This window comes from Ruegeria sp. YKSF57 (assembly GCF_059612585.1).
On the sequence record NZ_JBXWQW010000011.1, the window covers coordinates 55,529 to 102,858 of the forward strand.

Here is a 47,330-nt window from a genome sequence, read left to right on the forward strand (position 1 = left end):
GGTCGAAGACCTTCTGGCGGTGGCCGATGAATCCGCTCAACTTCTTGAGTATTCCAGTCAGCTCGAGGCGAAATCGGCCGAGTTGACCATTACCGCGCGCAAGCTGCGAGAGGCAAACGAAAAGCTGACCCAGATTTCCTTGCAGAAAGATGCCTTCCTGAGCCAGGTCAGCCATGAGTTGCGCACCCCTATGACCTCGATTCGCGCGTTTTCTGAAATTATGCGCGATACGGAGGGCCTCACCGTCCAAGAGCGCGCGAAGTATGCGACGATCATCCATGACGAAGCACTGCGGCTAACCCGGTTGTTGGATGACCTGCTGGACCTGAGCGTTCTTGAGAACGGCCAGGTCATCCTGAACATGGGCGATGGAAGCCTTCATGACGTCATGGACCGTGCTGTTTCTACGGCGCTTACTGGAACGGAGCGGGCTGTTCGCGTACGCCGCAACCGAAGTGCTGAACATATCTACCTTCATACGGACTTGGACCGGCTGAAACAGGTTTTTATCAACCTGATCGCCAATGCCCAGAAGTATTGCGATGCAGCGGAACCGGTTCTGACGATTTCGGTTCATGATGTTGGCGGGCAGGTGGTGGTTGATTTCGTGGACAACGGAAGTGGTATTCCGGCTCAGGCGCAAGCCATGGTGTTCGAGAAGTTTGCTCGGGTCGGGTCGGACAAGGCCGGTGGCGCCGGGCTGGGGTTGGCGATCTGCCGAGAGATCATGCAGCGCCTGAACGGCGAAGTGAGTTATCTTGCCGGGCAGGGGGGCGGCGCGTTTCGGGTCAGTTTGCCGCTGACCCACAAACAGGCTGCGCAGTAACAGCGTCGGTAAAGACATTCGTAACCGTCGCTGGGATACACCAGAAAACTGAAGTGTCCCTTGCAACAGAATCCGGAAAATGGTGACCGGTAAGAACCCCAAGACAGCGCTGGCGCGCAAACTCGACAGTCGTTTTCAGGTCGATGACAAACCTCGTTCGCTTTTGCGGGCAATTCGGCTTGCGTTGGCCAGATCTGCGGACGATCTATTAAAGCTGCCGCTGGCGGTCATTGGTGCCACACAGCGCCTGTGCTCACACGATGCGCTGCCACAGGCGATTGAAGAAGGACGCCTGTTTCTTCTGTTTGCATCGCAGACTGAAGTTCTTGCCGCGGCTTGTCTTGACCGGCACTGCGTCGCATCGATCATTCAGCAGCAAACGTTGGGGCAGCTTTCCAAGGGTGACGCCGAAGCGCGGCCCTACACTGGCACCGACGCCGCCATGTCTGCGCCGCTGATCGAAGGGACGCTGTCGCGGGTGGTCGGGTTGGTTGATGCCCCGGTTGAACGTGCGCGCGTCGCGGGGTTTGAATTCCTGTCATCTTTGCCTGACCGGCGCAGCTTACTTCTGGCGCTGGAAATGGAAAACTATTGCGTCATCGACCTAACCGTCGACATCGCCGGTGGAAAGCGGCAGGGCAAGGTGCAGCTTGTTCTGCCGGAAGTGGATAAAGAAGAGGTTGTGGTCGATGGCGTTGGGGCGGAAACTGAGGGCCGACTGGAACGTGCAGCCGAGGTCATTGTTGCCGATCTGAATGCGGTGATTGGTCAGTTGCGATTGCCGCTTGTGGTGTTTTCGTCTCTGACAGCAGGGGATTTTCTGCCGCTGCACGGATTGCGCCTTGACCGGACTGAGCTGCAGACGATCGACCAAAAGAAAGTCGCAGTAGGCCGGTTGGGTCAGCGCGACGGAATGCGCGCGGTGCGCCTGAATGAAACCGGCACCGAAAACCGGGCTGTTCTTCCTGCGGCCCGCACTTTCGAGAAGCACAACGTTTCTCCTGCTGCGGAAAACGCATCGCGCACCGACTTGGACGCGCCAGCAATCGAGCATGATGGGATTGCAAAGGAGGTCAACACGCCTGCGAAAACAGAACCGAATTCGGGAAACGGGATTTCAGGGGCAATCTGAGAAAGCTATTACGTCAGCGACGTCGTCCGGCTTCTTCACACAATTGTTGCAGTGTCGGCCGCAGGCCATCCAGCTGATATCCTGCTTCCTGCGTTTTTGCCAGAATCTCATCGGGGTCCATCACACCGCATTGCCCCAATGCCCAGACCACCGAACATCTTGTGCCAGAGGTACAATAGGCCAGAACCGGCCCCGTCTCACTTTCCGCCAGTTCCATCTGGCGCGCCACGTTTTCCGGCGTCATCGTCTGATGCGTCAGTTCGAGAACCTCGAACTCCATTCCAGCCTGACGCACCGCTGCGCCAATTGCATCGGCCTGCTGTTGGGGCGGAACCTCGATATTTGGGCGGTTGCAGATGACCTTGGAAAAACCGGCCGCTGCTATCGCCGGAACATCTTCGACCGAGATTTGAGGCGAAACGGAATAGCGGGGGGTGATCTGTCGAATCTGCATGCAGCTTCCTTATGCGGCGGTCGCGAATCTGTCCAGTTGTGCGCCAACTTTAGGAGCCACCATCATTCCTGCAATCATTGATGCAAGGAAAATCGCACCGCCAATCCCGCCATAGGTAATTGAGGCCAGCGCTGGCCCGGGGCACAGGCCAGCCAAACCCCACCCCATTCCGAACATAATCGATCCAGTCACCAGCCGGTGATCGACTTCCACCTGCGGCGGGGCAGGAAAGTCACCGCCAAGGATTGGCTTGCGGTGGGCTGCAATCCGCCACGCGATGGCCATGGGGATAAGCGCGCCACCCATCACAAAAGCCAGGGTCGGGTCCCAGTCGCCGAAAACGTCAAGCCACCCCTGAACCTTGGTGGTGTCCGTCATGCCGGACACGAACAGTCCCGCGCCGAACAGTGCGCCCGCAATCAATGCGAATACAAAACGCATCAGATCACTCCTATCAGGTGACGAAAGAAAACGAGGGTTAGCCCACCTGCAATGATGTAGAAAACGGTGGCCACGATGCCCCGCAGGGAAAGTCGCGATATACCGCAAACGCCATGACCCGAAGTGCAACCGTTGGCAATGCGCGTGCCGACGCCCACTAGCAATCCTGCGGCAATTACGATTGTAACGCTATTGGTTAGATGGGTGTCGATCTTGACAGTGTACATTGGCCACAACGCCAAGGGAGCAACTATCACTCCCAGAATGAATGCCAGGCGTTCGAGGGTTGTTCGGCGTTCGCTGCCATCCACCAGCCCGCCAAGGATGCCGCTCGCCCCCATGATCCGGCCGTTTGCCAGCAAATAGACCGCACCGCCCGTGCCGATCAACACGCCGCCGACCAGTCCCCAGATCCAGTCCGTTTCCATAGGTTGATGTTCCCCTGTTTGCGCAAGCTCGTCAGATCTTGTTGATCGGAAGCTTCAGAAAGACGTCGCCCTGCTCATCAGCGGGCGGCATTTGCCCGGCTCGCATATTGACTTGCAGCGACGGCAGGATCAGTCGCGGCATTGCAAGGGTTGCGTCGCGCGCATCTCTCATCTTGACGAAATCCTCGATACATTTGCCCTGACCGATGTGAATGTTCAGCGCTTTTTGCTCGCCTACCGTTGTTTCCCAAGCATATTCATCCCTGCCAGGTGCCTTGTAATCATGTCCGACAAATATCCGCGTATCATCCGGAAGTGTCAGTATTTTTTGGATTGAATTGTACAAAGTCGCCGACGAGCCGCCGGGGAAATCGCAGCGCGCGGTTCCGAAATCCGGCATGAAAAGCGTGTCACCCACAAACGCGGCATCACCGATAACGTAGGTCAGGCAGGCGGGCGTATGGCCCGGAGTGTGCAGAACATCGCCGCGCATCTGCCCGATGTGAAAACTGTCGCCCTCTGTGAACAGGGAGTCGAACTGACTACCGTCCCGCTGAAACTCAGTGCCCTCATTGAAAACTTTGCCGAATGTATCCTGAACAACGGTGATGTTTGACCCGATCCCGATTTTGCCGCCAAGTTTTTCTTGCAGATAGGGAGCTGCCGAAAGGTGGTCGGCGTGAACATGGCTTTCCAATATCCACTCGACCTTGAGATCCTCGGATTTGACATAGTCGACGATTGCGTCCGCCGATGCGGTATTGGTACGACCTGATGCGTGATCAAAATCCAGCACGCTATCAATGATCGCGCACGCACGCCCTTTGGGTTCGCGCACCAGATAAGACACCGTGAAAGTGGCTTCGTCAAAGAAAGCTTTTACGAATGGCGTCATTGGATCCTCCGCATTTCATATGTTAATCATATAAATAAGTTTGAATGTGATTCAACCACCCCGTCTCCTCACACCGATTCCCCGGCTGCTTTGATGTCGGTCAAGGCAATTTCCTCAAACCATGATAGACTCTGGCAGAGTAGCGTTTCCCCGCCGAAAAAACAGGCACGACGGGCGGAAATTCGCAGGTACTCCATGTTCGGTGCATGAATTTCTTACGGTTGTTACTGAACTCTGTCAGGTTCAACGTATAGGGGAGGAGTCAGATGACTGCACAAGAACTTTATCGTGAAGTTGAACGATTGGAGAGGACGCTCAAGGGCGCGTGTATCGAAAAACGCTTGGAAATGCAGCCAACGGTCAGCCAGATGGTTCGGCAGATGCGGACGCAAGGTATTCGTGTTCCCTCGCGATTGCGCAGGCTGGACGTTGCGTTGTGTGAGGATGCGATCGAAGCGCGATTCGACAATATGCCGGTCTGAGTCTGGGTTTACCCCAGCGATATTCCCAGAATCACCATCATCAGCCCAAGAACCGACAGAAAAAGCGAGGCTAGGTTCCAGGGCAATACGCCTTGGACGGCTGCGCGCAGTTCTTCATCCGAAAGTCCCGCCTTGCGCGCTTTCATGACACGCAGAATGCACCAGACCAACCCAACCAGACCGGCAAGGGATATGGCGGCGCCAGACCAAATGATAATGTCGAACATGTCTTGCCCGTTTTCGTGTTCCGAACCGGTTCGCGGTTAGCGGATCGTTGCGGCAGGTGCAAGGTTTTGTCGGTTCCAGACATTGGCCGCTTGCGGCCTGCCCATCGCCGATGTATCCCGCATTTTGCCCGATTTCAGCCCGACGGAGTGATGCAGATGGACGAAATGATCGAAACACAGGCCGATTCTAACTATCGCGTGACAGCAGGGGAGTTGCGTCAGTTCATCGAGCGCTTCGAGCGCCTGGAGGCAGAGAAGAAGGACATTGCGGACCAGCAAAAGGAAGTGATGGCCGAAGCCAAAGCACGCGGTTATGACACCAAGGTCATGCGTAAGGTGATTGCGCTGCGCAAACGGGACAAGGACGACATCGCCGAGGAAGAGGCAGTTCTGGAAATGTACAAAGAAGCGTTGGGGATGTGATTCGCAACGCTTATGGGGTGATGAACGATACCCCAGGCATCGATTGTATGGTTCCTACATCGTCGTCATAGAGTTGTGTAAAAGCGTCGACCACCTCGGTGGTCCAGCCCGGCAGATCGAGCTCTTCCTCGATCTGTTCGAGAGCAGCAAACTCGTCCAGATGCCTTCGGATCAAGTTGCTGACTTGACGGTCGTTTATGTCGGGCGATAGCGACCGTTGAACGTGGAACCTTGCGAGGCCTTCGTCGGACAGTACTTCTGGCAAAACTGCAAACTCACCAATCACCGGTTCACTATCCGCCAGACGCGCCACGGCACGTAAAACCTTTCCCCAGATCAGCGGCGTATCTTCGTTGCACCAGACAGTGACATTGACCTCTGGCGCCTGTTCGCGGACCTGCGCGATGACCTGTGACCAGGACAACCGACTTAGGTCGAAAGTCGAACGAATTTCGTTCTGCCTGCGCTCGGGAAGGGAAGACAGGACTTCGGGAATGAAGCCGGCAGGGTTTCTCAGCCCGATGCACAGATCAATTTGCGATCCGGGGAACAGAGCGCAAATTTGCGTCATCCGCGGCCCGGCCAGTGGGTAAAACTGGCCGTCGCGAATGGCAGACCATTCCGTGCCAAAGAAGTTTGGGTCGGAGAAAAGTACGCGCCGGGGCATTTCACCCTGAAGGACGGTTTCGAGAATTGCTTCGCCTGCCTCTGGTTGAACGGGCGCATTCTTGAGTGCCTGAAAGGTTGTCTGAAACAGCTTGCGGTACTTTCGAGGTCGTGGAATGGCGATACCGTGCCGACCGAATTCCTCGGTATTCTGTAGCAGGCATTTGATCAGGCGTCCGCCATCCGTTGCGTGAGCCCCCGTATGAAAAACCAGCTGCGTCATGCGTCTTCGACCGATCGTCAGTTTCCTCGCCTCGGGTGGCATGTTTGGCCAGGACAGTCAAATCAAGCATTTGTCCGCGTCATGAAAACAACGAATCTCTCGGTTATTGGAGAACCGGCAAAATTTTTGCTTCGGAAAGTTGTGGGCATCAGGTGGCTAAAAGCCCATCCTTTTCGGCAACAGAAAAAAGTGTCTTGAAGTCGACGATCGAACTCAGTAATTCAACCGCGTGCCCCTATAGCTCAGCTGGTAGAGCAACTGATTTGTAATCAGTAGGTCCGCGGTTCGAGTCCGTGTGGGGGCACCACGTGAAGCAAAAAATAGTCTTAATATCAATTGCTTAAATTCGCATGTCGCGGTATGGCCCCATTTAGCGCCCCATTGACGTTCGTTGATAGTAAAGCCCTCTAAGGAATCATTGCCTGAACTGTCGAAGAAGCTTGACGCCAATCAACATGGTCAGTGCATCCACCAGTCTCCCAAGCCTATCCGCAGGCAAAATCACTAGGCGGAAACCCAGCGCCCATGCGTCCCAATCATTTCCGTTTTGAGCAATTTGCATCGGGGGCAGGGCAAGCTTTGTCGATTTTTTGAATTGCGGGCTTGTAAAGAAGCCGGGGGCGTCGGTTTCGCTGCGGATAGTCCAAAACTTCATGGCGCCCCCCCCCAATCTATTCCGGCGAGGCATCCAGGTCCGTGAGTTGGCGTGCTAGTTCCGAAATCATCTTGCGACCCTTTACATGCGCCCGTGACCGCATCCCATGTTTCCAGCGGGGGTTTGCCTGTCCGGCTGGCTGGCCACCACCCGCGCCGTGAAACCTGCAAACGGCCCACCCTCGAACTGCTGGCCCCTTGCAGCGTTCGCCGGTTCTTCTGGATGTAGCTGTGCATCTGGGGGCTGCGTGTGCCTTGCTCATGGGGTTGACGTCATTTTGCATCAGTGACCCTCCCCGGTCTTCGTGTTGCCACCGATAGTCGGAGTGACAAAACTAGTCGCAAATCACCCTACTAGAATCAACCTGGGCAAATTGCGGAAAATTGAATGAGGAATCAATTGTGAGCAGTGTGGTTTGGTCGGCGTCCAAACTGATCAAGTTGTGGACTACCATTTCTGGTTGTTCTACTGCCGCCCCTTCCTTGTAAAACCGAACGCAGGTTATTCTTCCATCGTTTTGCTCGTTACAATCCTTGTAAACCCAAGAAACTTGAGGGTCTTTCAATTCGGAAAGATGAAGCTCCAGTATCGCTGATTTTCCGGCAAAAACTACGCGAACCATATAAGGCTGGTACGGGAAGGTGCATTCCAGCGCCGTAGCAGGAGCAGCGACTGTGATGGCAAGCGCAACTGCAATTATTGTCTTCATCATCGTGTCCTTTCACGGCGTCAGTAATCCTCTAGTAGGCCAGCGTCATTGGACAACCAACCCCTCACCTAAACTTGCTCGTGAAACTGGAGGAAACGTTTGAAGTCGAGGCTGGTTTACGCAGTGATAGCGCCGTCAACACTGATCCAAAATGGGTGGTGGAGTTATCTAGCTATGCCAATATGTTGAAACTTTCCTCCAACTGGCGCGTATTCATCAGCAGCGCTCTGCCGGAGATCGAGTTTCGGAACAACGCTGGGAATGCTGGAATCATTTTGCACCAGTCACCCACCCCCATGTTCGACATTTCCTACGATCGCCTGCCCGCCGTCTGATACGCTAACATGCTGCACCGTGACAGTTTGTTTGCCGCCATTGCGGTGTTTACGCAGGGCTTCCACCTGGGCAGCGTAGGTTCGGGCCAGCTTGTTGTATCCGTTGTAATGGGCCTGCACTTGCTCAATGCGCTCTGCGTTCGCCAGCCATCGTGCGGATCTGACTAGTGCGACATGGGTTGCCGCCATCTGCACGGTCAACATTCGTTCAACGGTATCGCGAGGCTTCAACTCTGCCACCGCAGCCAGCATAAACCCACGTTCGTCGTTTCCGACGTATTCGTCGCTGGCCTCGTTGCCTTTTAGCACCTTGATGCAATGAGCCATCAGCGCCTCGGCCAATGGCGTCAGATCCGTTCCAAAAATCTGCCGAATAGAATCTTCCTTCGCTATTGTGGCCTCCTGCCTACCATCCTTGCCAGACAGCCGGACGCCTATCTCGTTTTGCGATTTCGATGGAGTCTTGCTCATGCCGGTTCCAATCAAGTTTAGTCTGCTGATCTATCGCCATGCTTTATGGCTAGATGTACATGTGTCCTGTTTCTTGTGACGCCGTTCGGGCCGATTTTCCTTCCGGCGTCACAAATTTCAGGACGGTTTCGCCTCATATCGGTTCGATCACCCTCCCACCGGCACAACCATTGTGACGGGGTGTCCTGCTTTTTGTGCGGGGCTTCTGTTTTTGCTGCCAAGACATGAACCGCTTTGCGGCGGGCTTTCCATCGCGGGTCGGAACTTCGCCCAGCGCCCAGACCGACGCTTTGCCGATACCGGACGGGCCAAGGTGCGGGGCTTGGGTCATGGTAATGAATCCGCGTTCCTGAAGCTCTCCGAACCAAGGGCCAACCGTATTGCGGTGGACGTTTAGCGCCGTTGCTGCGTCACGGTGGCTAAGGATGATATCGCCGTTGTTGCTGCCGTTGTAGCGGCGTTTCAGTTCGACATAGAGCGCCCTTGGCCCCGGTGACAGGGTTGCCCAGGCTTCGGACGCTTGCAGCCATTCAGGAAGCTGGACATGACGCCCAGCCCCCTTTTTCTGCCGTTTGTAGGGCTTCGCCATCACTTGCGCCCTTTTTGGGTTAGCAGGGCCAGCCAGACGCGTACCGCGACAACCTGATCGGGGCAACCGCCCAAAGATATCCAAGCGGCCTCAGTGGCTGCTCCTGCGCCCTTGCGGGCCATGATTTGCCAAGTCTTGCCGTTGCGGGTCAGCTTGAATTGATTTGTCATCAGCGCGCCTTTCCATAGGCCAGACTGGCGACAAGACGCGCCTGGGATTCTGACAAGCCGAACCGGCGACGAAGGTGGACGATACGCAAGCGCTCCATCATGCGGCCTCTCCATCGTTGAGGCTGCGCGCGGATCTGGGAAAGCGTAGCGACGTTCGATCAAAGCCGGGTTTCATTGAATAGTATGCGACGTTTTCCGGCCCCCGGTATTCGGTGTGAATCGGCCAGCCGTATTCGGATTTCAGACGATGGACGATTGCGCCCAGCCGCCAACCGCGCACCTCGCGGATTTCTGTCTTGTGAGAAATTGTGCGCCCGTCCAATAGCGCCTTGCAGGTCCAGAAAACCTGACTTTGGTTTGAATACCACTGATTACTGCTCATAGCCTTGGCTCCTTTGATGGTTGAGCAAACAAGGCGCTGGGCGTATGGTGCAGGTGTTCCAGCCAAAGAACATTCCCGCCCCACGCCCAGACGCCAAGTCTGGGTGGGGTGGGTCTTATGCAGTCTCACGGCTTTTCAGCCATTCAGTGATTGCGCTTTCCGGCCATGCAACGGCTTTGCGAGTCAAGCGCACGGGACGAGGAAACTCCCCCCGGCTCATCATCGCGTAAATCGTGGTGCGGCTAAGGCCGGTGAGTTCTTCAACTTCGGGGCGGCGGTAGTGCTTCTCTGCCATCTGGGCTTGCTCCTGCATCTAGTAGGCGATGAAGGAATGATGTGAGAACAGGCCGCGAACTAATAGCAGTACAGGTTGCGAAAACCTACTTGGGAATTGGGCGCAATCTTCCGGTTCAGCGCCTTTCGTGTGGAGCCTGAATTTTGGCAAAACTTGAGAAATTGATTATTTGTCAATTAGATAAGTGGGTGGTGAGGTTCTTTGTAATTGGCGGGTAGGTTAGCCCCCAGATGAAGGAGCGCCGCCGAGCTTTCGCCAATTCACCAAGGTAGCAATTCTTTCTTTTGCAGCTACCGACAGGCTGCCTTCGCCAAGCCAAGCATCGGGGTTGGCGTCGATCCAAGCTTCTATCGCCGCTTTCGGGCTGCTCCTGAACTTTTGCTTAGATGCAAGCGCGTTCCATGCTTTCACCGCCAAGTCTAACTCGGGAGAGAAATGGTCATGGGAGCGGTTCGCAAATGGTGATGCTTCTTCATCGTCTGGTGGAAAGAAGAAGCTGGGTTTTCGACCCTTATTTGTCATCCACTCCCGAAAATCTGTTACCCTGAGAAGAGACTTTGCCCAATCTGGCCTCTTCATCAATACCTCTCTTTGTGAAGCGCTAAGGCCTTCAAAGCTGTACCGCTCATGCTCATCCGGGTCGGTGTATGTGATTTGACAGGGTAGCTCGTCACTCATTATCGCCCGAGTGATTGCGCGAAATACCGGAACGAACTCTCTGGAAAGCAGGTAGTTTGACGAGTTGTTGGATTCACCTACTTTATGAAAATCACCGTCATTCAGGCGCTCAGGAGTAGACGGCTCCCAAGTGCTTGGATTTAGGCCGACAACGAGCATTGCCGCTTCAACTGCGGATAGGTGCTCACACCATCTCCAATGCTCCATTTCATACTGATAGTCGGCAATTTCGTTGTAGGAATCCTTGTATTCGTTCATCAGCCAATCCTCGCAACTTCTGCCTGTTTCTTGGTCACGAAATCCGCCCAGCGCGCCATGAGAACGCGGCGCTGTTCCAGATGGTCTGTGCGGCGGTAGGCGCGTTCAACGCTGCCGCCGACAACGTGACCCAACGCGGTTTCCGAAACTTCAAAGGGCGCGTTCGTGGTCTCTGCCACCCAATCCCGGAAGCTGGACCGGAACCCGTGCGGGCGGGCTTCCATCTCTCTGCGTTCCATCAGCCGGGCCATGGTGGCATCGCTGATGACGCCTTTGCGCACGCTGGGGAACAGGAAGCCGTCGCGCTGGTGCTCTTTCGCCGCCTCAATGACCGCCAGTGTCTCTGGGCTGAGCGGGACGCGGAAATCCGATGTGGCATCCTTGCGGCCCTTTACGGTTTCCGCCGGGATGGTCCAAACGTCGCCTTCGATCTGGTCAAGGTGCAGATGTCGCAGCGGGCCGGACCTCACCGCAGTCAGGATAAGCAAGCGCAGGGCAAGGTGCGTTACGGTGTCTTCGTTCAGGCTGGCATAGAAGGCCGGTACATCGAACCACGGCAGCGCCGGGATGTGCTGCGCCTTGTGACGTTGCTTGCCCAGCAGGGCGCGGGCTTTCTCTGCCGCCTGCAAATCCACGTCCAAGCCCAGCGCGGCGGCGTGTTTCAGGCAGATGCCCAGCCGATTCATCGCCTTGCGGGCGGTTTCGGCCTTGTCGTGCCAAATCGGGGCTAGCGTGTCGCGAATATCGATCTGGTCAATATCTGACACAGGGACAGCACCCAAGCGCGGCAGAACGTGGATTTCCAAGGGGGAGAACCAACGGCCCGCTTTTCCGTCGCCTTTCAGTTCGGCCTTGCGGGCTTCAAAAGCGTCAGTGGCAATGTCCCTCAACAAGTGCATGTTGCGCTCTGCCTGCCTGCGCTCTCGTTGGCGTTCCTTGATCGGGTCCAGCCCTTGCCGGGCGACTGTGCGCCATTTGGCGGCTTCATCACGGGCTTCCTTCAGCGATACCTCTGGATAGGGGCCAAGCCCCATTTCCCGGCGGCGACCGTGCACGGTCACGTAAAGTAGCCATTTCCCGCGCTCTGGGCTGCGCTTGTGAAGCCACAAATTGCCACCGTCGCCGTGCTTCCCGGCTGCGGCAGCCTTAACCCTTGCTGCGCTGAGCTTGTTCGTTTCCCTCATTGGTTTGAACTGCCTCCGATTTCTGGCCCCACTTTCAGCCCCATCTCAATATCTTGTAGGTCAGGGACTTTGGTGGAACAAGGGGGAAAGACGGAAGTTCATTAACTAATTGAAAAAGCAGGCATGGGGTGTGGTGTGGGAATGTTGAGGAACTACACAGAATGTCCGTTAGGTGCCGTGTGGGGGCACCATTTCCTATACGTATTCAATTAATTACATCTTCTGGTGTTTCTCGGGTGACGATTGCTCTTGCCACTGGCGGACAGCGGTGTGCTGGTCAAAAACAGCCTGACGATTCTGCAGCGTTTCAGGACTGATCAATGAGCAGGAATGACCTGACTTCGTACAGATGTGAAGAATACGGGTGCTCTCCTTTCAAGCGGGAATCCGCCGGGGCAAAAATGAGGCAGATATTGGGCGCGCTTTTGCCATAGTTTCGCAGTAATGATTTTCCGAAATGTTTCTGATTGCAATCCACAACAGTTCCTTGTGGCTTAGAAACACATGTTGAGACCGGTAGCCGGAGGAGAGAGAGATGAAGCTCAAGTCAGCCGTTCGCATTGCGGCCACGACATTCATGTTGGCGGGTGCGGTTGGTTTCACCGCCGGTGTGATAGCCCCTGACGCTGCCTTTGCCAAGGGCGGCAATGGTGGCGGTAACGGTGGTGGCAACGGCGGCGGAAATGGCGGTGGCAAAGGTGGCGACCATGGCGGTGGAAACGCTGGAAAAGGCGGTTCCGGAACCAGCAAAGGTGGCTTTGGCGGAACCAAGGGTCATGGCAAAAGTGGTTTTGCCGGGCTGGGCGACGGCAAAAGCAAGGGGAACGGGATAGGCAAGGGGTTGGCGGATTCGATCTCGGGCCTGTTTGGCGGCAAATCCAAGACCAAATCCTCAACCCAGGCCAAAAGCCCTGCGTCGAAGAGCGTAGCGAAGGCGACCAAATCGGAAGTGGCCCCAAACTCGCAAGGTAAGATTGCTTCGGAACTCAAAGGACTGAACGCTGCACATGCCAGTGCTCAGGCTTTTGCAAATGCATCGCCGAACAGCATGGTTGGGCGTTTGGCAGAATATCGTGAGGCTTTGGCCGATGTTGCTGATGCTGAGGACGCCTTGGCCGAAGCCAACACGGCGCTGAGCGATGCTGTAAGCGATCTGGCTGATGCCGAAAAATCCCTGATGGATGCACAACAGGATCTGGCCGATCTTGAAAGCCTGTCGCAGGAAGAAAGAGAGGCGCAATTTGAATCGGAAGACGCCTATAATGATGCGGTGGCCGGCGCAAAAAGCGCGGTAAGTGATGCGGAGACTGATGTTTCCGATGCGGAAACCGCCATAGGAGACGCGGAAACCAATGTTGCCGATGCCGAAGACGCTGTGGATGAGGCGCAGGAAATCTCGGAGGAGGCGCTTGCTGGCCTTCCAGGTGGCGAAGACCTGTCGGACGAGGCTGTTGCCGAACTCAACGGAATGCTAACCGACTGACTTAATTAATCATCGCGGTTTTGGGTGGTGAGATAAAATAGAAACGGGCGGCTTTGGCCGCCCTGTTTTTTTTCTTTTGTGTGAATTCCCCCACGGTCGTCAGACCCGGTCTTTTGGCGGGCAATTGCCAAGAGGTTGCCGGTTGGTTTTGTCTCAACGTGAAACTGACGTATAGTCGTGGCGGTGGGTATTGAGTTCTTGACGCCTATGATCCTTCGATTTTGGCCGACAAGTTCGCGATCGGTGCAAATGTGGGGGAAGATTTATGAAACTTAGGTTCGCATTACGCGTTACAGCCACATCCCTGATGCTGGCCGGTGCTTTGGGATTTGCCGCCAACATCGCAATTCCGGACATGGCAATCGCCAAGAACGGAAATGGCGGTGGCAAAGGCGGCGGTAAAGGTGGTGGCCACGGCGGAGACAAAGGTGGAGGTGGTCACGGCAAGGGTGGGCCTGACAAGGGCGGCAAAGGAAAGAGCGCCCATGGTAATAGCGGCACAGACAAAAGTTCATTTGGCAAAGGTGGCCGCACCAAATCCACAAGCAAGGGCGGTTCAAAGCACGGGTTTGGCAAAGGTGGATCGAAGGGAAAAAAGGGTCTCTTTGCCGGCTTCAATGGCTCCAGGTCAAAGGACAGGGGAAAGAATGGCGGCCAGAAAGGCGCGTTCGCGCAAGCGATGTCCGATCTGTTTGGCGGTACAAAGTCCCGCGGAAGGTCAAAAACAAAATCTTATGACGGGTCACGCAAGAGTTCCAAGAGTTACGCCGCGCGCAGCGTCGCAACCGCCTCGTTGGCGACAACTGCTTATGCCACGGAGTATCCGGCGCGCTATGAAACCTACGATCACCTGAACAAGTACGAGTATCCCGATACATACGATTATACGGACAAGCGCGACTATTATTCTCGCAAGCACCACGAATACGAGCACTATCACTCATACAGCTATCACGACCGGTACGATGATGATGACGACTATGATCATCACGACAAGTACGACAAGGATATTCGGCACGGCTATCATAGCTACTATGACCGGTTCGACTACGACCACATGGACAAGTACGATTATCCGGACAGCTATGGTTACCACGACAAATACGGTTACCACGACAAGTACAGCTACGATGACGAATACGACCATCCGAACAAGCACGGTAAAATCGCGTCGGAACTCAAGGGCCTGAATGCGGCTCATGCCAGCCCTCAGGCATTTGCAAACGCCAGCCCCAACAGCATGGTTGGGCGGATTTCGGTTTATCGGGATTCGCTGTTTGATCTGCGTGACGCCAAACACGATTTCGTCGAAAGCAAAGAGGACTTCCGCGATGCGCTGATGGATCTTGACACCGCGCGGAGTGGTTTGAACGACGCCGAAGATCACCTGAACGATCTGGAATCCTTGTCGCAGGAGGAAATCGACGAACAATTTGACTCGCAAGAGGCCTATGACGCGGCCGTTCAGGATGCTCAGGATGCGGTTTCCAAGGCCGAAGATGAAGTCGACTATGCCAAGGATGCCGTCTATGACGCCAAAGAGGACGTCATCGAGGCCCGTCACGACGTGAAAGAGGCTAAGGAGTATTCTCAGGAAACACTGTCCGGCCTGCCCGGAGGTGAGGACCTGTCCAGAGAGGCCAAAAGAGAACTGAACGGTCTGCTTCTGGACTGAAAAAAACGCCGCCGTGGTGTCGTGGCGGCGTTTGGATTGCGGCGGGCGGCTCTTGTGGCCGCCCGAACTGTTATTGCAGTTCCACCAACAGGTCTTTGGCGTCGATCTGGCCGCCGGGTTGGACGTGTATGGCCTTGATCGTGGCGTCACGCTCGGCGTGGATGCCGGTCTCCATCTTCATTGCCTCGATGGTCAATAGCATGTCGCCCTCCTTGACTTCCTGACCAGCCGAGACCGCGACGGTTGCCACGACACCCGGCATCGGTGCCCCGACATGATTGGGGTTTCCGACTTCGGCCTTGGGCCGCTGGATGGTGGAGGATTTCACCAGACGGTTGGGCACGCGGATCACGCGGGGCTGGCCGTTGAGTTCAAAGAACACCTTGACCTCGCCATTTTCATCCGTCTCGCCAATGGCCTGGCATCGGATTTCCAGCGTCTTGCCTGGATCGATCTCGGCGGTGATTTCTTCGCCCGGCTCCATGCCGTAAAAGAACGTCCGTGTCGGCAGGGTGCGCACTGGTCCGTACTGGCGATGGCGCCCCATGTAGTCAAGGAACACCTTGGGATACATAAGATATCCGTTCAGGTCCTCGTCATCGACTTCTTTACCTTCCAGTTGTTTGGACAGGTCGGCACGGGTTGCGTCCAGATCGATAGGTTCGACGTGTTTGCCCGGACGTTCGGTATTGGGTTTTTCGCCTTTCAGCACCTTGCTGATGATCGCATCGGGGAACCCTCCCGGCGGTTGGCCCAGATTGCCGCGCATCATGTCGATGACCGAGTCGGGGAAGGCCACATCGGAATTCGGGTCTTCGACCTGCGCGCGGGTCAGGCCTTGACTGACCATCATCAACGCCATGTCCCCAACGACTTTCGAGGACGGCGTCACCTTGACGATATCGCCGAACATTTGGTTAACGTCGGCATACATCTGGGCCACTTCGTGCCAGCGTTCTTCCAGACCCAGGCTGCGCGCCTGCGCTTTTAGGTTGGTGAACTGACCGCCCGGCATCTCGTGCAGATAGACTTCGGAGGCAGGGGCCTGCAGGCCCGATTCAAATGCCGCGTACTGGCCGCGCACCGCTTCGAAATAGTCGCTGATCTCGCGGATCGCCTTGATATCCAGCCCGGTGTCGCGATCCGTATGCCGCAGCGCCTCGACCACGGTACCCAGTGTCGCCTGTGACGTGTTGCCCGAAAAGCTGTCCATCGCGCAATCGACCGCATCGACCCCAGCCTCCGAGGCCGCAAGGATGGTGGCGCTGGCGATCCCGGCGGTGTCATGCGTGTGGAAGTGGATCGGTAAGCCAACCTCTTCCTTCAGCGCTTTGATCAATACCCGCGCAGCAGCCGGTTTCAGCAGGCCCGCCATATCCTTGAGCCCCAGAACATGGGCGCCCGCGTCACGCAGCTGCTTGCCCATAGAGACATAGTATTTGAGGTCGTACTTGGCGCGCTCGGGATTCAGGATGTCGCCGGTATAGCAGATCGTGCCCTCGCAGATCTTGTTCTGCTCGACCACTGCATCCATCGCGACGCGCATGTTCTCGACCCAGTTCAGGCTGTCAAAGACGCGGAACACGTCGATGCCGGTGGCCGCCTGGCGCACGAATTCGCGTACCACGTTGTCGGGATAGTTCGTGTAACCCACCCCGTTCGCGCCGCGCAGCAGCATCTGGGTCATCAGGTTGGGCATCGCCTCGCGCAGGTCGCGCAGGCGCTGCCACGGGCATTCCTGGAGGAAGCGGTAAGCCACGTCAAACGTGGCGCCCCCCCAACACTCGACGCTGAACAATTGCGGCAGGTTGGCGGCATAGGTCGGCGCCACGCGGATCATGTCGATCGAACGCATCCGGGTCGCCAGCAGCGATTGGTGCCCGTCGCGCATGGTCGTGTCGGTGATCAACAGCTGGCGCTGCGCCTTCATCCAGTCGGCCACCGCCTGCGGGCCTTTCTGTTCCAGCAGGTTGCGAGTGCCCATCTGGGGTTCCGCCTTTTTTGCGGGTGGTCTGGGCACTTTCAGGTCGGGATGCGGCAGGGGGCGGTCCTTGGTTTCTGGATGCCCGTTCACGGTGATATCCGCGATATAGGTCAGAACCTTGGTGCCCCTGTCGCGACGCTTCTTGAAGTGAAACAGCTCTGGCGTTTCGTCAATGAACTTGGTGGTGTACTCGTTCGACAAGAACGTCGGGTGCTTCAGCAGGTTTTCGACAAATGCGATATTGGTGCTGACGCCACGCACCCGAAACTCGCGCAAGGCGCGGTCCATCCGGGCGATCGCTTTTTCCGGGGTCTGCGCCCAAGCGGTAACCTTGGTCAAGAGCGAGTCGTAATACCGCGTGATCACCCCGCCCGCATAGGCCGTGCCGCCATCCAGACGGATGCCCATGCCCGTAGCCGAACGATAGGCGGTAATGCGGCCATAATCCGGGATGAAGTTGTTTAGCGGGTCCTCGGTCGTCACCCGTGTTTGCAGCGCATGGCCGTTCAGCTGAACCTCGTCCTGATTGGCTTTGCCCGTCGCCTCGGCCAGCGTCTTGCCTTCGGCAATCAGGATCTGCGCTTGCACGATGTCGATGCCGGTCACTTCTTCGGTGACGGTATGCTCGACCTGCACCCGGGGGTTCACTTCAATGAAATAGAACTTGCCGGTTTCCATATCCATCAGGAACTCGACGGTTCCGGCGCATTCATAGTTCACATGGGCGCAAATCCGGCGGCCCAGCTCACAAATCTCGGCGCGCTGTTCTTCGCTCAAGTAAGGGGCGGGCGCGCGTTCTACGACTTTCTGGTTGCGTCGTTGGACCGAGCAGTCACGCTCATAAAGGTGATAGATCTCGCCGTGCTTGTCGCCCAGAATCTGAACCTCGACATGGCGGGCGCGAGTGATCATCTTTTCCAGATAGCCTTCGCCATTGCCAAACGCGGCTTCCGCCTCACGGCGGCCTTCCATCACTTTTTCGGCCAGTTCTTTTTCGGAGTAGATCGGGCGCATGCCGCGTCCGCCACCACCCCAGGAGGCTTTTAGCATCAGCGGGTAGCCGATCTCGGCGGCCTCCTTGCGGATGGCGTCCATGTCATCGCCCAGAACCTCGGTGGCCGGGATCACCGGAACGCCCGCCGCAATGGCGACCTTTCGGGCGCTGGCCTTGTCTCCCAGAGCGCGCATGGTCTCGGCTTTTGGACCGATGAAGGTGATACCGTTGCTGGCGCAGGCATCCACGAAATCTGGGTTCTCCGACAACAAGCCATAGCCGGGATGGATGGCATCTGCGCTGCTTTCCTTGGCGACGCGAATGATTTCGTCAATGCTGAGATAGGCCGCAACCGGTCCCAACCCCTCACCGATACGATAGGCTTCGTCCGCCTTGAAGCGATGCAGGCCCAGCTTGTCCTCTTCGGCAAAAACGGCGACGGTGCGTTTGCCCATCTCGTTGGCCGCGCGCATCACGCGAATTGCAATCTCACCGCGGTTGGCGATCAGAATCTTTTTGAAATCGGTCATTGGCAGGTTCCGGTAGTTGGCGGGTGGCCGTGTTTTAAGCGGACAATACGCGCACGTATATCTGTAATTCGGGGTAGAACCGGCATGTTATCGCTCGCAAGCGCCGCAAATGCGATATATTTACCCTATCATTGCCGCGGCGCGGCATCGGCGAAGTAAACGGGCGCTGGCAAATCCGCCAGGCGAGCTGCGCCAAGCTGACCCATATTCGCTTCCATGTCCTTGCGCAGGATTTCGATGACATGGGCCGGGCCGGCCTGCCCCAGCGCGGCAATCCCATAAAGAAATGCCCGGCCTGCCATGACAAAATCGGCCCCAAGTGCAAGCGCGCGCAGAATATCGAGCCCCCCGCTGATGCCACTGTCGAAGATCAGAGGCAGAGAAGTCACGGCGCGGATCGATGGCAGGGCTTCGATACTTGCGGGCGCGCCGTCAAACTGACGTCCGCCGTGATTCGAAACCCATAGCGCATCGACACCGATTTCTGCCAATAGGGCAGCGTCTGCAGCCCTCATCACACCCTTCACCACGAATGGACCTTCCCAATTGTCCCGCAGCCATTTCACGTATTCCATGTCGGGCGAAGTCCGCAGCAGATAGCCGACATGCGCAGTCGGCGGCAGGTTCTTTTGAGCACCCGATATGTACTTGTCGAGTGTTCTCATCCGAGGCATTCCCACCCGCGCCATCCCCAGAGCCCAGGCAGGCCGGATTGCAATTTGCGACAGGAGGCGGGGTGTCAGCTTGGGTGGCTGGGTCAGCCCGGATCGGGTCTGACGCTCGCGGCGTGACGCCACGGGGACGTCGGCAGTCAGGATCAGTGTCGAAAAGCCGGCAGCGCGTGCGCGGTCCAGCATGTCCTTTCGGATATTGGAATCCTTTGGCGGGTACATCTGGAACCAGGCATGTTCTCCCAGATGTGGGGCCAAGTCTTCGGGGCTTTGGCTGGCGACCGTGGAAAGGGCATAGGGAATTCCGGCTCTTGCGGCTGCGCGTGCAAGGATTCCTTCGGCATCCGGCCAGATCAGCCCGCACATGCCTATCGGAGCAATCCCGAAGGGCAGGGGCAACTCGTGCCCCAGTAGCAAAGTGCGCAGATCGAAATCCATCGGACCATTCAGAATCGACGGCTCAAATCCAATGCAGTCCAGCGCCGCGCGGTTTCGAGATTTTGTGGCCTCGGCCCCGGTGCCGCTGTCCAGGTATTCCCAGACAAAATGTGGCAACCGGCGTCGGGCGCGCCATTTCAGGTCGTCAATGCCGGGATGGGTGCTTTGCAAATCCATGCCGATTGATCCAATTTGCACAGCGATTCGGCAAGCGTTCAGGCTGCTTTCCCGGATTTCTTCAACGCTTCCGAAGAAGTAGAGTTCTTCTTTGGTTGCGCTTCTGCATATTCTGATGCGTTCAGCGATGCTCGCGCGGCCACGCAGACCTGATTGCGGCCCTTATCCTTGGCGCGATACAAGGCCTCATCCGCAGTCTGCATCAGTTCCTGGGGCATGGTGCCATGTGACGGGTAATGGGCGATGCCTGCAGAAATGGTGATCCGGGGCAAGGTCTTTTCCCCATAACGGACGTTGATGGATTCGACCGCTTGTCGCAAGTGTTCGGCCCGGGTAAGCACGTCATCAGGCGCGATGTTTGGCAGGATCAGCATGAACTCCTCGCCGCCAATTCGGCAGGCCACCTCGTCGCCATCGCAGCTATGAGCAAGGGTCGAGCCCACAGCGCGGAGCACCATGTCACCAGCATCATGCCCGTGCGTATCGTTGAATTTCTTGAAATGATCCACATCCACCGCCACAAGCGATAGCGGCGCACCGGTTTTCTGGCTGCGCCCGATGCTCTTGCGCAGGCATTCGGTCATGTGGCGGCGATTGAACAGCCCCGTCAGCGGGTCGCGCACGGACTGGTCGTGCAACTGGTCGCGCATCCGGACATTGGCAATCGCCATGCTGATCTGTTCGGCGCACATTTGCGCCAGCTGTTTGTTTGAATGAAAATTCTGACTGTGTCCCCCCCGTGCGCGCAGATGCAAAAGACCGACGGTTTCGCCGTGGGCAAGTATGGGAAAGCAGAAATAGGGCCGCCCGTCATGCGGTTCGGCATGTTCGCAGACGAAATCGATTTCCGAGGCACCGAACTCATATGTTCGCCCCCGGCGAAGGCCCCAACAACCTTCGGGATGGATATGAGATTTGTGCGTGCCACCATTCCAGCTGGCGCAGCCGTCCAGCACATCGCGCGAGTTGGAATAGACATACACATTGCCTTCGGCATCGGGCAGGATGTGGGTCATGAACCGTGCCACCATGTCGAACAGCTCCTCCAGCGAGCGGCTCGACTGCAGCCATTCGTTCAGTTCGCCCAACAGCCGGACTTCGCGCACCAGACGCAGCTGGTCGGCCATCAGCTCACGCTCCTTGTTGGTTCGTGCTTTCAAGGTCTGCATTTTTATCCGGTTGGTGTGAAAAATCATGGCGGACACCCCCGCCAACGCAAGCAATGCGATTCCGCAGACAATCACCAACGACAGGCGGATGCGAGACATCAGGATATTCCGGATATTGGTAATGTCCGTAAAGAACTCGACCGCCCCCAGAAACTGCCCTTCTTTCATGACAGGCGTGTAAATCTCTGCCACATGGCGAAACGGGTCGGTTGCCTGTCCTCCCTGAGGCATAAAATTGTCGATTTCCGCCACCGGTTTTTCTGCTCGATCGTAATAACTGGCTCCGGTTGCGACGACGTCCTGGAAGTAAGGTTTGGATGTCACAGTGCCGATGTCCGAGGAACGCGTCGACCAGAACACGCGCCCGTCCGCGTCGAACAATTTGAACCGGTACACATCCGAGGCCTGGGGCATCAGACTCAGAAATTCACGGTCGTGCGAATCAAGAGTGCCGTTTCGAAACGTCTTTTCGGCATCCTCCAGATGCAGTACAACCCGCCGGTTCCACAGGTTTGCCTGGTGCATCACATCCGCTTCAAGCATCTTGTCGACGATCACATTGGGAAGCTGCATCGTCCCCCATACAGCCAACCCTGTGGCCGCAACCAGTCCTGCGACGACCATGGCCCACCTGAGTTGCCATGATCCTGCACGTATTTTCAAAAATCTCATGTCCCGCGCTCCCAATTCGGAACAAGGATCGTTACCGTGGTTTGACAAAAGGTTAACGCGCTCCCGCCGGACCCCTACCGTATTGCTCAAATTTTCTCGATCTCAGGAAGGCGCAGAAAGAATGGAACAAGGAGTGAACAAACCCTTTCCCTTAGCCCTTGAAACGCGTAGTTTGCGACCATGAGCAGTTTTGACGAAATGGACGCTTTCGAGGGCGCATCGCTGTCGGCGCGGGCTATGGCCGTGCGTCCTTCGCCCTATCTGGATGATCTGAACTCGGCGCAACGTGATGCGGTCGAACGTCTGGACGGCCCGGTTCTGATGCTGGCCGGGGCGGGGACGGGCAAGACCAAGGCGCTGACGGCCCGAATCGCACACCTTCTCAACACGGCACGTGCGCGCCCGAACGAGATTCTGTCGGTGACTTTCACCAACAAGGCTGCGCGCGAGATGAAAGAGCGTGTGGGCCGCTTGCTGGGTCAGCCCGCTGAGGGGATGCCATGGCTGGGCACCTTCCACTCGATCTGTGTAAAACTGCTGCGCCGCCACGCGGAACTGGTCGATCTGAAATCGAACTTCACCATTCTGGATACCGACGATCAGCTTCGCCTGCTCAAGCAACTGGTTCAAGCCGCCAATATCGACGACAAACGCTGGCCGGCACGAATGCTGGCGGGGATCATCGATGACTGGAAAAACCGTGCGCTGACGCCCGACAAAGTGCCTGCGGCGGATGCCGGGGCCTATAACAACAAGGGCATTGAACTTTACGCCCAATACCAGACCCGCCTGCGCGAGCTGAATGCGGTGGATTTTGGCGATTTGCTTTTGCACATGGTCACGATTTTCCAGACCCATGCGGATGTTCTGGAACAATACCAGCGCTGGTTCCGCTACATCCTTGTGGATGAGTATCAGGATACCAACGTTGCCCAGTACCTGTGGCTGCGCCTGCTGGCCGGGGGGCACAAGAACATCTGCTGCGTGGGCGATGACGACCAGTCGATCTATGGCTGGCGCGGGGCCGAGGTCGGCAACATCCTGCGGTTCGAAAAGGACTTTTCTGGTGCTTATGTGGTGCGGCTGGAGCAGAACTACCGCTCGACCCCGCATATTCTGGCGGCTGCGTCGAACGTCATTCGCGGCAACGAAAGTCGTTTGGGTAAAGAACTTTGGACCGATGCCAAAGACGGCCACAAGGTCAACCTGATCGGTCATTGGGATGGCGAGGAAGAGGCCCGCTGGATCGGCGAGGAAATCGACGCCATGCAGGGCGGGACGCGCGGGATGCGTTCTTTTGGCCTCGGTGAAATTGGCATTCTTGTTCGGACTACCAATCAAATTGAAGCTTTTGCCGATCGCTTTATGTCGTTTGGTCTACCTTATCAAATTATCGGCCCAAGGGATGACGACAAATTGGAGCGGCGCGATGCACACGCTTATTTGAAAGTTGTGGCGAGTCGGTACAATGATCTCGCTTTGGAGCGAATCTTGAATACCCCGAAACGAGGCCTTGGGGACAAAGCTAGGCAAACAATCCAACAATGCGCCCGCTCCAACGGGCTTAGTCTATTCGACGGAGCGCGGCTTGCCGTAGAGACAAAGCTGGTCAAAGGAAAAGGCGCGGCAGAGCTTTCAAAGCTAATATCTGACTTGGATCGTTGGGCGAGCGTTGCCAGTCGCGGAGAGGTTCCACTTCGGGAACTTGCGGAGATGGTTCTTGATGAGTCTGGCTACACGGAAATGTGGCAAAATACCAAGACACCGGATGCAGCCGGTCGGCTGGAAAACTTGAAATCGCTTATGGAACGATTGGAAAAGTATGAAACACTGGTTGAGTATCTGGAGTACCTAGAACTCCGGGACGCCAACGACGCGGCAGACTCTTCCCAAAAAGTAACGATCATGACCCTGCACGCGGCCAAGGGGCTGGAGTTTCCCGTCGTTTTCCTGCCGGGCTGGGAAGACGGGCTGTTCCCCTCGCAACGGTCGATGGACGAAACCGGCCTCAAGGGGCTCGAGGAAGAGCGGCGTCTGGCCTATGTCGGCATCACCCGTGCCGAAGAGGTTTGTACGATTTCCTTCGCCGCCAACCGGCGGGTGTTCGGGCAATGGCAGAACTCGATGCCCTCACGCTTCATCGACGAGTTGCCCGAGGACCATGTCGAGGTGCTGACACCTCCGGGTCTTTATGGTGGCGTACAGCGGGCGGCGGGTATCGAAAGCCGCGCGGCCGAAGCCAACGTCTATAACTCGCCGGGCTGGAGACGGTTGCAGGCGCGGCAGGGCCAATATGGCATGTCGCAACCCCGCGAAAGCCGCAACACGGTGATCGACGCCACCGCATTGGCCAGTTTCACGCTGGGCGAGCGGGTGTTTCACCAGAAATTCGGCTATGGCGCGGTGATCGGGATCGAAGGTGACAAGGTCGAGGTCGATTTCGACAAGGCGGGCATCAAGAAAGTGGTCGCGCGGTTCCTGTCGGCCAAGGACGATGTGCCGTTCTAGACGCCTTCGACCAGCACCATGTTCGTGGAGGCCGTGGCTTTCCTGATTTTCGCGAGTTCAATGTAGTCTGGATCGTTCTTCCAGGCCGTTGCCGTCTCAAGGTCCGGAAACTCCATCAGGACGATTCCGCCTTCGGGCCAATTGCCCTCGATACAATCCACGGGCTTGGATGACACCGTCAGCAAACGGCCTTTGTAGCGATCGAAAATCGGCATGAAGCCTTTCAGGTAGTCCTGATACCCGTTGTGGTCGTGAATCTTCAGTTGGGCAATGAAATAGGCAGCCATGGCGTCCTCGCTCTTGAAGCCGGGGCGTGAATGTTACTCCGGCACAACCAAAAAAGAAACGGCGGTTCCCAGGGAGGAGGAGGGGAACCGCCGTTCTTTGCAACATCGAGGCAGGGAGGAGGAGAGCCCCGATGCAGTCGGACCCGGGTATTGACCCGGTATGAGGTCGCGGCAATGCCAGGGAGGAGGAGAGGCATCGCCGCGCGCTTTCAACACCGGAATCAGGGAGGAGGACCCGGTGTATCAGCTCCCGGCGTTCAGGGCCGGTATTCTTTGCGGCGGCACCAGGGAGGAGGAGGATACCGCCGCTGAAGTTCAGACCCGCAGGGAGGAGGACGCGGGGCTGAATTCCAATTTCTATTGCGTCCGTTACGCGAAGTGTTCGTTGACCGCCTGAAGCGCAACCTGACGGATCATCGATCGGTTCAGCCCGAGATCATCCAGTTCACGTGCCGACAGGGCCGACAGTTCGTTCACGGTCTTGCGGTACATCAGATGTCGGCCCACACGGGATTTTGCAGCCTCTAGAAGCGCTGAGAATCCAAATCCTTGCGCACCTTTGTGGGTGATATGTTCGCTCGTTGATGCCATCGTATTTAACCTGATCTTGTTCGTTCTGCCGTATCTCTGCGGCGTTGCTTGAGACTGAAAATAAGCAAATGCTGCAGGTGCACAATGGCTTCCGTGGTCAAAGCGGGTATGCGACAATTGCATAGATTGCCCCCTTGCGCGGCTGGCGGGCCGGCGGGATCAAAATTCACTGGCACTTTTTCAACTCTCGCCGCCATAAAAGTACCTGATTTGCTGCGACTACCCAGGGCGCGCCTCCAAGTTGACGCCAGATACTCCGAGAAGGTTACTTTAAACCGCCTGTGTTGCTTCCGTTGTTCAATGCGGACAGCGAAACCGAAGCGCCGTGTCTGATCCAGGTACGGGATTTCATGGGAAGCGCTCAAATTCGGGCCAGTCGGCATGGAATGCTCACTAATCGCTCATGGGAATACCGGGTGATTCGCGCTCTTTGAGTGGGGTAAAAGGTGAACACTATGACGTAATCAAAAAAGTTCCTCGCTGTTCTGAATTTTCTTGGGAATTCATGGGATAAAATTATCGGTACGCTGTCCGTACTATATTTAGTGTACACTTGTTTCTATGCTACATCATGGGGCAATAATGACTCAAAATTCTTCACTCTGCCTTGCATAATATACTGCGAAGCTGGCAAGCCGAATGGAAGTTACTCCCAAATTCCTATTGATTTCCATGAATTCCCATGGCATCCCTAGTTCATCCGATGAGGACGAGGCAGCAGGGGCGCTAAACGACCCCGACATAAATCCAAAGGTTTCATACAGGCATCTCGCTTTCATCGAACCAAGAGATCCGGCGCGCGAGCGAGCAGACATCCCCCCAGGTGGCGCGCGCAGCTGGACTTCCCGCAAGGCGGGCAAATGCGGCGGGTTGATCAGTGGCAGCAGATCAACTCGCCGTTTTTAACTTCTGGGGGTCGGAATTTTGTTGGGGGCGCAAGCGAAAGGGACAGTCGGCTTGGCGCGCAGGTTCAGAGGCGAAAGCCACCACAAGGTGGACAACAAGGGCAGGGTCTCGATCCCGGCCTCGTTTCGCCGTGTGCTTGAAGCGGGCGATCCCAACTGGCAATCCGGCGGCAATCCTGAACTGGTGATCGTCTATGGTGATCACCGCCGTAAGTTTCTTGAATGCTACACCATGGAAGCGATTGACGAGGTTGATGCCAAGATAGATGCACTTCCGCGCGGTTCGATGGAGCGCAGGATGCTTCAGCGCCTGTTCCACGGTCTGTCGTTCCCGACCAATGTGGACGAAACGGGGCGTCTGGTGCTTCCGGCCAAACTGCGTGACAAGATCAAGCTCGAAGGCGACGCTTTTTTTATCGCCGCCGGTGACACGTTCCAGATATGGAAGCCCGAAACTTACACCCAAGAAGAACTCGCTTTGACCGAGGAGTGGCTGGACGAGTTGCCAGACGATTTCGATCCGATGCAGTTCCTTGATGGCCCAAGGGATGGGTGACGGCATGGCCGCCGCTGCCCTATCCTCCTCGAATGATCCGCACATCCCCGTTCTGCTGCGCCCCTTGCTGGCTGCGGTTGCACCGGTGTCGGGCGTTTGGTTGGATGGCACCTTCGGCGCGGGTGGCTATACCCGCGGTCTGCTGGAGGCCGGGGCAGACAAGGTCATCGCAGTCGATCGTGATCCGCTGGCCTTTGAGATGGCGGCAAGCTGGGCTGGCACCTATGGCGATCGGCTGGTCATGCAGCCAGGTGTGTTTTCGCGCATGGATGACTATGCCGGGGGCCTCGACGGCATCGTCCTGGATCTTGGCGTCTCCTCGATGCAGCTCGACCAGGCCGAGCGCGGGTTCTCCTTTATGAAGGATGGCCCCCTGGACATGCGGATGAGTCAGGATGGGGAAAGCGCAGCCGATCTGGTGAACACCGCGCCTGAAGCGGCTCTGGCCGATATTCTGTTCCACTATGGTGAGGAACGCGCCAGTCGACGCATCGCCAAGGCCATCGTCCGGGCTCGCACCGAAGCGCCAATCACAACGACCTTGCGTCTTGCCGAAATCGTCGAATCCTGTTTGCCGCGCGCCAAGCCGGGGCAGTCCCATCCGGCGACACGCTCGTTCCAGGCTCTTCGGATTGCGGTCAACGCGGAATACGAAGAGCTGTTTCAGGGGCTCATGGCTGCGGAACGAGCGCTGAAACCGGGCGGACAACTGGCGGTCGTCACGTTTCATTCGATTGAAGACCGGATGGTTAAACGCTTTTTACAGTCGCGGGCGGGTAAGACCGGACGCGCCAATCGGTACGCCCCCGAGCAACAGGAAGATCAGCCGCAATTCATTCTGAAAACGCGCAAGGCCGTCGGCCCCGACGATCAGGAGTTGGCCGAGAATCCGCGCTCGCGGTCAGCCAAGTTGCGCGTCGCGGTACGTACCGACGCCCCGGCGGGGGAAATTGATGCCCGCGCCATCGGAATGCCTCAGCTTAGTGGGGGAGCGAGATGAAAAGTTTGATGTATGTGTTGACCGCTCTGGCCGTGTTCGGGCTGGCATTGTGGGCGTATCAGGAAAACTATCGCACCCAGCAGGTGCTCAAGGAAACTCAAGGACTGCAGCGTCAGATCGGCGCGGCACAGGCCCGGCTTGCGATTTTACGTGCTGAATGGGCTTATCTCAATCGGCCCGATCGGCTGCGTGAACTGGCGGACCTGAATTTCGAACGTCTGGGCTTGCTGCCTCTTCGGGCCGAGCAATTCGGAAGCGCCGATCAGATCGCCTATGGCGAAGACCCTGACCTGCCCATCGTCGATCCGATCGAGTTGCAGGCGGTTACCGAGTTCGAATCGCTGGGTGAGGTGGAAATCCCATGACCCGCACACCGCTCCGCCCTCTGGCCCGCATCCTCGACGCCCGCTCCCGTGGTGAAAATCCGGACCTTATCGAGCGCGAAAACATCCGCAAGCGCCACGAAGAGATGAAGGACCGCGCTCGTACTCGCGCGGAGGGGCGCTTGCTGGTATTGGGCGTGTTCTTTTTTTGCGCATTTGCCGTGGTTGGCGCCCGGATGGGGATGCTCGCGACGTCCGAGGCGCAAGAGCCGCTGGCTACCGCGCCCGGAGCAAATATCGCCATGCAACGGGCGGAAATCGTGGATCGTGAAGGGCGCATACTCGCCACCAATCTGGAAACCTATTCCGTCTATGCCCAGCCGCCGAACATGATCGATCCCGTCGCGTCGGCCGAAGGGCTTGTGCGGATTTTCCCGGATCTGGACAAGGATCGTCTCGTCAAGGATTTCACCGGCAAGCGCAAGTTCCTGTGGATAAAAAAGCGCATCTCGCCTGAACAGAAGCAGGCGGTGCACGATATCGGCGATCCCGGCATCCTGTTCGGTCCCCGCGAAATGCGCCTTTATCCCAATGGCCAGCTTGCTGCGCATATCCTTGGCGGTTCCGGTTTTGGCCGTGAAGGGGTGAGTGCTGCCGAAGTTATCGGCGTTGCGGGCGTCGAAAAGCAGTTTGACGGCTATCTGCGCGACCCCGCCAACGGCAACAAGCCACTGCAACTTTCGCTGGACCTGACAATCCAGTCGGCGGTCGAACGGGTACTGCTCGGCGGCATGAAGATCATGAACGCCAAGGGGGCCTCGGCCGTCTTGATGAATGTACACACTGGCGAAGTGATCTCGGCGGCATCATTGCCCGCATTCGATCCCAATGATCGCCCGCGACCGCCGACCAGTGGATTTGATCCCTCGGACAGCCCGCTGTTCAACCGCTATGTGCAGGGCGTTTATGAGTTGGGATCTGTCTTCAAGATCTTCACGGCAGCGCAGGCCATAGACCTTGGGCTGGTGAACTCGGAGACCATTATCGACACGTCCGGCCCGATGCGCATCGGGCGGTTCCCGATCGGCGAGTTCAACAACAAGAACTATGGCAAGATCAGTGTGGCGGATGTAATCGTCCACAGCTCGAACCGGGGGACCGGGCGGCTGGCGCTGCAGATCGGGGCCGAGCGGCAGCAGTCGTTTCTGGAATCCCTCGGCATGTTCGATCCGACCCCCTTCGAGATTGTCGAAGCTTCGGGCGGCGCGCCGCTCAAGCCCAAGAAATGGGGCGAGTTGAGCACTGTCACCGTGTCTTACGGGCATGGCTTGTCGACCAGCCCGATGCATCTGGCGGCCGGCTATGCCGCGCTTGCCAATGGTGGCCACTATGTCAGCCCCACAATCCTGAAGCAGCGCGGGCCACAACACGGACCCCGCGTGATGTCCGAAAGCGCGGCAAAACAGGCGCGGGCGATGCTGCGCAAGGTGGTCACCAGCGGCACAGCCAGCTTTGGCGAAGTGCCGGGCTATGACGTGGCTGGCAAGACCGGTACCGCCGACAAGCCGAAACCGCGAGGCGGCTATTACGAAGACAAGGTGATTGCCACCTTTGCCACCCTGTTCCCTGCTTATGATCCGAAATATGTCCTGATTGTCACTTTGGATGAACCTTCAATCGTGGCATACGGCGAAAAGCGCCGGACGGCGGGCTGGACGGCGGTTCCGGTGACGGCGGAACTGATCGGGCGGGTGGCCCCGTTGCTGGGGTTGCGACCGCGGCTTGAGCCTGAAGCGGGCGCTGCTATAACGCTGACCTCAAACTAGACAGCACGAGGCAGATTGGTCATGGGCGCAAGGTCAAAAACTCTCGGTGAATTGGCCCTGACCGCACGAGGTGGACGCAATCCAGCGGTCACAGGCCTGGCCGTGGACAGCCGAGAGGTCAGGGATGGATTCCTCTTTGCCGCGTTGCCGGGCACCCGCGTGCATGGTGGCGAGTTCATCCAATATGCCCTGCGCATGGGGGCCGTCGCTGTTTTGACGGATGCAAAGGGGGCCGAAATCGCCAGGGACGAATTGGCAGCTTCTGATGCGGCACTGGTCGTGGCCGAGGACCCGCGTCAGGCGCTGGCCTATACCGCGGCGCTCTGGTTCGGTGCCCAGCCAGAGACCATGGTGGCGGTGACCGGCACCAACGGAAAGACATCCGTCGCCACTTTCATACGCCAAATCTGGATCGAACTGGGCCACAGCGCTGTCAATCTGGGTACAACCGGCGTCGAGGGCGCATGGACCGCGCCGCTGGCCCACACCACGCCCGAGCCAATCACTTTGCACCGGACGCTGGCCGAGGCTGCGGCCAACGGCATAACCCACGCGGCGATGGAGGCTTCCTCGCATGGTCTGGAACAGCGTCGCCTGGACGGCGTCCGGCTCAAGGCGGCGGGGTTTACCAATTTTACCCAGGACCATCTGGATTATCACGACACGTTCGAAGCCTATTTCGCCGCCAAGGCGGGTTTGTTCCGCCGCGTGTTGCCGCCCGACGGAACGGCAGTGATCAATCTGGACGACCCCAAGGGCGCGGAAATGCGCGCCGTGGCCGCCGCGCGCGGACAGGAGATTCTGACCGTCGGACGCACGGGCGGTGATCTGAGTCTGCTGAACCAACGCTTTGACGCCACCGGGCAGGATTTGCGGTTTTCCTGGCGCGGCAAGACGTTCCAGTCCCGGCTGAACCTGATCGGTGGGTTTCAGGCGGAAAACGTGCTACTGGCCTGCGGGCTGGTCATTGCGGGCGGTGATGACCCTGAGCGAGTATTCGAAACCCTGCCGCATCTGACGACCGTGCGCGGGCGGATGCAGTTGGCCGCCACCCGTGACAGCGGGGCGGCGGTCTTTGTCGATTATGCTCACACACCCGACGCGGTGGCGACCGCGCTCAAGGCCATGCGCCCGCACGTGATGGGCCGGCTGATCGCTATCGTAGGTGCCGGTGGCGACCGCGACGCTACCAAGCGCCCGTTGATGGGCCGGGCAGCGGCGGAAAATGCCGACATCGTATTCGTCACTGACGACAACCCGCGAAGCGAAGATCCCGCAACCATCCGGGCCGCCGTGATGGGCGGAGCGCCGGAGGCCACCGAGGTGGGCGACAGGGCCGAGGCGATCCTGCGCGGTGTCGACGCCCTGCAACCGGGTGATGCGCTGCTGATTGCGGGAAAAGGCCATGAAAGCGGGCAGATCGTGGGGGATCAGGTTTTACCGTTTGACGACGCCGAACAGGCCAGTATCGCCGTGGCCGCGCTGGATGGGAGGGTGGCATGACGCTCTGGACCGCAGACGAAGCCGCTCGCGCTACCGGAGGGCGCGTAACTGCTGACTGGCAGGCAAATGGCGTTTCAATTGATACCCGCACTCTGCAGAAGGGCGATCTTTTCGTGGCTCTCAAGGCCGCGCGCGACGGGCATGACTTTGTAGCGCAGGCGTTGGAAAAAGGCGCAGGCGCCGCGCTGGTTTCGCGCGTTCCCGAAGGCGTGTCTGCCGATGCGCCGCTCTTGATTGTAGAGGATGTGCAAGCCGGTCTTGAAGCACTCGGTCGGGTCGCGCGTGCCCGGACAGTCGCCAAGGTCGTGGCGGTTACTGGTAGTGTCGGCAAGACCTCGACCAAGGAAATGCTGGCAGCGATGCTGGCGGGTCAGGGTAAAACCCATGCCAGTGTCGCCAGCTACAACAACCACTGGGGCGTGCCACTGACGTTGGCGCGGATGCCGCGCGACACCGAATTCGCGGTCATCGAGATCGGCATGAACCACCCCGGAGAGATTGCCCCGCTTGCCCGTCAGGCCCGCCCGCACGTCGCGTTGGTCACCACCGTGGCGGCCGTGCATCTTGAGGCGTTCGACTCGGTCGCAGACATTGCTCGCGAAAAGGCCGCCATCTTCGACGGGCTGGAGTCGGACGGCACAGCCATCGTCAATGCCGACATAGATCACGCGGGCATCCTGCGCAGTTTTGCCGAACGGCAGGGTGCCCGGATCGTCGAATTCGGGAAAAAAGCGTCTGATTACAGACTTTTGAATGTAATCAGTCGGGGTGACGAAACCCGCGCTCGCGCAGAGTTTGATGGATCGGGGTTCGAATTCGAAGTCCTTTCCGCCGGAACCCATTTCGCGATGAACGGCCTTGGTGCTCTGGCCGCCTGCGTTGCGCTGGGCGTAGATCTGGACCGGGCCGTTGACGGTCTGCGCCGTTGGACCCCCTATGAAGGGCGCGGTGTACGCGAAAGGATCTCGCTGCCTGGCGGCGGTGAGATCGAGTTGCTTGATGACAGCTACAACGCCAATCCGACATCGATGGCCGCGGCGCTGGACGTTCTGGCCGCGGCCTCGACCATGCGCCGCGTGGCGTTTCTGGGCGACATGAAGGAGCTTGGGTCGCAAGAGGCGGAGATGCACGCGGCAATGGCCGGGATCGACGCCATGGCTCGTGTCGATATGGTTCACTGTATCGGCCCGCTGATGCGGGCGCTGCATGCGGCATTACCTGACAGCAAGCGCGGTTTGTGGACCGAGACAAGTGCAGAAATGGCCGACCGCCTTGCACAGCTTGTTCAGGCTGGCGACGCCGTGCTGGCCAAGGGGTCGCTCAGTATGGGGCTCGCGAGGATCGTTGACGGCGTACGAAAAATGGGGCAAGGCCCCGCGGTCGAGGGATGACGCGCGCGTAAGGAAGGTTTCGAGATGCTCTATTGGTTGACGGCCCTGTCGGACGGAGGCGATTTCTGGAACCTCTTCCGTTATATCACCTTCCGCGCGGGTGGGGCTTTCATGACGGCGCTCATCTTTGGCTTCCTGTTCGGCAAACCGCTGATCAACGTGCTGCGCCGCAAGCAAGGCAAGGGCCAGCCTATCCGCAACGACGGCCCCGAGGCGCATTTCTCCAAGGCCGGAACGCCTACGATGGGTGGGTTGCTGATCGTGGGCGCGCTGGTGACCTCGACGCTTTTGTGGGCGCGGTTGAGCAATCCTTTCGTGTGGCTGGTCCTGTTCGTGACGCTGGCCTATGCGGCAATCGGTTTTGCCGACGACTACGCCAAGGTGTCCAAGCAGAACACCAAGGGCGTGCCGAGCAAGCTGCGGCTGGCGCTGGGCATCATCATCGCGGTGATCGCGGCGCTCTGGGCCACGTTCAACCACCCGGCGGAGCTTCAGAACCAGCTGGCGCTGCCGGTGTTCAAGGACACGCTGATCAATCTGGGCCTTTTTTATATACCGTTTTCCATCTGCGTCATCGTCGGTGCCGCCAACGCGGTGAACCTGACCGATGGTCTGGACGGGCTGGCGATCATGCCTGCGATGATCGCCGCCTCGACGCTGGGAATCATCGCCTATGCGGTGGGGCGGGTCGACTTTACCGAGTATCTGGACGTGCATTACGTGCCGGGAACCGGCGAGATCCTGATCTTTACCGCTGCCCTTTTCGGGGCGGGTCTGGGCTTTCTGTGGTACAACGCGCCGCCTGCTGCGGTGTTCATGGGGGATACCGGCTCGCTTGCGCTGGGCGGGGCGCTGGGGGCGATTGCGGTGGCCACCAAGCACGAGCTGGTGCTGGCGATTGTTGGCGGGCTTTTCGTGGTCGAGGCGCTGAGCGTGATCATCCAGGTGCTCTATTTCAAACGCACCGGCAGGCGGGTGTTCCTGATGGCGCCGATCCATCACCATTACGAGAAAAAGGGCTGGGCCGAGCCGCAGATCGTCATCCGGTTCTGGATCATCTCGCTGATCCTGGCGATGATCGGACTGGCGACGCTGAAGGTTCGGTAGCGTCGAACTGTCCGAATTGTACAGGGTTTGAAGGACGTGTTGACCGAATTGTACCAGTCGGCCCTGTCAACCTTTTGGCAGGATTTCCACTTTCCGCCCCATCCCGGCGCGCGGCGTTTACCCGCGATCAATGAAGGTTGACGCTTTTTCAATCGCCGGGAGTTTGTATGCTGAGGCGAGTTGGTTGGTAACGTCCGGCCCATTCCTCCCGGATCAAAATGCTCCTCTCGCAAAAGCCCTGAGCTCGGACCTCCCACCCGCTTTTCAAATCGGTGACGATCCGTTAGCGAGGAAGCCGGAACATGTGAGGGCAGGTGGATGATCCCCGTCAGAGGATTTGACAATCAGAAAGTTGCGGTGCTGGGGCTGGGCCGGTCGGGGCTGGCGGCGGCGCGGGCGCTCAGGGCGGGCGGGGCGGAGCCTGTGTGCTGGGACGACAACCCGGCCGCGCGCGAGGCGGTGGAGGCCGAGGGCTTTGTCTGCGCCGATCTGCGCCGTCAGGGCGCGTTTGACGATGTGGCGGCGCTGATCGTCAGTCCGGGCATTCCGCATCTTTACCCAGAGCCCAATCCGGTGGTGCGCGCGGCGCTGGACGCGGGCGTGCCGGTGGACAATGACATCGGTCTGTTCTTCCGCTCGTTCGCGGGGCCGGACTGGAACAATTTCGACCGGCCGCCGCAGGTTGTGGCGGTGACCGGATCGAACGGGAAATCGACCACGGCGGCGCTGATCCATCACATCCTGACCGAGGCCGGGCGGCCCTCGCAACTGGCGGGCAATATCGGGCGCGGAGTGCTGGATATCGAGCCGGGTCAGGATGGCGGCGTGGTGGTGCTGGAACTTTCGAGCTATCAGACCGAGCTGGCCCGCGCGCTGACGCCGGATGTGGCGGTGTTCACCAACCTCAGCCCCGATCATCTGGATCGCCACGGCGGCATGGGCGGATATTTCGCCGCCAAGCGGAGGCTGTTTGCCGAAGGCGGGCCGGACCGGGCGGTGATCGGCGTGGACGAGACCGAAGGCGCGTTCCTGGCGGGGCAGATGTCTGAAGGGCCGGGCGATGACCGGGTGATCCGCATTTCGGTCGCGCGCAAGCTGACCGGGCCGGGCTGGCAGGTTTTTGCCCGCAAGGGGTTTCTGGCGGAATATCGCAAGGGACGGCAGGCGGCCTCGATCGATCTGCGCGGTATCCGGGGGCTGCCGGGCGCGCATAACCACCAGAATGCCTGTGCCGCTTACGCGGCCTGCCGCACGCTGGGACTGGCGCCGAGGGTGATCGAGGCGGCGCTGCACAGCTTTCCCGGTCTGCCGCATCGCAGCCAGATCATCGCCGAGGCGCGTGGCGTGACCTATGTGAACGATTCCAAGGCCACCAATTTGGACAGCGCGGTCAAGGCGCTGGGCGCGTTCCGCAAGATCCGCTGGATCTGCGGCGGGCTGGAGAAAGACGGGGGGCTGTCGCCGTTGAACGCGGCGTCGGGCGAGGTGATCAAGGCCTATGTCATCGGGCGCGAAGCGGCGGGGTTCGCCATGCAGCTGGAGGTCGAGGCCGAGGTCTGCACCACCATGGCGGCGGCGGTCGAGCGGGCGATGGCCGAGGCGCAGGAGGGCGAGACGGTTCTGCTGGCCCCGGCGGCGGCGAGTTTCGACCAATATGACAACTTCGAGCGGCGCGGCGAGGATTTCACAGCCGAGGTGCGAGGCCGGTTGGCCGGGTAGGGGGCGCTGCCCCCGGCGCGCGGGGGCGCGCGGCTCTACCGGAGTATTTGGGAAATGATGAAGGCCTCAGCGGGTGGTCGCGGCGATGGCGGTGCCGGCGGCGTGGCCCGAGGACCAGGCCCATTGGAAATTGTAGCCGCCCAGCCAGCCGGTCACATCCACTGCTTCGCCGATGGCGTAGAGGCCGGGCAGGGATTTGGCCTGCATCGTTTTCGAGGACAGCGCACCGGTGTCGATGCCGCCCAGGGTGACCTCGGCGGTGCGGTAACCTTCGGTGCCCGAGGGCGTCAGTTGCCAGTCGCTGAGGGCCGCACAGAGGGCGGCGAGCCTGGCGTCGGACTGGTCGGCGAGATTGCCATCGAGCGGCAGGATCGGTTTGAGGTGTTCGACCAGCCGCGCCGGCAGGTGGCGCGACAGTTCGGTCGTCAGCGCCTTGCGGCCTGAGTGCTGGCGCTGGCTGCGCAACTTTTCGCAGAGGTCGGTATCGGGGATCAGGTTGACCGAGACCGCCTCGCCCTCGCGCCAATAGCTGGACAGCTGGAGGACGGCGGGGCCGCTGAGGCCGCGATGGGTGAAGAGGAGGGCTTCGTCGAAACTGGCGCGCGCATTGGAGAGCCGGACGGGCAGCGAGACCCCCGCGAGGTCGCTGAACCGGCCTTCGGGAAAGGTGAAGGGGACCAGCGCGGCGCGGGTATCGGTGACCGGCAGGCCGAATTGCCGGGCGATGTCGTAGGCAAGGCCCGTGGCGCCCATTTTGGGGATCGACTTGCCGCCGGTGGCGAGCACCAGGTTGGCGCAGGTTGCCTCGACCCGGTTGCCGGCGCGGTCCAGCCCCAGCGCAAAGGCACCGTCGCGGTGATGCAGGTCCGCCAGGGTGGTGGACAGCCACAGCTCGGCCCCGGCCTTTTCCGCCTCGGTCACAAGCATCGAGACGATCTGTTTCGAGGAGCCGTCGCAGAAAAGCTGCCCCAGCGTCTTTTCGTGCCAGGCTATGCCGTGGCGGTTCACCAGATCGATGAAATCCCATTGCGTATAGCGGGCCAGTGCGGATTTGCAGAAATGCGGGTTCTGCGACAGGAAATTTTCGGGGCCCGCGTACAGGTTGGTGAAATTGCAGCGACCGCCGCCCGAGATGCGGATTTTCTCGCCCGGAGCGCGCGCGTGATCGATCACCAGCGTGCGCCCGCCGCACCGGGCGGCGCACATCAGGCCGGCGGCCCCGGCGCCCAGGATGATCGTGTCGAACCTCATGCCCCGGCCTTGGCGCGGATTGACGCCAATGACAAGAGGAAGAGGCTGGCCTGAAAAGGATTTTGCCTGTAGAATCGCGTTCAGATCCCGAAAACGGGACGTGTACGAGGCAGATAGTGGCGGTAATCTCATGACTGAGATGGTGTATGGTGCCGTGCCCGAGAGGCGCGGCGAACCGATCCTTCCCAAATGGTGGCGGACGATCGACAAGTGGACGATGTCCTGTGTGCTGATCCTGTTCGTGATCGGCCTGTTGCTGGGGCTGGCCTCGTCCCCGCCGCTGGCATCGCGAAATGGCTTCGATCCGTTCCACTATGTCGAGCGGCAGGCGTTTTTCGGCGGGCTGGCCGCCGTGGCGATGCTTTTGACCTCGATGATGTCGCCGGTGCTGGTGCGGCGGCTGGCAGTGATCGGCTTTGTCCTGTCTTTCGTGGCGCTGGCGCTGCTGCCGTTTCTGGGCACCGATTTCGGCAAGGGCGCGGTGCGCTGGTACAGTCTGGGATTTGCCTCGGTGCAGCCTTCGGAGTTTCTCAAGCCCGGCTTCATCGTCGTGGCCGCCTGGCTGTTTGCCGCTGCGCAGGAGATCAATGGCCCGCCGGGGCGTCTGTGGTCGTTTGCGCTGTGCATGGCGATTGTCATGATGCTGGTGTTGCAGCCCGATTTCGGGCAGGCCTGTCTGGTGTTGTTCGGCTGGGGCGTGATCTATTTCGTGGCCGGAGCGCCGATGCTGCTGATGCTGGGCATGGCCGGGGTCGTGGTTCTGGGCGGCATGCTGGCCTATTCCAATTCCGAGCATTTCGCCCGTCGCATCGACGGGTTTCTGAACCCTGACGTCGATCCGACCACGCAGCTGGGCTATGCCACCAACGCCATCCGCGAGGGAGGGCTGTTCGGCGTTGGCGTCGGCGAGGGACAGGTGAAATGGTCGCTGCCCGATGCCCATACCGATTTCATCATCGCGGTGGCGGCCGAGGAATACGGGCTGATCCTGGTGCTGATCGTCATCGCGCTTTACAGCCTGATCGTGGTGCGCTCGCTGTTGCGGCTGATGCGCGAGCGGGACATGTTCATCCGTCTGGCGGGAACCGGTCTGGCGTGTATGTTCGGCGTTCAGGCGATGATCAACATGGGTGTCGCGGTGCGGCTGTTGCCGGCCAAGGGCATGACGCTGCCCTTCGTCAGCTATGGCGGTTCGTCCCTGATCGCTGGGGGCATTGCGCTGGGCATGTTGCTGGCCTTTACCCGCACGCGGCCGCAGGGCGAACTGGGTGACATTCTTCGCGGACGGGGATGATGGGCAAGCCGTATCTTCTGATCGCCGCCGGGGGAACCGGCGGTCATATGTTTCCGGCTCAGGCGCTGGCCGAGGCGATGCTGAAACGCGGTTGGCGGGTGCGCCTGTCGACGGATGCGCGCGGCGCGCGCTATACCAAGGGCTTTCCGCATTCGACCGAGATTGCCGAGGTCGCCTCGGCCACGTTTGCGCGCGGCGGGCTGGCGGCCAAGGCGCTGGTCGGGCCGACGATCGCGGGGGGCGTCACCAGCATGGCGTTCCAGATGCTGCGCGACCGGCCCGACGTGGTGGTGGGCTTTGGCGGCTATCCGTCGATTCCGGCGCTGGGCGCGGCCACGATGCTGCGCGTGCCGCGCATGATCCATGAACAGAACGGGGTGCTGGGTCGGGTCAACCAGATATTTGCCACCCGCGTCGCTCATGTCGCCTGCGGCGTCTGGCCGACGCAGCTGCCCGAGGGGGCGCATGGCATCCACACCGGCAACCCGGTGCGTGCGGCGGTGCTGGAGCGCGAGGCCGCGGGGTACATCCCGCCCGGCGACTATCCGATGTCGATCCTTGTCATGGGCGGGTCGCAGGGCGCGCGCATCCTCAGCGATACGGTGCCCGGCGCGATTGCGGCGCTGCCCGAGGGCATGCGCCAGTATATCCGCGTGTCGCATCAGGCCCGCGAGGAAGATGGCGAGCGCGTCACCGCCTTTTACGACGCGCATGGCATCAAGGCCGATGTGAAGCCTTTCTTTCAGGATATCCCCCGGCGGATGTCCGAGGCGCAGCTGGTCATCAGCCGGTCGGGCGCGTCCAGCGTGGCGGATATTTCCGTGATCGGGCGGCCCTCGATCCTGATCCCTTTTGCTGCCGCCGCAGGCGATCACCAGACCGCCAATGCCCGCGGGCTGGTTCAGGCCGGGGCCGCGATCATGATCCCCGAAAGTGCCCTTGACGTTTCCGCCCTGTCGGAGCAAATCACGACGATTCTGACCAACCCGCAAGCCGCCCAGAAAATGGCCCGCGCCGCCCGGTCGGTCGGGGCGCCCGACGCGACCGAGCGTCTGGTCGCCCTTGTCGAAGAACTGGCGCGAGAGGAGACCGCATGACCCCCGCAACCAAACTGCCGCAAGACGTAGGCCCCATTCATTTTGTCGGCATTGGCGGCATCGGCATGTCGGGCATCGCCGAGGTGTTGCTGAACCTTGGCTATCAGGTGCAGGGGTCGGACCTGAAGGGGTCAAAGATCACCGACCGGCTGGAGCGCCTTGGGGCACGGATCTTTGTCGGCCAGAGCGCCGAGAACCTGGAAGGGGCCGAAGTTGTCGTGGTCTCGACCGCGATCAAGCGCGGCAATCCCGAACTGGACGGCGCGCGGGCGCAGGGCCTGCCGGTGGTGCGGCGCGCGGACATGCTGGCGGAACTGATGCGGCTGAAATCCAACATCGCGGTTGCCGGGACGCATGGCAAAACCACCACGACCACGATGATGGCCGAGCTGATGGTGGCGGGTGATTTCGACCCGACCGTGATCAATGGCGGCATCATCCACGCCTATGGCAGCAATGCCCGCATGGGGCAGGGCGAGTGGATGGTGGTCGAGGCGGATGAGAGCGACGGCTCGTTCAACCGTCTTCCGGCGACCATCGCCATCGTCACCAATATCGACCCCGAGCATATGGAGCATTGGGGCGATTTCGACACCCTGCGCGACGGATTCTACGAATTCGTCTCGAACATTCCTTTCTATGGTCTTGCCGTTTGCTGCACCGATCATACCGAGGTGCAGGCGCTGGTGGGGCGCATCACCGACCGGCGCGTGCGCACCTATGGGTTCAACGCGCAGGCGGATGTGCGGGCGGTGAACCTGACCTACAAGGGCGGTGTGGCGCATTTCGACATTCATCTGCAGCACGAGGACAAGGTGATCGAGGGTTGCACCCTGCCGATGCCGGGCGATCACAACGTATCGAACGCGCTGTCGGCAGTGGCGGTGGCGCGGCATCTGGGCATGAAGGCGGCGGAAATTCGCGAGGCATTGGCCAGGTTCGGCGGCGTCAACCGTCGCTTTACCAAGGTTGGCGAAGTGAACGGCGTCACCATCATCGACGATTACGGCCATCACCCGGTCGAGATTGCCGCTGTGCTCAAGGCCGCGCGTCAGGCCACGGAAGGCCGGGTGATCGCGGTGCATCAGCCGCACCGCTATACCCGCCTGTCCAACCTGTTCGACGATTTCTGCACCTGTTTCAACGATGCCGATGTCGTCGCCATCGCCGAGGTCTATGCCGCCGGCGAGGACCCGATCGAAGGTGCCAGCCGCGACGATCTGGTGGCGGGCCTGATCCGCCACGGCCACCGCCACGCCCGCGCCATCCTGAACGAGGACGATCTGGAACGCCTGGTGCGCGAACAGGCCCGCCCCGGCGACATGGTTGTCTGTCTGGGGGCCGGGACGATCAGCACCTGGGCCAATGGCCTGCCCGAGAGATTGGAGAGCCAGTAGCCCGGGTTGGCAGCCGCGCGTCGCTTCAAGTGCCTGTGACAGCGAGACTATTTGCCGCCTCGGAAACAATAAAGTTGGATTATTCGCGTTCTGCGCGTATTCTGTAGCCGCCGGACAACGATCCGGCCTAGTCGTAAAGACGTAAGGGGTACAATATGGCGCAGGAGCTCAAGCGCCGTATAGGGTTGGGTCTGTTGACCGCCTATGGCGTTGGCGTGATGGTCGGCGCGGGTATCTATGTGCTTGTCGGTGCCATTGCAGCGGATGCCGGGATCTGGGCTCCGCTTGCCTTCGTTCTGGCCGGTCTCATCGCTGCGCCCACTGCATTGAGCTATTCCGAGTTTTCCACCCGCCTGCCGGAGGCGGCGGGCGAGGCGGCCTATGTGGGCACTGGCCTGAGCAGTCAGGCGCTGGCGCTTTTGGTGGGTCTGGCGGTGGTGGCCGCCGGGACGGTGTCTGCCGGGGCGGTGCTGCGCGGCGGGGTGGGATACCTGACCCATGCCATCGATGTGAACGCGACGGTGGCGATACTGGTGCTGGGCCTCGCCCTGACTGCCGTTTCCGTGTTCGGCGTGCTGGAAAGCCTTGCGCTCGCCGCGATCTTTACCGTGATCGAGCTGACCGGTCTGGGGCTGGTCAGCTGGGCGGGGCTGAGCGGCGAGGCGTCTGCGGACTGGACAATGGCCGCGCCTCCGGTCTGGACCGGGATCGGGCTGGGCGGTGTGCTGGCCTTTTTCGCCTTCATCGGGTTCGAGGACATCGTCAACATGGCCGAAGAGGTGGACCGACCGGAACGGACCATGCCGCGCGCGATCCTGATTTCGCTGGCGATTACCTCGGTGATCTATTCGCTGGTCAGCTGGGCCGCGGTGCGGGCGGTGCCGCTGGCCGAGCTGTCCGCCTCGACCAGCCCGCTGGCGCTGGTCTGGCAGACCGCGCGTGGCGGGTCGGGCGAGTTTCTGTCGGCCATCGCGGTGTTCGCGGCGCTGAATGGGGTGCTGGCGCAGATCGTCATGGCCAGCCGGGTTCTGTTCGGACTTGGCAAGCGCAACCCGGCTTTGGGCGTCTTTCATCAGGCGCATCCCCGGCTGGGGACACCGGTGCTGGCCACCGTGCTGATCGGAGCCGTGGTGATCGGTGCCGCGCTGTACGTTCCCTTTGCGACGCTGGCAGAGACCACATCCGCGATTCTGCTGGGCGTTTTTGCTCTGGTCAACCTCGCGTTGATCGTCCAGAAGCGGCGCGAACCCGATGCCCGATTCCGCGTGCCGATGGCGGTTCCGGTGCTGGGCCTTGTCTTGTCTTTAAGCGCGCTTGCCGTCGCCATAGGAGGGATCGCATGAACCTGCTGGTCGTTCTTGCCATCGCCTGGGTCTTTGCCGCGACCGCCGTGGCGTTTCTGCCGATGCGCCGCCAGTATGCGCCGGGCGTCATCCTGCTGGCCGCTGCGCCGGTGCTGATCGCAGCCCTTTGGATTCATTACGGCTGGGTTCTGGGGCTTGCGGCGCTGGCGGGATTCCTGTCGATGTTCCGCAATCCGCTGATCTATTTCTGGCGCAGGTGGCGCGGTCTGGAACCGGAGGGGCGGAAATGACGATTTCCCTTACTCTCGCCTGCATCTGGGCCGTTGCGGCAAATGTACTCGCCTTGACTCCGAGCAAGGACAACCACTGGCGCAAGGCCTATGCCCTGATTGCCGTCGGCATCCCGCTTGTGGGGTATGTCACCTTTGAAAACGGCCCCTGGATCGGGTTGATCGTACTGGCCGCTGGCATGTCCATGCTGCGGTGGCCGGTGATCTACCTGACCCGCTGGGTGCGGATGAAGCTGCTGGGGCCGAAGGCGGCGAAGAAATAATTCGGAGACCTCGTCATGGGGAATATCGCTACTCTTGCCTATCTGCCGCTGATCGCGCTGGTAACCGGCCTTCTTGCCGGGTTCGTCGCGGGCCGCTGGATGGGATTTCGCAACCTGCTATGGCTGATCGGCCTGACCTCGGCGGTGGCGCTGGGGCTGATCATCATGCTGACCACGGTCGGCACCGGCGAGGAGGAGCGCGCCTTTGCCCCCTTTGTCTGGCTGACCGGCGGCGTGCTGCCGTTCCTGTTCGCGGTGATCATGGGCGGCGTCGGCGGGCGCAGCCTGGCCAATCGCGCTGGTGCCTGACCGCTCGCGTTAGGGCCTTGGCCCCGACAGGCGCCACACCGGAACCTCGCCCAGCCCCTTGATGTCAGCTGGTCCCAAGGAGGTAAGGTCGAACCGATCTCTCAGCGCCTGCTCCATGGCGGCGCTGATCAGGGCGGTTCCGGGTTCGGCCAGTGTCTGCAGCCGGCTGGCAAGGTTGACGGTGTCGCCCCACAGGTCATAGCCGAACCGCGACTCGCCGATCACCCCGGCCAGCACCGGCCCGCAATGCAGGCCGACCCTGATTTGCAGCCGCTCATCCTGTGCCGCGTCGAGTTCCGCTGCGTGGGCCAGCATGTCCAGTGCCAGCCCCGCCGCCGCGCCTGCGGCGTCCGGGTGCGTCTGGGGCACGCCGCCAGCCACCATATAGGCGTCACCGATGGTCTTGATCTTTTCCAGCCCGTGCCGGTCCACCAGCCCGTCAAACGTGTTGAACAGATCGTCCAGCGCCGAAACCACCGCTTCGGGCGTCTTCCGCGCCGCCAGCTCGGTAAAGCCCACGACATCGGCAAACAGAACCACCGCATTTGGCACGGTATCGGCGATGCGTTCCTCGCCGCGCTCCATCCGGGCCACGATGCTGCCCGGCAGGATACGGGTCAGCAGGTCGAAATAGCGCGACTTCTGGCGCTCGATCTCGCGCTCGCCGAGAAATTCGTGCCGCCGCAGCATGTTCAGCTGGTGCACGGCAAAGCCGCCGACCAGAAGCACCACCAGATACTGGAAATAAATCGTCACCAGACTGCCGAAGGCCAGATCCCGAGCCAGCGTGAAGCTGAGTGCAAAGACAAGGGTGCAGACCGATCCGATCGCGACGGCGGTGGTGAAGCTCAGCGGCAGGATGAAGAACAGAAACATCTGGATGATCACAAAGCCCGAGAGGTATTCGTCGGGGGTATCGGCGATCAGGTTGAGGAAAGCATAGCACAGCGTCGCGGTGCCGATGGCGATCCATGCCAGTATCCCGGGCCGTTGCCGGAACGCGCTGACATAGGTCATCGCATAGATGGAACCTGCGCCGGGGAGTGCCACGATCAGGCGGATCAGTACCGCCATGCCGGCCTTTTCCGGGATGACGGCCCAGTCGAGCAGGGCAAAGATCAGGCTGGCGGCCCCGGCCAGAACCGCCGACAGCCGGTATCGTTTCAGATCGCGCTCGCGTCGGGCCTCCTGAAACCGGCGCTCCAGATCCGGGTCGGCAAGCCGGGCGGTCAGCTTGTCGATGTCTGGCAGGTCGGGTCCGGTTCTTCGTGACATGGTGCCGGCAATCGTGCCGGGCAAAGGCTTGCCGATCAAGGGCCGGTTTTCCCGCGTCGGGGCGGTCTTGGGCGTTGTTCCGGAGGGCAAACCCGGATAAATGCACCGAACCGGCCAATATGAAAGAGACCCATGATCCCGACCGACACGATCCGCGGCAGACTGACACCCAACCGGGCGCTGTCCGACCTGACCTGGTTGCGTGTGGGCGGGCCTGCCGACTGGCTGTTTCAGCCCGCCGACATTGAGGATCTGCAGGAGTTTCTGCGCCTTTTGCCCGCGGATGTGGCCGTGTTCCCGATGGGTGTGGGATCGAACCTGATCGTTCGTGACGGCGGTCTGCGCGCGGTGGTGATCCGGCTGGGGCGGGGCTTTAACGGCATATCGGTCGAGGGCAATACAGTTGCCGCCGGGGCGGCCGCGCTGGACGCGCATGTGGCGCGCAGGGCGGCGGATGCGGGTGTCGATCTGACGTTTCTGCGCACCATTCCCGGCTCGATCGGCGGCGCGGTGCGGATGAACGCGGGCTGCTATGGCAGCTATGTGGCCGATGTGTTTCGGAGCGCGACCGTGGTGACGCGCGGCGGCGAGATTGCTGAACTGACCGCAGCCGAGCTGAACTTTCGCTATCGCCAGTCCGACCTGCCGGAAGGCGCGGTGCTGGTGTCCGCGACATTGCAAGGCCCCTCGGGCGATCCGGATGAATTGCACGCCCGTATGGACGCGCAACTGCAAAAGCGCGACGAAACCCAGCCCACCGGGGATCGCAGCGCCGGGTCCACGTTTCGCAACCCGGCCGGGTTTTCCTCGACCGGGCGGGAGGATGACGTGCACGACCTCAAGGCGTGGAAAGTGATCGACGAGGCCGGTTTGCGCGGCGCCCGAAAGGGCGGGGCGCAGATGAGCGAGAAGCACCCCAATTTTCTGATCAACACCGGTGACGCAACCGCCGCAGACCTCGAAGGTCTGGGCGAAGAGGTGCGAAAAAAGGTTTACGAAACAAGCGGCATCACGCTAGAGTGGGAAATCATGCGGATCGGTGATCCGCTTAAAGAATAAGAGCCGAACCCGCCGACCAGAACAGGCAAAACAAGGCGGCGGATCAAAGGCATAACACAGCAGCACGGGCCATCGAATAAGGTCCGGGGACATTGAGGCGCACGAACGTGGGTAGGTCGAGCAGGACAAGCCCCAAAGTGGCGGTATTGATGGGTGGACCTTCGAAGGAACGCGAGGTCTCGCTCAGCAGCGGGCGCGAATGCGCTGCCGCCCTCAGGGGAGAAGGCTTTGAGGTGGTCGAACTGGACGCTGGTCCCGACCTTTATGCGCGCCTTCAGGAGATCAGGCCGGACGTGGCGTTCAACGCCCTGCATGGACGCTGGGGCGAGGATGGTTGTGTGCAGGGGCTGCTGGAATGGCTGCGCATCCCCTATACCCATTCCGGGGTTCTGGCCTCGGCGCTGGCGATGGACAAGCAGCGCAGCAAGGAGGCGTTCCGCGTCGCGGGCCTGCCGATTGCCGACAGCGTGATCGTGCCGAAATCGGCGGTGATGGCCGATCATGTCATGGACGCGCCTTACGTGGTCAAGCCGAACAACGAGGGTTCCAGCGTCGGAATATATCTGGTGTTCGACGGTGCAAACTCGCCGCCGAAACTGTCGGAGGACATGCCCGATCAGCTGATGGTCGAACAATATGTGGCGGGCCGCGAACTGACCGTATCGGTGATGGATGGCCGCGCGCTGACCGTGACCGAGATACTGACCGACGGCTGGTACGATTACGACGCCAAATACAAGCCCGGCGGCTCGCGCCATGTGCTGCCGGCTGACATCCCGTCCGAGATTTTCGATCTGTGCATGGACCATGCCCTGCGCGCCCATGAGGTTCTGGGCTGCAAGGGTGTCAGCCGCACCGACTTTCGTTGGGATGACAGCAAAGGCCGGGACGGACTGTTTCTGCTGGAAACCAACACCCAGCCGGGCATGACGCCGACCTCGCTGGTGCCCGAGCAGGGCCAGCATTGCGGCATGAGTTTCGGCGAGCTGTGCGGCTGGATGGTGGAGGACGCCTCATGCGACCGGTAATTCCTCATCGCGAGCTTGTGGCCTATCGGGAAAAGCCACTGACCGCCGGGGATGCCGAATTCGAGGCGGCGGGCACGCCCGAGGGCCGCGCCAAGCCCCGGTTCCGGCTGCGGTTGCCTGGCCGGTCGGGCCGCAAGGCCGATCCGGCCCCGTCGCGGCTGAGCTTTCGCTTTCAGCGCTGGATGCTGACCCCCGGCATACGGTTGGGGTTACGCATGGGCATCCCTTTCACCGTCGTGTTCGTGGCCGGAACCGCGTTTTTCGCCGATGACCAGCGCCGCGCCGCAGTACATGGTTTTGTTGCCGATCTGCGTACCTCGTTCGAGGAGCGCCCCGAGTTCATGGTCAACCTGATGGCCATCGATGGGGCGGGCACGAACCTGGCCGAGGATATCCGCGAGGTGGTGCCGCTGGATTTCCCGATCAGTTCCTTTGACCTGGATGCGGACCAGATCCGCGAGACTATCGCCGGGCTTGACCCGGTCAAGTCGGTGAGCGTTCTGATCCGGCCTGGCGGTATCCTGCAGGTGGACGTGGTCGAGCGCGAACCGATGGTGGTCTGGCGCACCCGCGAAGGGATCGAGCTGCTGGACGAAACCGGCGCGCATGTGGACAACATCGCCGCGCGGACCGACCGCTCTGACCTGCCGGTGATTGCCGGCGATGGCGCGGATGCCCATGTCGGCGAGGCGCTGGCGCTGATGCGTACGGCGCAGGCGCTGGGCGACCGGGTGCGCGGGCTGGTGCGCGTGGGCGAGCGGCGTTGGGATCTGATCCTCGACCGCAACCAGCGCATCATGCTGCCGACCGAGCGCCCGGTGCAGGCGCTGGAACGGGTGCTTGCGGTCAGCGAGGTGCAGGATCTGCTGGAGCGCGACGTGGCGGCGGTGGACATGCGTCTGGGATCGCGGCCAACCATAAGAATGAACGAAACCGCCAGCGCAGAATGGTGGAATACGGAAGTAACGGTAAAGAGCGGGCAATAGCATGATGATGACGGATCTGTATCAGTCACAACGGGCCATGCGGCAGATGCGGCGGCAGGCGATGCAACGGGGCGTGGTGGCCATTCTGGACGTGGGCAGTTCCAAGATAGCCTGCCTGGTGTTGCGTTTCGACGGGGCTGGAAAGCTGAGCGAGGACAATTCCATTGGTTCGATGGCGGGCCAGACCGGGTTCCGGGTGATCGGCGCCGCGACGACCCGTTCGCGTGGGGTGCAGTTCGGCGAGGTCACCGCTATGCAGGAGACCGAACGCGCCATCCGTACCGCCGTGCAGGCGGCACAGAAGATGGCCGAGATCCGCGTCGACCATGTCATCGCCTGTTTTTC

At 59.9% G+C, this 47,330-nt stretch carries 46 protein-coding genes, 1 tRNA gene and 1 pseudogene (1 of these 48 cut by a window edge); 27 read left to right on the top strand and 21 right to left on the bottom strand.

Features of this window, described 5'->3' with window-relative positions; all coding sequences use genetic code 11:
- On the top strand, window positions 1-826 hold the 3' end of the coding sequence (locus AC2FLX_RS06695; RefSeq protein WP_496809953.1) for an ATP-binding protein. 1,853 nt of this gene lie to the left of the window's left edge; only the last 826 of its 2,679 coding nucleotides appear in the window; its start codon lies beyond the left edge, outside the window; the stop codon is at window positions 824-826.
- Between the two features lie 79 nt (window positions 827-905).
- Entirely contained in the window at window positions 906-1,958 is a 1,053-nt protein-coding gene (locus AC2FLX_RS06700; RefSeq protein ID WP_496744608.1) for a FliM/FliN family flagellar motor C-terminal domain-containing protein, read from the top strand.
- 13 nt (window positions 1,959-1,971) lie between these two features.
- On the opposite strand, the gene AC2FLX_RS06705 is transcribed toward AC2FLX_RS06700, so the two are convergent.
- From AC2FLX_RS06705 to AC2FLX_RS06720, 4 genes are read right to left on the bottom strand one after another with little or no spacing between them, the layout of a single operon-like run.
- On the bottom strand, window positions 1,972-2,412 hold the full coding sequence (locus AC2FLX_RS06705; RefSeq protein WP_496809954.1) for a protein tyrosine phosphatase family protein: 441 nt from the start codon (window positions 2,410-2,412) through the stop codon (window positions 1,972-1,974).
- Window positions 2,413-2,421: 9 nt separating this feature from the next.
- Window positions 2,422-2,853 (bottom strand): DUF6691 family protein, encoded by a 432-nt coding sequence (locus AC2FLX_RS06710; protein ID WP_480749130.1) that lies wholly within the window; start codon window positions 2,851-2,853, stop codon window positions 2,422-2,424.
- Window positions 2,853-3,281, bottom strand: coding sequence for a YeeE/YedE family protein (locus AC2FLX_RS06715; protein ID WP_480749131.1), 429 nt, complete (start codon window positions 3,279-3,281; stop codon window positions 2,853-2,855). Before AC2FLX_RS06715 ends, AC2FLX_RS06710 begins: the two co-directional genes overlap by 1 nt.
- Before the next feature lie 31 nt (window positions 3,282-3,312).
- A complete protein-coding gene (locus AC2FLX_RS06720; protein ID WP_496744613.1) occupies window positions 3,313-4,176 on the bottom strand; it encodes an MBL fold metallo-hydrolase in 864 nt (287 codons plus the stop codon).
- A gap of 266 nt (window positions 4,177-4,442) precedes the next feature.
- Here AC2FLX_RS06720 and AC2FLX_RS06725 point away from each other — a divergent pair, with 266 nt between their 5' ends.
- Window positions 4,443-4,658 (top strand): hypothetical protein, encoded by a 216-nt coding sequence (locus AC2FLX_RS06725; protein ID WP_480749133.1) that lies wholly within the window; start codon window positions 4,443-4,445, stop codon window positions 4,656-4,658.
- 8 nt (window positions 4,659-4,666) lie between these two features.
- On the opposite strand, the gene AC2FLX_RS06730 is transcribed toward AC2FLX_RS06725, so the two are convergent.
- On the bottom strand, window positions 4,667-4,885 hold the full coding sequence (locus AC2FLX_RS06730; RefSeq protein ID WP_496744615.1) for a hypothetical protein: 219 nt from the start codon (window positions 4,883-4,885) through the stop codon (window positions 4,667-4,669).
- A 165-nt stretch (window positions 4,886-5,050) separates the two neighbouring features.
- Here AC2FLX_RS06730 and AC2FLX_RS06735 point away from each other — a divergent pair, with 165 nt between their 5' ends.
- Complete coding sequence (locus AC2FLX_RS06735) at window positions 5,051-5,308, top strand: DUF2312 domain-containing protein (protein WP_480749333.1); 258 nt, start codon at window positions 5,051-5,053, stop codon at window positions 5,306-5,308.
- A gap of 10 nt (window positions 5,309-5,318) precedes the next feature.
- Here the strand turns inward: AC2FLX_RS06735 and AC2FLX_RS06740 are convergent, their stop codons facing one another.
- Window positions 5,319-6,197, bottom strand: coding sequence for a hypothetical protein (locus tag AC2FLX_RS06740; RefSeq protein ID WP_496809955.1), 879 nt, complete (start codon window positions 6,195-6,197; stop codon window positions 5,319-5,321).
- 231 nt (window positions 6,198-6,428) lie between these two features.
- On the opposite strand from AC2FLX_RS06740, the gene AC2FLX_RS06745 reads away from it, so the two are divergent.
- Window positions 6,429-6,504, top strand: a tRNA-Thr gene (locus AC2FLX_RS06745).
- 682 nt (window positions 6,505-7,186) lie between these two features.
- On the opposite strand, the gene AC2FLX_RS06750 is transcribed toward AC2FLX_RS06745, so the two are convergent.
- From AC2FLX_RS06750 to AC2FLX_RS06785, 8 genes are all read right to left on the bottom strand, one after another.
- On the bottom strand, window positions 7,187-7,561 hold the full coding sequence (locus AC2FLX_RS06750; protein WP_496809956.1) for a hypothetical protein: 375 nt from the start codon (window positions 7,559-7,561) through the stop codon (window positions 7,187-7,189).
- Window positions 7,562-7,845: 284 nt separating this feature from the next.
- Complete coding sequence (locus AC2FLX_RS06755; RefSeq protein ID WP_496809957.1) at window positions 7,846-8,367, bottom strand: hypothetical protein; 522 nt, start codon at window positions 8,365-8,367, stop codon at window positions 7,846-7,848.
- A 133-nt stretch (window positions 8,368-8,500) separates the two neighbouring features.
- Window positions 8,501-8,956 (bottom strand): helix-turn-helix domain-containing protein, encoded by a 456-nt coding sequence (locus AC2FLX_RS06760; RefSeq protein ID WP_496809958.1) that lies wholly within the window; start codon window positions 8,954-8,956, stop codon window positions 8,501-8,503.
- Window positions 8,956-9,126, bottom strand: coding sequence for a hypothetical protein (locus tag AC2FLX_RS06765; RefSeq protein WP_496809959.1), 171 nt, complete (start codon window positions 9,124-9,126; stop codon window positions 8,956-8,958). The genes AC2FLX_RS06760 and AC2FLX_RS06765 overlap by 1 nt, the downstream gene beginning before the upstream one ends.
- A 97-nt stretch (window positions 9,127-9,223) precedes the next feature.
- Complete coding sequence (locus AC2FLX_RS06770) at window positions 9,224-9,508, bottom strand: hypothetical protein (protein ID WP_496809960.1); 285 nt, start codon at window positions 9,506-9,508, stop codon at window positions 9,224-9,226.
- A gap of 115 nt (window positions 9,509-9,623) precedes the next feature.
- Window positions 9,624-9,803 carry a helix-turn-helix transcriptional regulator gene (locus AC2FLX_RS06775; RefSeq protein ID WP_496809961.1) on the bottom strand — a complete coding sequence of 60 codons (180 nt, stop codon included), beginning with the start codon at window positions 9,801-9,803 and terminating at the stop codon, window positions 9,624-9,626.
- Window positions 9,804-10,022: 219 nt separating this feature from the next.
- Complete coding sequence (locus tag AC2FLX_RS06780) at window positions 10,023-10,739, bottom strand: hypothetical protein (protein WP_496809962.1); 717 nt, start codon at window positions 10,737-10,739, stop codon at window positions 10,023-10,025.
- Window positions 10,739-11,923, bottom strand: coding sequence for a tyrosine-type recombinase/integrase (locus AC2FLX_RS06785; RefSeq protein ID WP_496809963.1), 1,185 nt, complete (start codon window positions 11,921-11,923; stop codon window positions 10,739-10,741). Before AC2FLX_RS06785 ends, AC2FLX_RS06780 begins: the two co-directional genes overlap by 1 nt.
- Window positions 11,924-12,458: 535 nt before the next feature.
- Here AC2FLX_RS06785 and AC2FLX_RS06790 point away from each other — a divergent pair.
- Complete coding sequence (locus AC2FLX_RS06790; protein WP_496809964.1) at window positions 12,459-13,406, top strand: hypothetical protein; 948 nt, start codon at window positions 12,459-12,461, stop codon at window positions 13,404-13,406.
- A gap of 265 nt (window positions 13,407-13,671) precedes the next feature.
- Window positions 13,672-15,081 carry a hypothetical protein gene (locus tag AC2FLX_RS06795; protein ID WP_496809965.1) on the top strand — a complete coding sequence of 470 codons (1,410 nt, stop codon included), beginning with the start codon at window positions 13,672-13,674 and terminating at the stop codon, window positions 15,079-15,081.
- Between the two features lie 70 nt (window positions 15,082-15,151).
- Here AC2FLX_RS06795 and AC2FLX_RS06800 read toward each other — a convergent pair whose 3' ends face one another.
- The 3 genes from AC2FLX_RS06800 to AC2FLX_RS06810 form a co-directional block, all read right to left on the bottom strand.
- Window positions 15,152-18,589, bottom strand: a complete 3,438-nt coding sequence (locus AC2FLX_RS06800; RefSeq protein ID WP_480749138.1) for a pyruvate carboxylase — start codon at window positions 18,587-18,589, stop codon at window positions 15,152-15,154.
- 128 nt (window positions 18,590-18,717) lie between these two features.
- Window positions 18,718-19,875 (bottom strand): alpha-hydroxy acid oxidase, encoded by a 1,158-nt coding sequence (locus tag AC2FLX_RS06805; RefSeq protein WP_480749139.1) that lies wholly within the window; start codon window positions 19,873-19,875, stop codon window positions 18,718-18,720.
- Between the two features lie 38 nt (window positions 19,876-19,913).
- Window positions 19,914-21,716, bottom strand: coding sequence for a sensor domain-containing diguanylate cyclase (locus AC2FLX_RS06810; RefSeq protein ID WP_496809966.1), 1,803 nt, complete (start codon window positions 21,714-21,716; stop codon window positions 19,914-19,916).
- Between the two features lie 180 nt (window positions 21,717-21,896).
- On the opposite strand from AC2FLX_RS06810, the gene AC2FLX_RS06815 reads away from it, so the two are divergent.
- The gene (locus tag AC2FLX_RS06815; protein ID WP_496809967.1) at window positions 21,897-24,224 is read left to right on the top strand and encodes an ATP-dependent helicase; all 2,328 of its coding nucleotides are present in this window, start codon (window positions 21,897-21,899) and stop codon (window positions 24,222-24,224) included.
- On the opposite strand, the gene AC2FLX_RS06820 is transcribed toward AC2FLX_RS06815, so the two are convergent.
- Both AC2FLX_RS06820 and AC2FLX_RS06825 read right to left on the bottom strand, forming a co-directional pair.
- Window positions 24,221-24,511, bottom strand: a complete 291-nt coding sequence (locus tag AC2FLX_RS06820) for a DUF1330 domain-containing protein (RefSeq protein ID WP_496809968.1) — start codon at window positions 24,509-24,511, stop codon at window positions 24,221-24,223. The two genes, AC2FLX_RS06815 and AC2FLX_RS06820, sit on opposite strands and share 4 nt — an antisense overlap.
- A gap of 369 nt (window positions 24,512-24,880) precedes the next feature.
- On the bottom strand, window positions 24,881-25,102 hold the full coding sequence (locus AC2FLX_RS06825; protein WP_480749143.1) for a DUF1127 domain-containing protein: 222 nt from the start codon (window positions 25,100-25,102) through the stop codon (window positions 24,881-24,883).
- A gap of 957 nt (window positions 25,103-26,059) precedes the next feature.
- On the opposite strand from AC2FLX_RS06825, the gene mraZ reads away from it, so the two are divergent.
- The 8 genes from mraZ to murD all read left to right on the top strand — a co-directional run bounded on the left by mraZ (window position 26,060) and on the right by murD (window position 35,432).
- Window positions 26,060-26,563: a division/cell wall cluster transcriptional repressor MraZ gene (gene mraZ, locus AC2FLX_RS06830; RefSeq protein ID WP_496744629.1), complete on the top strand. Its 504-nt coding sequence runs from the start codon at window positions 26,060-26,062 to the stop codon at window positions 26,561-26,563.
- The gene (gene rsmH / locus AC2FLX_RS06835) at window positions 26,544-27,563 is read left to right on the top strand and encodes a 16S rRNA (cytosine(1402)-N(4))-methyltransferase RsmH (protein ID WP_496809969.1); all 1,020 of its coding nucleotides are present in this window, start codon (window positions 26,544-26,546) and stop codon (window positions 27,561-27,563) included. The genes mraZ and rsmH overlap by 20 nt, the downstream gene beginning before the upstream one ends.
- The gene (gene ftsL, locus AC2FLX_RS06840) at window positions 27,560-27,928 is read left to right on the top strand and encodes a cell division protein FtsL (protein WP_480749148.1); all 369 of its coding nucleotides are present in this window, start codon (window positions 27,560-27,562) and stop codon (window positions 27,926-27,928) included. Before rsmH ends, ftsL begins: the two co-directional genes overlap by 4 nt.
- On the top strand, window positions 27,925-29,712 hold the full coding sequence (locus AC2FLX_RS06845) for a peptidoglycan D,D-transpeptidase FtsI family protein (protein WP_480749149.1): 1,788 nt from the start codon (window positions 27,925-27,927) through the stop codon (window positions 29,710-29,712). Before ftsL ends, AC2FLX_RS06845 begins: the two co-directional genes overlap by 4 nt.
- Before the next feature lie 21 nt (window positions 29,713-29,733).
- On the top strand, window positions 29,734-31,215 hold the full coding sequence (locus AC2FLX_RS06850; protein WP_496809970.1) for a UDP-N-acetylmuramoyl-L-alanyl-D-glutamate--2,6-diaminopimelate ligase: 1,482 nt from the start codon (window positions 29,734-29,736) through the stop codon (window positions 31,213-31,215).
- Window positions 31,212-32,606: a UDP-N-acetylmuramoyl-tripeptide--D-alanyl-D-alanine ligase gene (locus AC2FLX_RS06855; RefSeq protein WP_496809971.1), complete on the top strand. Its 1,395-nt coding sequence runs from the start codon at window positions 31,212-31,214 to the stop codon at window positions 32,604-32,606. The genes AC2FLX_RS06850 and AC2FLX_RS06855 overlap by 4 nt, the downstream gene beginning before the upstream one ends.
- A gap of 24 nt (window positions 32,607-32,630) precedes the next feature.
- Window positions 32,631-33,713 (top strand): phospho-N-acetylmuramoyl-pentapeptide-transferase, encoded by a 1,083-nt coding sequence (mraY, locus tag AC2FLX_RS06860; protein WP_480749152.1) that lies wholly within the window; start codon window positions 32,631-32,633, stop codon window positions 33,711-33,713.
- A gap of 318 nt (window positions 33,714-34,031) precedes the next feature.
- Window positions 34,032-35,432 carry a UDP-N-acetylmuramoyl-L-alanine--D-glutamate ligase gene (gene murD / locus AC2FLX_RS06865; protein WP_496809972.1) on the top strand — a complete coding sequence of 467 codons (1,401 nt, stop codon included), beginning with the start codon at window positions 34,032-34,034 and terminating at the stop codon, window positions 35,430-35,432.
- Between the two features lie 66 nt (window positions 35,433-35,498).
- On the opposite strand, the gene AC2FLX_RS06870 is transcribed toward murD, so the two are convergent.
- A complete protein-coding gene (locus AC2FLX_RS06870; RefSeq protein ID WP_496809973.1) occupies window positions 35,499-36,683 on the bottom strand; it encodes a BaiN/RdsA family NAD(P)/FAD-dependent oxidoreductase in 1,185 nt (394 codons plus the stop codon).
- Between the two features lie 130 nt (window positions 36,684-36,813).
- Here AC2FLX_RS06870 and ftsW point away from each other — a divergent pair, with 130 nt between their 5' ends.
- The 7 genes from ftsW to AC2FLX_RS06905 all read left to right on the top strand — a co-directional run bounded on the left by ftsW (window position 36,814) and on the right by AC2FLX_RS06905 (window position 42,637).
- Window positions 36,814-37,977, top strand: coding sequence for a putative lipid II flippase FtsW (gene ftsW, locus AC2FLX_RS06875; protein WP_480749155.1), 1,164 nt, complete (start codon window positions 36,814-36,816; stop codon window positions 37,975-37,977).
- Window positions 37,977-39,074: a UDP-N-acetylglucosamine--N-acetylmuramyl-(pentapeptide) pyrophosphoryl-undecaprenol N-acetylglucosamine transferase gene (locus AC2FLX_RS06880; RefSeq protein ID WP_496744641.1), complete on the top strand. Its 1,098-nt coding sequence runs from the start codon at window positions 37,977-37,979 to the stop codon at window positions 39,072-39,074. The genes ftsW and AC2FLX_RS06880 overlap by 1 nt, the downstream gene beginning before the upstream one ends.
- A complete protein-coding gene (murC, locus tag AC2FLX_RS06885) occupies window positions 39,071-40,471 on the top strand; it encodes a UDP-N-acetylmuramate--L-alanine ligase (RefSeq protein ID WP_496809974.1) in 1,401 nt (466 codons plus the stop codon). Before AC2FLX_RS06880 ends, murC begins: the two co-directional genes overlap by 4 nt.
- 155 nt (window positions 40,472-40,626) lie before the next feature.
- Window positions 40,627-41,814: an APC family permease gene (locus AC2FLX_RS06890; protein WP_496809975.1), complete on the top strand. Its 1,188-nt coding sequence runs from the start codon at window positions 40,627-40,629 to the stop codon at window positions 41,812-41,814.
- A complete protein-coding gene (locus AC2FLX_RS06895) occupies window positions 41,811-42,065 on the top strand; it encodes a DUF2484 family protein (protein WP_496744645.1) in 255 nt (84 codons plus the stop codon). Before AC2FLX_RS06890 ends, AC2FLX_RS06895 begins: the two co-directional genes overlap by 4 nt.
- Window positions 42,062-42,328 carry a DUF2484 family protein gene (locus AC2FLX_RS06900; protein WP_480749160.1) on the top strand — a complete coding sequence of 89 codons (267 nt, stop codon included), beginning with the start codon at window positions 42,062-42,064 and terminating at the stop codon, window positions 42,326-42,328. The genes AC2FLX_RS06895 and AC2FLX_RS06900 overlap by 4 nt, the downstream gene beginning before the upstream one ends.
- A gap of 15 nt (window positions 42,329-42,343) precedes the next feature.
- The gene (locus AC2FLX_RS06905; protein WP_480749161.1) at window positions 42,344-42,637 is read left to right on the top strand and encodes a hypothetical protein; all 294 of its coding nucleotides are present in this window, start codon (window positions 42,344-42,346) and stop codon (window positions 42,635-42,637) included.
- A 9-nt stretch (window positions 42,638-42,646) separates the two neighbouring features.
- On the opposite strand, the gene AC2FLX_RS06910 is transcribed toward AC2FLX_RS06905, so the two are convergent.
- Window positions 42,647-43,951: an adenylate/guanylate cyclase domain-containing protein gene (locus tag AC2FLX_RS06910; protein ID WP_496809976.1), complete on the bottom strand. Its 1,305-nt coding sequence runs from the start codon at window positions 43,949-43,951 to the stop codon at window positions 42,647-42,649.
- 93 nt (window positions 43,952-44,044) lie between these two features.
- On the opposite strand from AC2FLX_RS06910, the gene murB reads away from it, so the two are divergent.
- The 4 genes and pseudogenes from murB to AC2FLX_RS06930 all read left to right on the top strand — a co-directional run.
- On the top strand, window positions 44,045-44,971 hold the full coding sequence (gene murB / locus AC2FLX_RS06915; protein ID WP_496809977.1) for a UDP-N-acetylmuramate dehydrogenase: 927 nt from the start codon (window positions 44,045-44,047) through the stop codon (window positions 44,969-44,971).
- A 107-nt stretch (window positions 44,972-45,078) separates the two neighbouring features.
- On the top strand, window positions 45,079-45,999 hold the full coding sequence (locus AC2FLX_RS06920; protein ID WP_496809978.1) for a D-alanine--D-alanine ligase: 921 nt from the start codon (window positions 45,079-45,081) through the stop codon (window positions 45,997-45,999).
- Window positions 45,987-46,985: a cell division protein FtsQ/DivIB gene (locus tag AC2FLX_RS06925; RefSeq protein WP_496809979.1), complete on the top strand. Its 999-nt coding sequence runs from the start codon at window positions 45,987-45,989 to the stop codon at window positions 46,983-46,985. Before AC2FLX_RS06920 ends, AC2FLX_RS06925 begins: the two co-directional genes overlap by 13 nt.
- 7 nt (window positions 46,986-46,992) lie before the next feature.
- A pseudogene (locus tag AC2FLX_RS06930) lies at window positions 46,993-47,330 on the top strand (cell division protein FtsA); the annotation flags it as partial.

Bases quoted from the DNA above. Each gene is read 5' to 3' on its own strand.
- AC2FLX_RS06700 (WP_496744608.1), top strand. From the start codon at position 906: ATGGTGACCGGTAAGAACCCCAAGACAGCGCTGGCGCGCAAACTCGAC.
- AC2FLX_RS06705 (WP_496809954.1), bottom strand. From the start codon at position 2,412: ATGCAGATTCGACAGATCACCCCCCGCTATTCCGTTTCGCCTCAAATC.
- AC2FLX_RS06710 (WP_480749130.1), bottom strand. From the start codon at position 2,853: ATGCGTTTTGTATTCGCATTGATTGCGGGCGCACTGTTCGGCGCGGGA.
- AC2FLX_RS06715 (WP_480749131.1), bottom strand. From the start codon at position 3,281: ATGGAAACGGACTGGATCTGGGGACTGGTCGGCGGCGTGTTGATCGGC.
- AC2FLX_RS06720 (WP_496744613.1), bottom strand. From the start codon at position 4,176: ATGACGCCATTCGTAAAAGCTTTCTTTGACGAAGCCACTTTCACGGTG.
- AC2FLX_RS06725 (WP_480749133.1), top strand. From the start codon at position 4,443: ATGACTGCACAAGAACTTTATCGTGAAGTTGAACGATTGGAGAGGACG.
- AC2FLX_RS06730 (WP_496744615.1), bottom strand. From the start codon at position 4,885: ATGTTCGACATTATCATTTGGTCTGGCGCCGCCATATCCCTTGCCGGT.
- AC2FLX_RS06735 (WP_480749333.1), top strand. From the start codon at position 5,051: ATGATCGAAACACAGGCCGATTCTAACTATCGCGTGACAGCAGGGGAG.
- AC2FLX_RS06740 (WP_496809955.1), bottom strand. From the start codon at position 6,197: ATGACGCAGCTGGTTTTTCATACGGGGGCTCACGCAACGGATGGCGGA.
- AC2FLX_RS06750 (WP_496809956.1), bottom strand. From the start codon at position 7,561: ATGAAGACAATAATTGCAGTTGCGCTTGCCATCACAGTCGCTGCTCCT.
- AC2FLX_RS06755 (WP_496809957.1), bottom strand. From the start codon at position 8,367: ATGAGCAAGACTCCATCGAAATCGCAAAACGAGATAGGCGTCCGGCTG.
- AC2FLX_RS06760 (WP_496809958.1), bottom strand. From the start codon at position 8,956: ATGGCGAAGCCCTACAAACGGCAGAAAAAGGGGGCTGGGCGTCATGTC.
- AC2FLX_RS06765 (WP_496809959.1), bottom strand. From the start codon at position 9,126: ATGACAAATCAATTCAAGCTGACCCGCAACGGCAAGACTTGGCAAATC.
- AC2FLX_RS06770 (WP_496809960.1), bottom strand. From the start codon at position 9,508: ATGAGCAGTAATCAGTGGTATTCAAACCAAAGTCAGGTTTTCTGGACC.
- AC2FLX_RS06775 (WP_496809961.1), bottom strand. From the start codon at position 9,803: ATGGCAGAGAAGCACTACCGCCGCCCCGAAGTTGAAGAACTCACCGGC.
- AC2FLX_RS06780 (WP_496809962.1), bottom strand. From the start codon at position 10,739: ATGAACGAATACAAGGATTCCTACAACGAAATTGCCGACTATCAGTAT.
- AC2FLX_RS06785 (WP_496809963.1), bottom strand. From the start codon at position 11,923: ATGAGGGAAACGAACAAGCTCAGCGCAGCAAGGGTTAAGGCTGCCGCA.
- AC2FLX_RS06790 (WP_496809964.1), top strand. From the start codon at position 12,459: ATGAAGCTCAAGTCAGCCGTTCGCATTGCGGCCACGACATTCATGTTG.
- AC2FLX_RS06795 (WP_496809965.1), top strand. From the start codon at position 13,672: ATGAAACTTAGGTTCGCATTACGCGTTACAGCCACATCCCTGATGCTG.
- AC2FLX_RS06800 (WP_480749138.1), bottom strand. From the start codon at position 18,589: ATGACCGATTTCAAAAAGATTCTGATCGCCAACCGCGGTGAGATTGCA.
- AC2FLX_RS06805 (WP_480749139.1), bottom strand. From the start codon at position 19,875: ATGGATTTGCAAAGCACCCATCCCGGCATTGACGACCTGAAATGGCGC.
- AC2FLX_RS06810 (WP_496809966.1), bottom strand. From the start codon at position 21,716: ATGAGATTTTTGAAAATACGTGCAGGATCATGGCAACTCAGGTGGGCC.
- AC2FLX_RS06815 (WP_496809967.1), top strand. From the start codon at position 21,897: ATGAGCAGTTTTGACGAAATGGACGCTTTCGAGGGCGCATCGCTGTCG.
- AC2FLX_RS06820 (WP_496809968.1), bottom strand. From the start codon at position 24,511: ATGGCTGCCTATTTCATTGCCCAACTGAAGATTCACGACCACAACGGG.
- AC2FLX_RS06825 (WP_480749143.1), bottom strand. From the start codon at position 25,102: ATGGCATCAACGAGCGAACATATCACCCACAAAGGTGCGCAAGGATTT.
- rsmH (WP_496809969.1), top strand. From the start codon at position 26,544: ATGGCCCAAGGGATGGGTGACGGCATGGCCGCCGCTGCCCTATCCTCC.
- ftsL (WP_480749148.1), top strand. From the start codon at position 27,560: ATGAAAAGTTTGATGTATGTGTTGACCGCTCTGGCCGTGTTCGGGCTG.
- AC2FLX_RS06845 (WP_480749149.1), top strand. From the start codon at position 27,925: ATGACCCGCACACCGCTCCGCCCTCTGGCCCGCATCCTCGACGCCCGC.
- AC2FLX_RS06850 (WP_496809970.1), top strand. From the start codon at position 29,734: ATGGGCGCAAGGTCAAAAACTCTCGGTGAATTGGCCCTGACCGCACGA.
- AC2FLX_RS06855 (WP_496809971.1), top strand. From the start codon at position 31,212: ATGACGCTCTGGACCGCAGACGAAGCCGCTCGCGCTACCGGAGGGCGC.
- mraY (WP_480749152.1), top strand. From the start codon at position 32,631: ATGCTCTATTGGTTGACGGCCCTGTCGGACGGAGGCGATTTCTGGAAC.
- murD (WP_496809972.1), top strand. From the start codon at position 34,032: ATGATCCCCGTCAGAGGATTTGACAATCAGAAAGTTGCGGTGCTGGGG.
- AC2FLX_RS06870 (WP_496809973.1), bottom strand. From the start codon at position 36,683: ATGAGGTTCGACACGATCATCCTGGGCGCCGGGGCCGCCGGCCTGATG.
- ftsW (WP_480749155.1), top strand. From the start codon at position 36,814: ATGACTGAGATGGTGTATGGTGCCGTGCCCGAGAGGCGCGGCGAACCG.
- AC2FLX_RS06880 (WP_496744641.1), top strand. From the start codon at position 37,977: ATGGGCAAGCCGTATCTTCTGATCGCCGCCGGGGGAACCGGCGGTCAT.
- murC (WP_496809974.1), top strand. From the start codon at position 39,071: ATGACCCCCGCAACCAAACTGCCGCAAGACGTAGGCCCCATTCATTTT.
- AC2FLX_RS06890 (WP_496809975.1), top strand. From the start codon at position 40,627: ATGGCGCAGGAGCTCAAGCGCCGTATAGGGTTGGGTCTGTTGACCGCC.
- AC2FLX_RS06895 (WP_496744645.1), top strand. From the start codon at position 41,811: ATGAACCTGCTGGTCGTTCTTGCCATCGCCTGGGTCTTTGCCGCGACC.
- AC2FLX_RS06900 (WP_480749160.1), top strand. From the start codon at position 42,062: ATGACGATTTCCCTTACTCTCGCCTGCATCTGGGCCGTTGCGGCAAAT.
- AC2FLX_RS06905 (WP_480749161.1), top strand. From the start codon at position 42,344: ATGGGGAATATCGCTACTCTTGCCTATCTGCCGCTGATCGCGCTGGTA.
- murB (WP_496809977.1), top strand. From the start codon at position 44,045: ATGATCCCGACCGACACGATCCGCGGCAGACTGACACCCAACCGGGCG.
- AC2FLX_RS06925 (WP_496809979.1), top strand. From the start codon at position 45,987: ATGCGACCGGTAATTCCTCATCGCGAGCTTGTGGCCTATCGGGAAAAG.